Annotated in this window: 50 protein-coding genes (2 of these 50 cut by a window edge); 37 read left to right on the forward strand and 13 right to left on the reverse strand. The window is 66.5% G+C overall.

The features are described from left to right. The 6 genes from HLH45_RS05500 to HLH45_RS05525 all read left to right on the forward strand — a co-directional run. Positions 1 to 1115, forward strand: partial view of a family 43 glycosylhydrolase gene (locus tag HLH45_RS05500; RefSeq protein WP_029818203.1) — the 3' portion only. 469 nt of this gene lie to the left of the window's left edge; only the last 1115 of its 1584 coding nucleotides appear in the window; its start codon lies beyond the left edge, outside the window; it ends in the stop codon at positions 1113 to 1115. 141 nt (positions 1116 to 1256) lie between these two features. Continuing rightward, entirely contained in the window at positions 1257 to 2315 is a 1059-nt protein-coding gene (locus HLH45_RS05505) for a LacI family DNA-binding transcriptional regulator (RefSeq protein ID WP_014088972.1), read from the forward strand. 421 nt (positions 2316 to 2736) lie between these two features. Beyond that, positions 2737 to 3591 (forward strand): 5-dehydro-4-deoxy-D-glucuronate isomerase, encoded by an 855-nt coding sequence (gene kduI / locus HLH45_RS05510; RefSeq protein WP_008575031.1) that lies wholly within the window; start codon positions 2737 to 2739, stop codon positions 3589 to 3591. A 182-nt stretch (positions 3592 to 3773) separates the two neighbouring features. Further along, complete coding sequence (gene kduD, locus HLH45_RS05515) at positions 3774 to 4529, forward strand: 2-dehydro-3-deoxy-D-gluconate 5-dehydrogenase KduD (protein ID WP_008575030.1); 756 nt, start codon at positions 3774 to 3776, stop codon at positions 4527 to 4529. A 233-nt stretch (positions 4530 to 4762) separates the two neighbouring features. After that, on the forward strand, positions 4763 to 5425 hold the full coding sequence (locus HLH45_RS05520; protein WP_008575029.1) for an RpiB/LacA/LacB family sugar-phosphate isomerase: 663 nt from the start codon (positions 4763 to 4765) through the stop codon (positions 5423 to 5425). Between the two features lie 222 nt (positions 5426 to 5647). Continuing rightward, positions 5648 to 6760: a GDSL-type esterase/lipase family protein gene (locus HLH45_RS05525; RefSeq protein WP_031420598.1), complete on the forward strand. Its 1113-nt coding sequence runs from the start codon at positions 5648 to 5650 to the stop codon at positions 6758 to 6760. Positions 6761 to 6986: 226 nt separating this feature from the next. Here HLH45_RS05525 and HLH45_RS05530 read toward each other — a convergent pair whose 3' ends face one another. Next, positions 6987 to 7631 (reverse strand): DMP19 family protein, encoded by a 645-nt coding sequence (locus tag HLH45_RS05530; protein WP_008575027.1) that lies wholly within the window; start codon positions 7629 to 7631, stop codon positions 6987 to 6989. A gap of 137 nt (positions 7632 to 7768) precedes the next feature. Further along, positions 7769 to 8659 (reverse strand): phenylalanine 4-monooxygenase, encoded by an 891-nt coding sequence (phhA, locus tag HLH45_RS05535; protein WP_008575026.1) that lies wholly within the window; start codon positions 8657 to 8659, stop codon positions 7769 to 7771. A gap of 127 nt (positions 8660 to 8786) precedes the next feature. Here phhA and HLH45_RS05540 point away from each other — a divergent pair, with 127 nt between their 5' ends. Then, entirely contained in the window at positions 8787 to 9269 is a 483-nt protein-coding gene (locus HLH45_RS05540; RefSeq protein WP_003490476.1) for an Lrp/AsnC family transcriptional regulator, read from the forward strand. Between the two features lie 292 nt (positions 9270 to 9561). Next, complete coding sequence (locus tag HLH45_RS05545; RefSeq protein WP_008575025.1) at positions 9562 to 11760, forward strand: TonB-dependent siderophore receptor; 2199 nt, start codon at positions 9562 to 9564, stop codon at positions 11758 to 11760. 405 nt (positions 11761 to 12165) lie between these two features. Here the strand turns inward: HLH45_RS05545 and HLH45_RS05550 are convergent, their stop codons facing one another. Next, positions 12166 to 13209 carry a patatin-like phospholipase family protein gene (locus HLH45_RS05550; protein ID WP_008575024.1) on the reverse strand — a complete coding sequence of 348 codons (1044 nt, stop codon included), beginning with the start codon at positions 13207 to 13209 and terminating at the stop codon, positions 12166 to 12168. A 174-nt stretch (positions 13210 to 13383) separates the two neighbouring features. Between HLH45_RS05550 and HLH45_RS05555 the strand changes: the two genes are divergently transcribed. After that, a complete protein-coding gene (locus tag HLH45_RS05555) occupies positions 13384 to 14757 on the forward strand; it encodes an amidohydrolase (protein WP_008575023.1) in 1374 nt (457 codons plus the stop codon). 28 nt (positions 14758 to 14785) lie between these two features. On the opposite strand, the gene HLH45_RS05560 is transcribed toward HLH45_RS05555, so the two are convergent. Next, positions 14786 to 15793, reverse strand: a complete 1008-nt coding sequence (locus tag HLH45_RS05560; RefSeq protein WP_008575022.1) for a TIGR00266 family protein — start codon at positions 15791 to 15793, stop codon at positions 14786 to 14788. Between the two features lie 196 nt (positions 15794 to 15989). After that, a complete protein-coding gene (locus HLH45_RS05565) occupies positions 15990 to 16835 on the reverse strand; it encodes an ABC transporter ATP-binding protein (RefSeq protein WP_008575021.1) in 846 nt (281 codons plus the stop codon). Between the two features lie 147 nt (positions 16836 to 16982). On the opposite strand from HLH45_RS05565, the gene HLH45_RS05570 reads away from it, so the two are divergent. From HLH45_RS05570 to HLH45_RS05585, 4 genes are read left to right on the forward strand one after another with little or no spacing between them, the layout of a single operon-like run. Next, positions 16983 to 18188, forward strand: coding sequence for a DesA family fatty acid desaturase (locus HLH45_RS05570; RefSeq protein ID WP_011345898.1), 1206 nt, complete (start codon positions 16983 to 16985; stop codon positions 18186 to 18188). After that, positions 18178 to 18573: an EF-hand domain-containing protein gene (locus tag HLH45_RS05575; protein WP_046932009.1), complete on the forward strand. Its 396-nt coding sequence runs from the start codon at positions 18178 to 18180 to the stop codon at positions 18571 to 18573. Before HLH45_RS05570 ends, HLH45_RS05575 begins: the two co-directional genes overlap by 11 nt. 48 nt (positions 18574 to 18621) lie before the next feature. Further along, positions 18622 to 19359, forward strand: coding sequence for an ATP-binding cassette domain-containing protein (locus tag HLH45_RS05580; protein WP_011345900.1), 738 nt, complete (start codon positions 18622 to 18624; stop codon positions 19357 to 19359). Then, positions 19356 to 20828, forward strand: coding sequence for an ABC transporter permease/substrate-binding protein (locus HLH45_RS05585; RefSeq protein WP_014088983.1), 1473 nt, complete (start codon positions 19356 to 19358; stop codon positions 20826 to 20828). The genes HLH45_RS05580 and HLH45_RS05585 overlap by 4 nt, the downstream gene beginning before the upstream one ends. Before the next feature lie 191 nt (positions 20829 to 21019). Here HLH45_RS05585 and HLH45_RS05590 read toward each other — a convergent pair whose 3' ends face one another. Next, positions 21020 to 22201: an aminotransferase class V-fold PLP-dependent enzyme gene (locus HLH45_RS05590; protein WP_008571525.1), complete on the reverse strand. Its 1182-nt coding sequence runs from the start codon at positions 22199 to 22201 to the stop codon at positions 21020 to 21022. Between the two features lie 71 nt (positions 22202 to 22272). Here HLH45_RS05590 and egtB point away from each other — a divergent pair, with 71 nt between their 5' ends. The 3 genes from egtB to HLH45_RS05605 are packed head-to-tail and all read left to right on the forward strand — an operon-like array spanning position 22273 to position 24824. Then, entirely contained in the window at positions 22273 to 23556 is a 1284-nt protein-coding gene (gene egtB / locus HLH45_RS05595; RefSeq protein ID WP_046935111.1) for an ergothioneine biosynthesis protein EgtB, read from the forward strand. Next, positions 23553 to 24539 carry an L-histidine N(alpha)-methyltransferase gene (gene egtD / locus HLH45_RS05600; RefSeq protein WP_008571527.1) on the forward strand — a complete coding sequence of 329 codons (987 nt, stop codon included), beginning with the start codon at positions 23553 to 23555 and terminating at the stop codon, positions 24537 to 24539. Before egtB ends, egtD begins: the two co-directional genes overlap by 4 nt. 15 nt (positions 24540 to 24554) lie before the next feature. Then, a complete protein-coding gene (locus HLH45_RS05605; RefSeq protein ID WP_031420622.1) occupies positions 24555 to 24824 on the forward strand; it encodes a DUF3253 domain-containing protein in 270 nt (89 codons plus the stop codon). Between the two features lie 97 nt (positions 24825 to 24921). Here HLH45_RS05605 and HLH45_RS05610 read toward each other — a convergent pair whose 3' ends face one another. Then, the gene (locus tag HLH45_RS05610; protein WP_008571528.1) at positions 24922 to 28665 is read right to left on the reverse strand and encodes an indolepyruvate ferredoxin oxidoreductase family protein; all 3744 of its coding nucleotides are present in this window, start codon (positions 28663 to 28665) and stop codon (positions 24922 to 24924) included. Positions 28666 to 28824: 159 nt separating this feature from the next. Between HLH45_RS05610 and HLH45_RS05615 the strand changes: the two genes are divergently transcribed. The 13 genes from HLH45_RS05615 (at position 28825) to HLH45_RS05675 (ending at position 42352) form a co-directional block, all read left to right on the forward strand. Further along, a complete protein-coding gene (locus HLH45_RS05615; RefSeq protein ID WP_008571529.1) occupies positions 28825 to 29460 on the forward strand; it encodes a hypothetical protein in 636 nt (211 codons plus the stop codon). Between the two features lie 832 nt (positions 29461 to 30292). Next, complete coding sequence (locus HLH45_RS05620) at positions 30293 to 31210, forward strand: AEC family transporter (RefSeq protein ID WP_008571532.1); 918 nt, start codon at positions 30293 to 30295, stop codon at positions 31208 to 31210. Positions 31211 to 31533: 323 nt separating this feature from the next. Continuing rightward, a complete protein-coding gene (locus HLH45_RS05625) occupies positions 31534 to 32166 on the forward strand; it encodes a ParA family protein (RefSeq protein WP_008571533.1) in 633 nt (210 codons plus the stop codon). 15 nt (positions 32167 to 32181) lie between these two features. Next, on the forward strand, positions 32182 to 32658 hold the full coding sequence (locus HLH45_RS05630; protein ID WP_003488452.1) for a SixA phosphatase family protein: 477 nt from the start codon (positions 32182 to 32184) through the stop codon (positions 32656 to 32658). 3 nt (positions 32659 to 32661) lie between these two features. After that, entirely contained in the window at positions 32662 to 33234 is a 573-nt protein-coding gene (locus HLH45_RS05635; RefSeq protein WP_008571534.1) for a YceI family protein, read from the forward strand. Further along, positions 33231 to 35249, forward strand: coding sequence for a phospholipase D family protein (locus HLH45_RS05640; RefSeq protein ID WP_033478498.1), 2019 nt, complete (start codon positions 33231 to 33233; stop codon positions 35247 to 35249). The genes HLH45_RS05635 and HLH45_RS05640 overlap by 4 nt, the downstream gene beginning before the upstream one ends. 324 nt (positions 35250 to 35573) lie before the next feature. Further along, complete coding sequence (locus HLH45_RS05645; protein WP_008571536.1) at positions 35574 to 36002, forward strand: hotdog fold thioesterase; 429 nt, start codon at positions 35574 to 35576, stop codon at positions 36000 to 36002. Between the two features lie 21 nt (positions 36003 to 36023). Beyond that, on the forward strand, positions 36024 to 36923 hold the full coding sequence (locus HLH45_RS05650; RefSeq protein WP_170922822.1) for a lysophospholipid acyltransferase family protein: 900 nt from the start codon (positions 36024 to 36026) through the stop codon (positions 36921 to 36923). Positions 36924 to 36982: 59 nt separating this feature from the next. Further along, the gene (locus HLH45_RS05655; RefSeq protein WP_008571538.1) at positions 36983 to 37972 is read left to right on the forward strand and encodes a YheT family hydrolase; all 990 of its coding nucleotides are present in this window, start codon (positions 36983 to 36985) and stop codon (positions 37970 to 37972) included. A gap of 20 nt (positions 37973 to 37992) precedes the next feature. Continuing rightward, positions 37993 to 38226 (forward strand): hypothetical protein, encoded by a 234-nt coding sequence (locus HLH45_RS05660; RefSeq protein ID WP_128750756.1) that lies wholly within the window; start codon positions 37993 to 37995, stop codon positions 38224 to 38226. 161 nt (positions 38227 to 38387) lie between these two features. Next, positions 38388 to 40460: a tetratricopeptide repeat protein gene (locus HLH45_RS05665; protein ID WP_046932001.1), complete on the forward strand. Its 2073-nt coding sequence runs from the start codon at positions 38388 to 38390 to the stop codon at positions 40458 to 40460. Positions 40461 to 40650: 190 nt separating this feature from the next. After that, entirely contained in the window at positions 40651 to 41262 is a 612-nt protein-coding gene (locus HLH45_RS05670; RefSeq protein ID WP_008571541.1) for a YbhB/YbcL family Raf kinase inhibitor-like protein, read from the forward strand. Between the two features lie 79 nt (positions 41263 to 41341). Next, on the forward strand, positions 41342 to 42352 hold the full coding sequence (locus HLH45_RS05675; RefSeq protein WP_008571542.1) for a zinc-dependent alcohol dehydrogenase family protein: 1011 nt from the start codon (positions 41342 to 41344) through the stop codon (positions 42350 to 42352). Positions 42353 to 42410: 58 nt separating this feature from the next. Here the strand turns inward: HLH45_RS05675 and HLH45_RS05680 are convergent, their stop codons facing one another. Together HLH45_RS05680 and HLH45_RS05685 are read right to left on the reverse strand one after the other, a co-directional pair. Continuing rightward, positions 42411 to 43226, reverse strand: a complete 816-nt coding sequence (locus tag HLH45_RS05680; protein WP_008571543.1) for an META domain-containing protein — start codon at positions 43224 to 43226, stop codon at positions 42411 to 42413. Positions 43227 to 43466: 240 nt separating this feature from the next. Then, a complete protein-coding gene (locus HLH45_RS05685) occupies positions 43467 to 44264 on the reverse strand; it encodes an undecaprenyl-diphosphate phosphatase (protein WP_007968085.1) in 798 nt (265 codons plus the stop codon). Positions 44265 to 44485: 221 nt separating this feature from the next. On the opposite strand from HLH45_RS05685, the gene glnA reads away from it, so the two are divergent. The 7 genes from glnA (at position 44486) to HLH45_RS05720 (ending at position 52378) form a co-directional block, all read left to right on the forward strand. Beyond that, the gene (gene glnA / locus HLH45_RS05690) at positions 44486 to 45895 is read left to right on the forward strand and encodes a type I glutamate--ammonia ligase (RefSeq protein ID WP_003488480.1); all 1410 of its coding nucleotides are present in this window, start codon (positions 44486 to 44488) and stop codon (positions 45893 to 45895) included. A 273-nt stretch (positions 45896 to 46168) separates the two neighbouring features. After that, positions 46169 to 46507, forward strand: a complete 339-nt coding sequence (locus HLH45_RS05695; RefSeq protein ID WP_002808480.1) for a P-II family nitrogen regulator — start codon at positions 46169 to 46171, stop codon at positions 46505 to 46507. A 22-nt stretch (positions 46508 to 46529) separates the two neighbouring features. Next, positions 46530 to 47972, forward strand: coding sequence for an ammonium transporter (locus HLH45_RS05700; protein ID WP_008571545.1), 1443 nt, complete (start codon positions 46530 to 46532; stop codon positions 47970 to 47972). Between the two features lie 264 nt (positions 47973 to 48236). Then, a complete protein-coding gene (locus tag HLH45_RS05705) occupies positions 48237 to 49292 on the forward strand; it encodes a two-component system sensor histidine kinase NtrB (RefSeq protein ID WP_008571546.1) in 1056 nt (351 codons plus the stop codon). Next, on the forward strand, positions 49285 to 50712 hold the full coding sequence (ntrC, locus tag HLH45_RS05710; protein ID WP_008571547.1) for a nitrogen regulation protein NR(I): 1428 nt from the start codon (positions 49285 to 49287) through the stop codon (positions 50710 to 50712). Before HLH45_RS05705 ends, ntrC begins: the two co-directional genes overlap by 8 nt. Before the next feature lie 367 nt (positions 50713 to 51079). Continuing rightward, positions 51080 to 51682, forward strand: a complete 603-nt coding sequence (locus HLH45_RS05715) for a superoxide dismutase family protein (RefSeq protein ID WP_046931995.1) — start codon at positions 51080 to 51082, stop codon at positions 51680 to 51682. 48 nt (positions 51683 to 51730) lie between these two features. Beyond that, positions 51731 to 52378: a superoxide dismutase family protein gene (locus HLH45_RS05720; protein WP_008574089.1), complete on the forward strand. Its 648-nt coding sequence runs from the start codon at positions 51731 to 51733 to the stop codon at positions 52376 to 52378. 42 nt (positions 52379 to 52420) lie between these two features. Here the strand turns inward: HLH45_RS05720 and HLH45_RS05725 are convergent, their stop codons facing one another. Both HLH45_RS05725 and HLH45_RS05730 read right to left on the reverse strand, forming a co-directional pair. Further along, on the reverse strand, positions 52421 to 53407 hold the full coding sequence (locus HLH45_RS05725) for a TonB family protein (protein WP_158070654.1): 987 nt from the start codon (positions 53405 to 53407) through the stop codon (positions 52421 to 52423). A 176-nt stretch (positions 53408 to 53583) separates the two neighbouring features. Then, positions 53584 to 54468 carry a hypothetical protein gene (locus HLH45_RS05730; RefSeq protein ID WP_033478604.1) on the reverse strand — a complete coding sequence of 295 codons (885 nt, stop codon included), beginning with the start codon at positions 54466 to 54468 and terminating at the stop codon, positions 53584 to 53586. Between the two features lie 88 nt (positions 54469 to 54556). Between HLH45_RS05730 and HLH45_RS05735 the strand changes: the two genes are divergently transcribed. Beyond that, positions 54557 to 55852: an acetyl-CoA C-acetyltransferase gene (locus tag HLH45_RS05735; protein WP_033478605.1), complete on the forward strand. Its 1296-nt coding sequence runs from the start codon at positions 54557 to 54559 to the stop codon at positions 55850 to 55852. Positions 55853 to 56074: 222 nt separating this feature from the next. Here HLH45_RS05735 and HLH45_RS05740 read toward each other — a convergent pair whose 3' ends face one another. Continuing rightward, positions 56075 to 57340 carry a heme biosynthesis protein HemY gene (locus HLH45_RS05740; RefSeq protein ID WP_008572009.1) on the reverse strand — a complete coding sequence of 422 codons (1266 nt, stop codon included), beginning with the start codon at positions 57338 to 57340 and terminating at the stop codon, positions 56075 to 56077. Then, positions 57337 to 57553, reverse strand: partial view of a uroporphyrinogen-III C-methyltransferase gene (locus HLH45_RS05745; protein ID WP_008572010.1) — the 3' portion only. It continues 761 nt past the right edge of the window; the window shows 217 of its 978 coding nt (coding positions 762–978); its start codon lies beyond the right edge, outside the window; the stop codon is at positions 57337 to 57339. Before HLH45_RS05745 ends, HLH45_RS05740 begins: the two co-directional genes overlap by 4 nt.

Here is a 57553-nt window from a genome sequence, read left to right on the forward strand (position 1 = left end):
ACATCGACCCCGGCCATGCAGTGGGCGAGGACGGCAAGCGTTACCTGTTCCTGAGCGGCGGCGATTACGTGCAGCTGTCCGATGACGGCCTGAAGGTGGTCGGCACCCCCAAGCACGTCTACGACGGCTGGAAATATCCGGAAAGCTGGGACGTGGAAGGCTACGCCCAGGAAGGCCCCAAGATCACCCGCCACAACGGCTGGTACTACATGACCACCGCCGTGGGCGGAACCGCCGGCCCGCCGACCGGGCACATGGTGATCACTGCGCGTTCGCGCTCGATCCACGGCCCCTGGCAGAACGCGCCCAACAACCCGATCACCCGCACCAGGAGCGCGCAGGAGCCGTGGTGGTCGCGCGGCCACGCCACCCTGGTGGAGGGCACCGACAAGCGCTGGTGGATGCTCTACCACGGCTACGAAAACGGCTACTGGACGCTAGGCCGGCAGGCGCTGCTGGACCCGATCGAATGGACGCCCGATGGCTGGTTCGTCGCCAAGGGTGGGGACCTGGGCACGCCGCTGAAAAAGCCCAGTGGGCAGGCCCTGCCGCACGGGTTGGCGTTGTCGGACGATTTCCGCGCCAGCACGCTCGGCCCGCAGTGGGCGTTCTTCAATCCGGCCGCCGACGAGGCCAAGCGCCTGCAGGTGGGCAATGGCGTGTTGCGGCTGCAGGGCAAGGGCAGCGCGCCGCGCGACGCTTCGCCGCTGACGGTGATCGCCACCGACCCGGCCTACCAGTTCGAAGTGCAGATGACCGTGTCACCGGGCGGACAGGGCGGGGCGTTGCTGTTCTACAGCGACAAGCTCTATGCCGGCGTCGGCAGCAATGGGCAACAGTTCGTCATGCATCGCTACGGCGAGGAACGCCCGGCCACGCTGGCGCCCAGCACCAACGGCGGCACGCTATGGCTGCGCGTCACCAACAACCGCCACATCGTCACCATTCACAGCAGCACCGATGGCAAGGCCTGGACCAAGTACCCGGTGCAGATGGAAGTGTCCGGTTACCACCACAACGTGGCCGGCAAGTTCCTGGCCCTGAAGCCGGCGCTGTATGCCGCAGGCCCCGGCCAGGTGGAATTCCGCAATTTCCGCTACCGCGCCCTGGACTGACCGTTCTGCATCGGCGGGCATGTCGTGGCGCTGCCTGCTGTGGCGGGCCCGTCACGGCGGACCCGGTGCAGCGGCAGGCTTCGCTCAGGTCTGCCGGCCGTCGGGCCGGTAGAATCCAATCAACTTTACTGGTTGACCGCTATGCCCGCCCGCAAGATGCCTGAAGAGGGAATGCCTGGCCTGCCGAAGGGTCGGGTCGCAACGATCAACGACATCGCGCGGATGTCGGGCGTGTCCAAGAAGACCGTCTCGCGGATCATCAACAATTCGCCGCTGGTGCGGCAGGACACGCGCGAGAAGGTCGAGGCGCTGATGCGCGAGGTCGGCTATGCGCCGGATCCGCTCGCGCGCGGGCTGGCGTTCCGCCGTTCGTTCCTGATCGGCATGGTCTACGACAACCCCACCGCGCAATACATCGTGGACATGCAGTACGGCGCGCTGGACGCGCTGCGCGGTTCCAGCTTCGAACTGGTGGTGCACCCCTGCGACAGCCGCAGTCCCGGCTATATCGAAGGCGTGCGCCGCTTTGCGCAGGCGCAGAAGCTGCACGGCGTGATCCTGGTGCCACGCGCCTCCGAAGACCAGGCGCTGGCCGACATGCTGGCCGAGATCGGTTGCCGCTACACCCGCATCGCCTCGATCGCGCTGGACACCACCTCGCAGACGGTGATCACCCACGACCGCGACGGCGCCGCCGAGGCGGCCGATTACCTGCTTTCGCTGGGCCACCGCGACATCGCCCTGGTCACCGGCCCCAGCGCCTACCGCTCCTCGATCGAGCGCACCGCAGGCTTTGCCGACGCGCTGACCCGGCGCGGCATCGAACTGCCGCCCGAGCGCATCGTCGAAGCCGGTTACACCTTCGAATCGGGCGTGGCGGCGGCCGAAAAGCTGCTGCTGGGCAAGAAGCGCCCCACCGCCATCTTCACCGGTAACGACGAAATGGCCGCCGGTATCTACAAGGTCGCCCTGCGCGCCGGCATCAGTATCCCGCGCCAGCTCTCGGTGATCGGCTACGACGACAGCTCGCTGGCCTCGCGGCTGTGGCCGCCGTTGACCTCGGTGCGCCGCCACACCCGCGACACCGGCCGCACCGCCGCGGCGATGCTGATCCAGCCCGACAACGCGCCGCAGCTGCCCACCGCCAGCGTGCGGCCGCACCTGATCGTGCGCGACTCCTGCCAGCCGCCGGAAGATTGAGCTACTTGGTCCTGGCGGAAGAGGAACAAAGCCCCTCTCCCGCCGGGGCGAGAAGGCACAGCTTGCGCGGCATCGCCGCGCGTGCCTTGGAGCGCCCGCGCCGCTGGCGCGGGCCGGGGCGCGGAGCGGGGGTTGGGGTGAGGGTAAGGCGGCAGGCAGCCAATTTAGAAAGCTCAGGCTTGCGCCGGAAGGCAATAGGCCACCACCCACAAAGCAAGCTGTGCTCTTCAACACAGCGCGCAGCCTCGTACCCTCATCCGCCCCTGCGGGGCACCTTCTCACGATGGGAGAAGGGAGTTGGTAGTCCGTGCGTCCACCGACACCGTCTTTCGTGCACTGCGCAATGACACCGGTTAACCAGAGTCGGTAGACTAGCCCCGTGCAAGCCCACGTTCCCCCTTGCTTGCCTTGGAGAAGTGCCATGTCCCTGTACTGCAAAACGCACTACGCCACCCATCCCGACGCCATCAAGGGCGCCAGCAACGACGCGCTGCGCGAGCTGTATCTGCTCGATGGGCTGTTCGTGGACGACGCGGTGACGCTCAAGTACACCCACTACGAACGCTTCGTGCTCGGTGGCGCCGCGCCGCTGGGCAAGACGCTGGAACTGCCCAGGCAGACCGAGCCCGCCTCGGCCGCGGGGCATCCGTTTCTGGAGCGTCGCGAGCTGGGCGTTCTCAATGTCGGCGCAGGCACCGGCACGGTGACCGTGGACGGCACCGCCTACACGCTGGGGCCCAAGGACGGCCTGTACGTGGCGATGGGCAGCACCGATGTCAGTTTTGCCTCCGCAGACGCGGCCAACCCGGCCAGGTTCTATCTCGCCTCCACGCCGGCGCATGCGCGCTTTGAGACCAAGCAGCTCTCGATCAAGGATGCGGTGGCACTGGAGCGCGGTGCGCTGGAAACCAGCAACGAGCGCACCATCTACCAGTACATCGTGCCGGCCACCTGCCAGTCCTCGCAGCTGTTGCTCGGCCTGACCGTGCTCAAGCCCGGCAGCGTCTGGAACACCATGCCGCCGCATCTGCACGACCGCCGCAGCGAGGTGTATTTCTATTTCGACCTGGGCGCCAACGACCGCGTCTACCACTTCATGGGCGAACCCGATGCGCAGCGCCACATCGTGATCCAGAACAACGAAGCGGTGGTGTCGCCGCCGTGGTCCATCCACATGGGTGCCGGCACCAGCAATTACGCCTTCATCTGGGCAATGGGCGGCGAAAACCTGGATTACACCGACATGCACGTACTGGACATCTGCCAGCTCAAGTAAGGCCTGCATCGACGCGCCGGCACCCACCAGGCCAGACATGACGCCGCCTTGTGCGAGGCGAGCGCCAACAACGCTGGCGCGACCCAGTTGGGCGCCGGCGTTGCAGCAGTTCGTACAACCCGGCCGCGCGCTGCGCGGCTTACTCATCACACCACGGCACATCCAGCAGGAGCGATAAGGTAATGAGCAATCCGTTCAGTCTCGAAGGCAAGGTCGCACTGGTCACCGGTGCCAATACCGGCCTGGGCCAGGGCATCGCATTGGCCTTGGCCGAGGCAGGTGCCGACATCGCTGCCGCCGGCATCCAGGCGCCCACCGAGACCGAAGCCAAGGTCAAGGCGCTGGGCCGCCGCTTCATCGCCATCGAAGCCAACCTGATCAGCATCGAGCCGGTGCAGCGCATCATCGAGGAGACCATCGCCGGCCTCGGCGGGCTGGATATCCTGGTCAACAACGCCGGCCTGATCCGTCGCACCGATGCGGTGGATTTCAGCGAGCAGGACTGGGACGACGTGCTCAACGTCAACCTGAAATCGGCCTTCTTCATGGCGCAGGCCGCAGGCCGTCACTTCATCGCGCAGGGCCGCGGCAAGATCATCAACATCGCCTCGATGCTGTCGTTCCAGGGCGGTATCCGCGTGCCGTCCTACACTGCCAGCAAGTCCGGCATCGCCGGCATCACCCGCCTGCTTGCCAACGAATGGGCCAGCAAGGGCGTGACCACCAATGCCATCGCACCGGGCTATATGGCCACCGACAACACCGCGCAGCTGCGTGCCGACGAAGACCGCAACAAGGCCATCCTGGACCGCATTCCGGCCGCGCGCTGGGGCGTGCCGGCCGACCTGGGCGGCACCGCGGTGTTCCTGGCCAGCAGCGCGTCGGACTACGTCAACGGCGCCATCATTCCGGTCGACGGTGGTTGGCTGGCGCGCTAAGCGCTCGCCTCTGTACGGCTCTCCTTCTCCCATTGGGAGAAGGTGCCCGAAGGGCGGATGAGGGTCGGGGTGCATGCACATGACCAGACGCGTCCCGCAGCTCCGACACGTTCTTCAGAACCTGATCGCTCACCGACAACGCACCTGAAAAGCGAATCAAGACCGCACCCAGGCGCGCACACCAACCGACTCCACAGTCGACACAACTTCCCCAAACCAATCGGAGCATCCCCATGAAAATCGCACTCATGAATGAGTTTAGCCAGGCCGCCAAGAACCCGGTGATCCTGCAGCAGCTCAACGAGGTCGCCAGCGAGCAGGGCCACAGCGTGTTCAACGTCGGCATGGACGGCGACAACGACCACCGCCTGACCTACATCCACCTGGGCATCGTCGCCAGCCTGCTGCTGAACTCCAAGGCGGTGGACTTCGTGGTTGCCGGTTGCGGCACCGGCCAGGGCGCGATGATGTCGCTCAACGCCCATCCGGGCGTGTTTTGCGGCTACTGCATCGAGCCGACCGACGCCTACCTGTTTGCCCAGGTCAACAACGGCAACGCGCTGTCGCTGGCGTTTGCCAAGGGCTACGGCTGGGGTGCGGAAATCAACGTGCGCTACATCTTCGAAAAGGCCTTCAGCGGCGAGCGTGGCATGGGTTACCCGGCCGAGCGTCGCGAATCGCAGCAGGCCAACGCCGGCATCCTGACCCAGCTCAAGCAGGCCACCGCCAAGTCGTACCTGGACGGCCTGCGCGCCATCGACCCGGAACTGATCAAGCAGGCCATCGGCGGCGAGCGCTTCCAGCAGTGCTTCTTCGACAACGCCCAGGATGCTGAAATCCGCAACTTCGTTGCCGGCCTGCTGGGCAAGACCGAAGCTGCTGCAGCAGCTGCGTAATTAGTCGGTGCGTTTTAGCCCCTCTCCCGCCGGGAGAGGGGTTGGGGTGAGGATAAGGCGGAAGACAGCTGGCTTGAACGGGGGAGGCTTGAAGGGCTTGAGAAGACAGGACGGCCGTCCAGCATTTCCTTGCCGCCGCACCCTCATCCGCCCTTCGGGCACCTTCTCCCGATGGGAGAAGGAAACAGCGTCGTGTCCTTAGCATTGTTCCCGGAGCCCATCATGCGTCTGCTGCTGTTCGCATTGCTGCTGCTCTGCGCAAATAGCGCCCGCGCCGAACCCCACCGCATCTTCATCGCCGGCGATTCCACCGCCGCCGAATACGGCGCCGAGCGCGCGCCGCAAGCCGGTTGGGGCCAACTGCTGCAGGACTGGTTCGACCCGGCGCAATGGCAGGTGCGCAATCACGCCAAGGGCGGCCGCAGCACGCGCAGTTTCATCGCCGAAGGGCGGCTGGATGCCATCGCAAAAGAACTGCAGCGCGGCGATGTCTTGCTGATCCAGTTCGGCCACAACGACGCCAAACGCGAAGACCCCACGCGCTATACCGACCCCACGACCGACTACGTGCAGTTCCTGCGCCGCTATGTCGCCACTGCGCGCGACAAAGGCGCGACGCCCATCCTGATTACGCCGGCCGCCCGGCTGTTGTACGACTTCGGCGCGTTGCTCGACACCCACGGTCGCTACACCTTGGCGATGCAGCAACTCGCCGCGCAGGAACACGTTGGCTTGATCGATCTCAACGCCAGTTCCAGCGACTGGATTCGCGCACTCGGCGAGCAGGCGGCCAAACCGTATTTCCTGTTCGTGCCCGAACAGGGCAAGGCCGACGGTACCCACTTCAGCCGCGCCGGCGCGACCGCCATCGCCTGCCTGGTGGTGCACGGTTGGTTGCAGCTGCAGCCGGCGCTCAAGGCGCAGCTGCAGCGCGACGCCGATTGCGGTGCTGCGCCCGACACCAGCGCGCAACGCGCCGCGCAGGCGCATCCCTCGCTGGTGGTGCACGAGCGCGATCTCGCCCGCGAACAGCCCGGCCCGCATGGCGGCGCCGGCCCGACCACGGCGTATCCGTTCTTCGCAGATGCACCGGCGCTGAAATTCGTGCTGCGCAAACGCGTGCTGCACAAGGGCGCCGGCATCGGCCTGCATCTGCACGACAAGGATGAGATTTATTACATCGTCAGTGGGCGCGGTTTATATGCGCTGGACGGAAAGCAATACAACGTCGCCGCTGGCGATGCGTTGTTGACGCGGCCGGGCAGCACGCACGCCTTGCAGCAAACCGGCGAAGAACCGCTGGTGCTGTTGCTGGCGTACACCGCATCCAAGTAGCCCTCGCGCCCCAGACAGCGCAGCTGCAACGAAGCGCTGCGTTTTTCAAATGGGCTGAGTTGTCATCAGGCACGGCCAGCCTGCGAGTCGCCTGCTTCCACGTGCAGATGGCTGCAGTGGATCAGCGGCAGGAGCCAGCGACGGCAGACAGCCGATCACGCCGGCGCACAAACCATGTCAGGGGTGGTCGCGGCCGACATCCAGCGATGCAAGCTTTCCAGCACCGTCAGGCCTTATCCACCCCGTAGTGCGTCAGCCCCAGGCGCGCCAGTTCGGCCGAGCGGCGGTAGTAGACCTCTTCCCACCCGTCCACGCGTTGGCGGTCGGTGTCGCTCATGGCATCGAGAATGTCTTCGATGCTGAGCAGATTCGGATCTTCTTCCAGGCGCTCGAACACCGCGCCCAGGCCCTCGATGGCTTGACGCGCTTGCGCCGCGCCCATGGCGGCCAGACCCCGCAAAGCATCGCTGCGGGTCGCCGCATCCCAGCGGTCGAAATAGCGGGCGTAGCCGCTCTCGTTCATGTCCGCATCCAGCCGCGCCAGCGCGATCAGTTCGCGTTCGCCCGGCGACAGCGCATCCATGCGCCCGCGCAACTGGGCGAGCTTGGCCTGGGCGCGGGCAGCGCGGCGGCGCCACAGCAACTCGGGCATGTTGAGCAGGCCCTCCGCGGTGGGAGGCGCCACCGCGGGCCAGTTCACCCCGAAGCCGTCCTCGGTGATCTGCCATTGCGCGCGTTGCGGCGGCGATGCCTTGAGCAGGAGCCGATGCGCCTGGATGGGCTCGTCGATGCGGATGCCGTTGGCCAGGGTGAACAGCAGGCGGGTGTCGTCCAGCTCCAAGCGCCGGATGCGCAGATGCGTCAGGTCCATTGAGCGAAGGCGATGTAGGGAGGTTTGACCTTAGTGCGCGTCGGCGGTGGTGTCGAGTCGATGCAGGTCACATCGCGGCATCGTGACCGCGCCGCACCGCCGCGCAGCGGTTGGTCGGCGTGACCTCGGCAGCAGCCTCACACGTCGCCGTCGCGGCTCCAACCCTCGCCGCTGCCGCGTTGGATCACCCGATCGCCCGGCAGCACGTCACCCGCCGGCACCTGCGGTTGCTGCGCAAGCTCGGCATAGATCGGGGTGAAGTCCGGCGCGGTGGCCTCCATCAGCTGCGCAAAGCTGTCGATGACGAAATAGGTCTTCTGGAAGCTGTCGATGCGGTAGCGCGTGCGCATGATGCGTTGCAGGTCGAACCCGATGCGGTTGGGTGCCGGCGATTCCAGCGAATACAGCGATTCGCCCTTGGACGACACGATGCCGGCACCGTAGATGCGCAGGCCCTGTGGCGTGTCGATCAGACCGAATTCCACCGTGTACCAGTACAGCCGGGTGAGGTTCTGCAGCGCGTCCGGGCCGATGCCGTGCGCCTTGACCCCGCCGCGGCCATAGGCCTGCATGAAGTCGGCAAACAGCGGGTTCATCAACAACGGCACGTGGCCGAACAGGTCATGGAACAGATCGGGTTCGGCGATGTAATCGATCTGATCGGGCCGGCGGATCCACCACGTCACCGGAAAGCGTTTGTTGGCCAGATGTTCGAAAAAGTCCAGTTCCGGCAGCAGGCCCTGCACGCCGACCAGGGTCCAGCCGGTGGCCGCCTGCAGCACGCGATTGAGCGCATCGAAGCGCGGGATGTGCGTTTCGCCCATGCCCATCGCGTCCTGCGCCTGCAGGAACTCGTCGCAGGCGCGGCCCACCAGCAGCTCGCGCTGGCGCCGATACAAGGTGCCCCAGGTGGCGTGATCGTCGGCGCTGTAGCTGTCCCACGGCTGCTCCACGACCGCGGTGGTGTAGACCGGCACATAGCCTTTGTCGGTGAGCTGGTTTTCGACGCGTTGCGGGGCGGTATTCATGCAGCGGCTCTTCCCGGTGATCAGCCGTCACCTTAGCCGGATGTGCGCGCAACGGGATTGCGAATCTTGCGCGGTGCAAGCGGATCGGCGCAAGATTCGTGCGTCATCGTCTGCTGCTGCGCAACATATGGATCAACCCATCGCCCTGGACCGCACCGATTTGCGTCTGCTCGCCCTGCTGCAGACGCAGGGGCGCAGCAGTAATGCGGAGCTGGCCGTGCAGGTCAATCTGTCGGCGTCGGCGTGCCTGCGCCGCACCCAGCGGCTGGAGGCGGCCGGCATCATCGCCGGCTATGGCGCGCGCCTGGACGCGCGCGCGCTGGGGCTGGGCTTGCAGGCGTTCGTGCGCGTGCAGCTGGAGCAGCACGGGCAGGCCGACATCGAGCATTTCGCCGAGGGCGTGCGCGGCTGGGACGAGGTGGTGGCGTGTTGGGCGCTGACCGGCGACATGGATTACCTGCTGCAGGTACAGGTCCGCGACCTGGAACACTTCTCGCGGTTTCTGCTCGATCGCCTGCTCAATGCCACCGGCGTGTCGGATGTGAATTCCAGCTTCGTGCTGCGCACGGTGAAGGCGCCGGAAGGTCTGCCGCTGTCGCATCTGGCCTGAGGTGCAAACCAGCCGCGTGCCGGTAGGGTAGGGCGCGCTCGCATGCCGCAGCCGGCAAGACGCACCGGCGTTGCGCCGGTTTCCAGGCGGACGCAAGAAACGTGCTGCTTGCCACATAAACGATAACGATTTACATTTACCTCACATCCTGGCCGCGTCCGGCCATGTCGTTCGTGTCGCATCGCCAGCCCATGCAGGGTCAGCCAGCCGGTTCGAGTGGACGCCCGCGTGTGCCTGTGCCTTTCCCTGTTGCGTGACGCGCTGCGTCCGCAGCGATCGACGAGAACGCCCCATGTCTGCTGCCATCGCTCCCCTTGGCTTGTTGCCTGCCGCGCTGCTGTGCGCGCTGTCGACCTTGGCTCCCGCCGCCCATGCCGCCGAATCCGCCGACGCGACCAACGCCACGACGCTCGACCAGGTCAGCGTCAACGGCACGGTGAGCCGCGCGCAGCCGGCCACCACCACACGCCTGCCGCTGACCTTGCAGGAAACGCCGCAATCGGTGAGCGTGATCGGGCTGCAGCGCCTGGAAGAGCAATCGCTGTTCAGCATCGACGATGTGATGCGCAACGTCACCGGCGTCAACGTGTCCTTCTACGACACCCAGCGCCCGCTGTATTTCGCGCGCGGTTTCCAGATCACCGACTTCCAGGTCGATGGCCTGCCCACCTACAGCGGTGCGACCAACCAGGAATACGACACGGTCTTCTACGACCGCATCGAGGTGATCCGCGGCGCCAACGGCCTGCTCACCGGCGCCGGCATTCCCTCGGCCACGGTCAACCTGCTGCGCAAGCGCCCGGGCAAGGACTTCGATGCCTCGTTTGCAGTCAGTGCCGGCACCTGGGATTTCCGCCGCATGCAGGCCGACGTCAATGCGCCGCTGACCGAAGACGGGCGCTGGCGCAGCCGAGTGGTCGCGGCCTGGCAAGACCGCGATTACTACTACGACCGGTACCACGACAACAAGATGTCGGGCATGGCAGTGCTGGAAGGCGATCTGACCGACAGCACCACGCTCACCGTCGGCTATCAGCGCCAGGACAACACCCCCGTCGGCTCGACCTGGGGCACGGTGCCGTTCTTCGCGGCCGACGGCTCCTTCGCCAACCTGTCGCGCTCGACCAACATGGCGCCGGAATGGACCCGCTGGCAGCGCGAAACCAGCACCGCGTTTGCCAACCTGGAACAACGCTTCGGGCAGGACTGGTTACTGCGCGTCAACGCCGCCCACACCAAGGGCGCCGTGCAGAGCCTGCGCGTCTACGGCACCGGTTACCCGGCCGCCGATGGCAGCGGCGTGTTTCTGCGCGCCAACGCTGGCGAAACGCAGGACACGCGCGATAGCGTGGACGTGTATCTGTCCGGCGGATTCGCCCTGTTCGGCCGCCAGCACGATGTGGTGATCGGCGGCAGCTGGCAGGACCTGCAATCGACCACCTATACCCTGGCGCAGACCTATCCCGACGACTGGGCCACCTGCGGCAGCGAACGTTGCTATTTCATTCCCAACATCCGCCATTGGAATGGCGACGCTTCGGAAGTGACCTATACGCGCACCGGTGCGCGTCGCCAGGCACGCACCACCCAGCGCGGCGTGTATGCCTCCACGCGCTTGCGGCTGGCCGACCCGCTGTCGTTGATTGCCGGCGCGCGACTGAGTTCGTGGGAGACCCGCACCCAGGCGTTCAATGCCAGCGGCAGCTACACCGGCACCAGCGGCCGTTATGACGTCAGCGACGAAGTCACCCCGTACGTGGGTCTGGTCTACGACATCGTGCCGGATGTGTCGGTGTACGCCAGCTACACCGAAATCTTCAATCCGCAGAACTACCGCGACAAGGACAACAACCTGCTCGCACCGGTGGAAGGCTCCAACCTGGAAGCCGGCATCAAGGCGCAGTTGTTCGATGGTCATGCGATGGCCACTGCTGCCGTGTTCGAGGCCAAGCAGGACAACTACGCGGTGCGCGACATGACCCAGCCGGAAGCCTCGCTGCCGGATGGCAGCTCTGCGTACATCGGCGTGGACGGCACCAAGAGCCGCGGATGGGAAGTGGACTTCAATGGCGAAGTGCTGCCCGGCTGGACCATCAACGCTGGCTATACCCACGTCAAGGTCACCCGCGCGCCGACCGATGCGATCTACGCCAACCTGCCCGAAGATTATCTGCAGCTCTCCACCCAGTGGCGCCTGCCGGGGACGTGGGACCGCTTGAGCATCGGCGGCGGCGTGAGCTGGCAGAGCGCGGTGCGCGGCTTCAATATCGCGCGCCCCACCGGCGACGGCACTGGCGCCACCACCCCGGTCACGGTGGTGCAGAACCCGTACGCGCTGGTGCATTTCAACGCCAACTACCGCATCAGCGACCAATGGACCGCCACGCTGGCGGTGCGCAATGCGTTCGACAAGACCTATTGGGCGAATCTGGATTATCAGAACTACGGCGAACCGCGCTTTGTCAGCGTGTCGCTGCGTTGGCGGTATTGAGGCATTGCCGATGACGTCTGGGCTTGAGACATTGCCCATCAAGTCCAGGCGTTGCTACCGATAAGGCCTCGCGGCCAGGGCCGCTCCTACAAGCGCGGTGCCGGCCGTGCCGACGTCGCCGATACACCCAAAGACCCCCGCCCCGGTCGGAGCGGCCCCGGCCGCGCGCCCATCCGACACGTCTCAGCGCACCCGAAAGAACCGCCACGCCGTCGTCGAAGCGGCTCAGGCCGCGACCTTGTCCGGCCACCCTCAGGACATCAGCACAAGGCATCAATAACGCAGTCGCCCCACGCATCTGGTCTAAATGCGCGCGTCTCGAACCAGGCGCCCACGCCCGCTCAGTTCCGCATGAGCTCGCGCGGCACCGGCATCAACTGCGGATCGCCTCGCACCGCAGCCGCATCACGGTGCCACGCAGGCCTGGTCCTTGCCACGCAATTTTTCCCAACGCGAGCGTTGTTCCAGGCAGCGCTCGTACGCCTGTTGCTTGGCCGCTTTGGCCTGGTCGGCGGCGGTCCGGACTGCGCTGCTGCGCGCGGCCTGCAGTTGCGCAATCTTGGCGCGAATCTGCGGCATCACCGCCATTGCGGCGCGCTCGCCTTCGAGGATCGCCGCAGCACGCTGGTTGAAATCGGCCGAGCCGATCTCGTTGACCTTCGGGCGAATGACCACGTCGGCACGTTTGAGTTCGGCCTCGCCCAGGCGCTGGCCCATGATCGAGATCGACTGGTTCACCGTGCCCAGCAGGTCACCCGGATTCTTGCCGCTGGCCTTGCTGGAGATATCCACCGCCACCACAAATTCGGCACCCAACTGGCGCGCTGCATCCACCGGCACCGGGCTGACCACGCCACCATCGACGAAGTGGTATTTGCCGATGGTCACCGGTTCGAATACACCCGGAATGCTGCTGGACGCGCGTACCGCCTGGCCGGCATTACCGCGCACGAACACGGTACGCTCGCCATCTTCCAGCCGCGTGGCGACCGCCGCGAACGGCTTGCGCAGTTTTTCGATCGGCTTGCCGCCGAGCTGCTCGTTGACGTAGTCCTGCAGCTTCTGGCCCTGCACCAGCCCACCGGAAAACAGCCGCACATCGCGGATGCTGGTCTGGTCGAGCGCGACGGCCTTTTCCTGCATTTGGAACGCATCCATGCCGCTGGCATACAACGCGCCCACCACGCTGCCGGCGCTGGTGCCAGACACCACCACCGGTGCGAAGCCGTTGGCCTCGAGCATCTTGATCACCCCGATATGCGCAAAGCCCTTGGCCGCACCACCACCGAGCGCGACGCCGATCTTGATGGGCTTGGGGGCTGCGGCCGAAGGTGCCTGCACCACCGGCGCCGGTGTCGCCGGGCGTGGCTCGCCCCCGCAGGCGCTGAGCAGCCCGGCCAGTGACAGGGACAGGGACAACAGGAGGCACTTGCTAGGAAAGGCGGTCATGGCGAGCGTGCACAGGGCGCGATGTGGACAGCGGCGCAGCATACACGCCGCAGCCCTGGCCGCCGGTCTGCATTGGCGGCGGGCGGCAGGGCGTCATGCGCAGATATTGCGCGCTGCGCGCACACCTCGCCTGCCCTGATGGTATCGGGCGTCCTTGCGTTGGTACCGTAGGGCATGGACTCGGCCAAACGCACAGTCTGCAGCAGCAGCATCTTCGATCACGCGTCTGCGCGGTGTCCGCTGCGTGGACTGGCACTGTCACTGCTGCTAGCCGCATCGCCCTGTCATGCGCTGGACGCGGTAGCGGTCAAGCGGCAGGTCGATGGCATTCTGGATCGGGACTATCCACGTTGGGAGGCGCTATACCGGACCGTGCACCAGCACCCCGAACTGGGCTTCGAGGAAACCGCGACTGCGCAACGGCTGGCCAAGGAAATGCGCGCGCTGGGGTTTCATGTCAGCGCGGGTATTGGCCGGACCGGGCTGGTGGCGATGTATCACAATGGCCCCGGCCCCACGATCATGGTGCGCACTGAACTAGATGCGTTGCCGATGCGGGAAACCACGGGGCTGGCGTACGCCAGCGACGTCCATCTGCAGTCCAGTGACCGCGATACCTATGTGGCGCATACCTGCGGTCACGACATTCACATGGCGGCCTGGGCCGGCACGGCCGCAACCTTGGTGCAGCTGCGCGCCCAATGGCGCGGCACGCTGATGTTCATCGCCCAACCAGCGGAGGAAAAGGGTCGCGGTGCGCAGGCGATGCTTGACGATGGCCTGTTCGCCCGGTTCGGCAAGCCGGACTACGGCTTTGCCCTGCATGTCGGCCCGGACGCCTACGGCCATGTGTTCTACAAGGCCGGGGCGGTGACCTCCAACTCCGATGCGCTGGAGGTGGTGTTCCAAGGCAAGGGCGGGCATGGGGCGATGCCCGCCGCGACGATCGATCCGATCCTGATCGCGGCGCGCTTCGTTGTCGATGTGCAGAGCGTGATCAGTCGCGAAAAAGACCCGGCTGCGTTTGGCGTGGTCAGCATTGGAGCGTTCAACGCCGGCACGGCCGGCAACGTCATCCCCGACCGCGCGCAGCTGCGCGGCACCATCCGCAGCCACGACCCTCAGGTGCGCGACAAGCTGCTCGACGGCGTGCGACGTACCGCGCTGGCCAGTGCTCAGATGGCCGGCGCGCCGGTACCGCAGATCGCCCTGGGCGAGCGCGGGTCCAGGGCGGTGATCAACGATGCAGCGCTGGCCGAGCGTACCGGGGCGGTTTTCGCGCAGGCGTTCGGGGTCGATGCCGAGCGCCAGCGCGAACCGAGTGCCGCCAGCGAAGACTATTCGGCCTTCGTCGCTGCCGGCGTGCCGTCGTTCTACTTCGGCATCGGTGGACTCGATCCGCAGTGGCTGCAGCAGGCCCGGCAAACGGGCGAGCGCATTCCGGTGAACCATTCGCCGGACTTCGCGCCGGTGCCGCAGCCAAGCATCCGGACCGGCGTGGAAGCGATGACACTGGCGGTGATGAACGTGATGCCGCCGCCCTCCTGAGATGGGCGCGGCCGCGCCGGGATGTAGGTCAGAAGCGGTTATCGCCATCCAGCAACCGCCCCAGGCCGCCCAGCACCGAGCCTTCGCCGCGCTGTTGGCCGCCGGCTTGCGGGGCGGCCTGCAGCATGCGGCCGGCCATGCGCGAGAACGGCAGCGATTGCAGCCAGACCTTGCCCGGGCCGGTGAGGGTGGCCAGGAACACGCCTTCGCCGCCGAAGAACATGCTCTTCAGGCCCGCAACGCGGCGCACGTCCATGTCCACGCCGGCGTGGTAGGCCACCACGCAGCCGGTGTCCACGTCGATACGCTCGCCCGGGCCCAGCTCGCGTTCGACGACCGTGCCGCCGGCATGTACGAACACCCAGCCGTCGCCTTCGAGCTTCTGCATGATGAAGCCCTCGCCGCCGAACAGGCCGGTGAGGATCTTGCGCTGGAAGGCGATGCCCAGCGACACCCCGCGCGCGCCGGCCAAAAAGCTGTCCTTCTGGCAGATCAGCTGGCCGCCATGCTCGGACAGGCGCAGCGCCAGCACCGTGCCCGGGTAGGGCGCGGCGAAAGCGACCTTGGCCTTGCCGCTGCCGGCGTGGGTGAACACGGTGGTGAACATGCTTTCGCCGGTGACCACGCGTTTGCCGGCCGACAGCAGCTTGCCCATCAGCCCGCCGCCACTTTGACCGGCATGCGAGCCGTCGCCGAACACGGTGTCCATCTGCACCGCCGCGTCCTTGTACATCAGCGCACCGGCCTCGGCGATGGCGCTTTCGCCGGGGTCCAGCTCGACTTCGACGAACTGCATGTCGTTGCCGACGATGCGGTAGTCGATCTCATCTGCGCGCCCGCTCATGCCGGTCAACGGCGGCGGCGCGCTACCGCTGCCCTGCAGCTCGGCCAGCTGGCGGGCCGGCGTCCAGCCATCGAGCCCGTCGCGCCAGGCCAGCGCATCGGGTTGGCGCTGCGCATGCGCGCGGGCGCTGGCATCGTCGAGCGGGCCGAGACGGTCGGCCTGTCCGGGGTTATGGAAATACCACTGGGCCATCGGACGACTCCTGTCTGTGTGTGCGGCGAGTCTAAGCGCAAGCGCCGCGGCGGCGTCCCGTGTCCAAGGTCATGTCTGCAGAGCGTGGTTGTGACGCGGTTGTGCGCCCGTCCGGAGCGCTTCGCCATCGCGATGCGGAGCATCGCCGGCAGCTCGTGCAAGGACACGGCCTGCGCGAGCTGCGGGTGGGTGGCCCTTACTCGCCCACCGTTGCCCAACAGCGCGCGCCATTGCGCTGCACCCGCACCGGGCCATCGAACACGGCCGACAGGCTGGCATCGGTGAGCAGCGCCTCACGCGTGCCGTCGGCCACCACCTTGCCGGCGCGCAGCAGGATCACCCGTTCGATCTCCGGCACGATTTCTTCGATGTGATGGGTCACCAGCACCAGCGTGATGCCTTGCCGGGCGAGGTGCCGCATCGTCTCGAGCAGGTGCTGGCGTGCCACCAGATCCAGCCCGGTGGACGGCTCGTCCAGCAGCAACGCCTGCGGGCGATTGACCAGCGCACGCGCAATCAGCACACGGCGCGTTTCGCCGGCCGACAATTGCGCAAATTGCCGGTCCACCAACGGCAATGCGCGCGCCAGCGCCAGCGCTTCGCGCGCGCGTGCACGCATGTCGTCGCTGATCTCGCGATGCGGCGGCACCACGTAGCTGGCGAAGAATCCGGAGAGCACCGCGCTTTCCACATCCAGGCCGGGCATGTCGGCCAGATTGACGCTCAGATCGCCGGTGACGATGCCCAATTGCGAGCGCAGGCGATCCACCTGCCAGCGCGTTTGTCCCATCACCTTCACTGCGGGCAGACCGTCGGCGCGCGCCAGCGGGTACAACTCGCGCGTGATCAATTTGATGAAGGACGATTTGCCGCAGCCATTGGGCCCCAGGATCGCGGTGTGCTGCCCCAGCGCGATGCGCAGGCTCAGCGCATGCAGGACCCGGACCTGGCCGCGCATTACGCTGGCCTGGTCGAGTTCGATCAGCGGGGCGGCGTTGGTAACGACAGTGGAATCGGCAGCATGTTCGGTGGCAACAGTCATACGGGTGACAGCAGACGGAAGTGGGGAAGGGGGGTCTGAACCGCTTTAGAAATGTAGGTGCAACCCTACGCATCCGAAGGGTGAAGTTTGCCGCGATCGCCCCCATCATGTCTGCATCAAATGGAGAGCGCTGCTGTGGAGATGCCGATGTTGTCCGATCCGATCATCGACGTTCTGACTTCCGGCGTGGCAGGGCTGGGCGTGTGGGGCATGCTGGCGGTGCTGCTGGTCTTCACCCAGCTCACCATCTTTGCAGTGACCTTGTACCTGCATCGCAGCCAGGCGCATCGCGGTGTGGATTTCCATCCGGCCATCGCGCATTTCTTCCGCTTCTGGACCTGGTTGACCACCTCGATGATCACCCGCGAATGGGTGGCGATCCATCGCAAGCATCACGCCAAGGTCGAGACCGAGGAAGACCCGCACAGCCCGCAGACCAAGGGCATCGGCCAGGTGTTCTGGCGCGGTGTGGAGCTGTATCGGCAGGCGCGTGCCGAGCGTGCCGACATCGAGCAATACGGCAAGGGCGCGCCCAGCGACTGGATCGAACGGCATCTGTACACGCCGCATGCCAACGCCGGCCCGATGGCGTTGCTGGTGATCAACTCGGTGTTGTTCGGATTGCCGGGAATTGCGTTGTGGGCAATCCAGATGGCGTGGATTCCGTTCTGGGCCGCCGGTGTGGTCAACGGCCTGGGCCACTGGTGGGGCTATCGCAATTTCGAATCGGCCGACACCTCCACCAACCTCACGCCCTGGGCGCTGTGGATCGGTGGCGAAGAATTGCATAACAACCATCATGCCTTCCCGAGCTCGGCGCGGTTTTCGATGCGGCGTTGGGAGCTGGATATCGGTTGGGTCGCCATTCGCGGTTTGCAGGCACTGGGCCTTGCCAAGGTGTTGCGGGTGGCGCCGTCGCTGGATATCCGCCCCAATATCGCCGTGCCCGATGCCGACACGCTCAAGGCGCTGCTCTCGCACCGGTTCCAGGCCATGACCGACTACCAGCGCAATGTGCTCAAGCCGGCGTTGCGCGAAGAGGCGGCCGTCACCGGCGCCAAGCTGCGCGAGTTGCTGCCGCGTCGCCTGCGCAAGGGCCTGGTCGACGACGGGCGCTGGCTCAAGCCGGATGCGCGTGCACAGTTGCAGGCATGGGTGGCGCAGCGTCCGCGCATGCGCACGCTGGTCGAGTACCGTGCGCGGCTGACCGCGGTACTGGAAGCGCGCAGCCACGATGCGTCCGAACGGCTCCGGCAATTGCAGCAGTGGTGCCATGAGGCCGAGGCCAGCGGCAATGCCGCGTTGCAGGCGTATGCGGCGCGGCTCAAGGGGTATGCGCTGAGTGGTGCGTAACCCGGGCGGCAGGCGCGCTGTGGTGCGTATACACCGGGCGCGTGGCGTGATCGTGCGTGCCTTGCTGGTCGTGTGGTGTGCCTGTGTGCCGGCGATTGCCGCGCAGGCCCAGGTCCAGGACAGCCAGCAATATCTGCAGCGCATGGATACCGATGGCGATGGGCGGGTGAGCCTGGACGAATATCTGGCCTGGATGAGCTACGCCTTCGATCAACGCGATACCGATCACGATGGCGTGCTGCAAGGCGATGAACTGCCGGGCCGTCGCGGCAAGCCGATCACCCGTGCGGCGCATCGTGCCACCTTGATCGCGCGCTTCGCGCGGCAGGATGCCGATGGCGACGGCTACCTGAGTGCACGCGAACTGCTGGCGCCGCCCCGCTGATGCGCACCTTCGCGCGTGGCTGACGCTGCGTTCGGCAAGCTCGGCCGCATGTTCACTCTCGACCGGGTCAGCCGCCGCTACGGCCAGGCCATCGCACTCGATGCTGTCTCGCTGACGTTTGCCAGCGGCATCACGACCGCATTGATCGGCCCGAGCGGCGCCGGCAAATCCACCGTGCTGCGCATGCTGGTCGGGCTGGAGTGGCCGGACAGCGGCACGGTCGCTTTCGACGGCACCCCGTTGCAGCGCGCCAACCTGCAGGCGCAACGGCAACGCATCGGCTACGTCATCCAGGAAGGCGGCCTGTTTCCGCATCTGGATGCACGCAGCAACGTGACCTTGCTGGCACAGACGCTGGGCTGGACGCGGGAACGCATCGAGGCGCGTCTGGATGTCTTGTGCGCCCTGTGCCAATTGCCAACGCAGTTGCTGGCGCGCTACCCGGCCGAACTCTCCGGTGGTCAACGCCAGCGCGTGGGGCTGATTCGTGCACTGATGCTGGACCCGCCGGCCTTGTTGCTCGACGAACCACTCGGCGCGCTCGATCCCATCGTGCGCTACGACCTGCAGGCGCAGATGCGCGAACTGTTCGCGCAGCTGGGCAAGACCGTGGTGCTGGTGACGCATGACGTGGCCGAAGCCGCCTATCTGGCCGACAACCTGGTGCTGATGCGCGCCGGCCGAATCGTGCAGCAAGGCCGTGCGCGCGATCTGCTGGAGCAGCCGGCCGATGCGTTCGTGCAGCGCTTTCTCACCGCCCAGCGCAGCATTGGCGATGCCGCATGATGGCGCGTGCGCTCATCGCCGTGGTGTGGCTGATCTGCAGTGTTAGCGCGCAGGCCGCGCAGGTCACCATTGGGTCGAAGAATTTCACCGAAGCGGTGATTCTTGGCGAAATCGCCACCGCCGCCGGCAAACGTGATGGTGTAGACGTGCAGCACCGCGCACAACTCGGTGGCACGCGCATCCTGTGGCGGGCGCTGGAGACCGGGCAGATAGACGCGTATGCCGAATACACCGGCACGCTGGCACAGGAGCTGCTGCAACTGCCCAACGCCAGCCAGGCCGAGCTGCGTGCCGCACTCGACGCACGCGGGCTGGCGATGACCGATTCGCTGGGTTTCCAGAACACCTATGCCTTCGGTATGAAGCGCGAACGTGCGCAGGCATTGGGTATCGCCTCGTTGTCGGATCTTGCACGACATCCCACCCTCAAGATCGGTCTGAGCAATGAGTTCATGCAGCGCGCCGATGGCTGGCCGGGCGTGCGCGCGGCGTACGCGCTGCCGCAGGCCGCGACCGGGCTGGATCACGACCTGGCCTATCGCGCGTTGCAGAGCGGCGCCATCGAGGTCACCGATCTGTACAGCACCGATGCGGAAATTCCGTATTACCAGCTGCAGGTGCTACGCGACGACCGCCATTATTTCCCGGACTACCAGGCGATTTTTGTGTATCGCAAGGATCTGGCGCACCGCTCGCCGGCGATGCTGCAGGCCTTGCGGGGGGTGCAAGGACGCATCGATGAAGCGACCATGCAACGGCTCAATGCACAGGTCAAACTGGAGCGGCAGTCCGAAGCGGCGGTTGCCGCGCGTTGGCTGGGCGTCACGCCGGCCTCTGAAACGGACTCGCGTTTGACGCGGCTGCTGCGGCATACGCGCGAGCATCTGGCGTTGGTGGGTATTTCTTTGGGTCTGGCGTTGCTGCTTGCGCTGCCGTTGGGGGTGCTGGCGGCGCGGCGTCCACGTCTGGGGCAGGTGGTGTTGTCGTTGACCGGTGTGCTGCAGACGCTGCCGTCGTTGGCGGTATTCGTCTTCATGATTCCGCTGTTCGGCATCGGCGCCAAGCCGGCGATTGCCGCGCTGTTCTTGTATAGCCTGCTGCCGATCGTGCGCAACACCCATGCAGGGCTGACCTCGATCCCACGCGAACTGCGCCAGACTGCGCACGCCATCGGATTGCCCGCGTGGACACGCCTGTGGCGGGTGGAACTGCCGCTGGCCCGCCGCACGATCGTGGCCGGCATCCAGACCGCGGCGGTGATCAATGTGGGCACCGCCACGCTGGGTGCGCTGATCGGTGCGGGCGGCTATGGCCAACCGATTCTCACCGGCATCCGCCTGGACGATATCGGCCTGATTTTGGAAGGCGCCATTCCCGCTGCCGTGCTTGCGCTGCTGGTGCAGGCGGTGTTCGAAGGCGCCGAGCGATGGGTAACGCCGCGTGGGTTGCGGATCAGCCAGCGGCAGTGACGCGGCGTTCAATCGCTGAAAACCGAGCGCGCCGCTTCGCTGCCGCTGATCCTTGCGCCAATTGTCGTTCGTAGAGCGCGCTGGCCTGCGATGGAGCCTTGCCGGTGCTGCCTGACGACGCGTTGGCCTGCGTACATGTATTGCAACCAGTACCGCTGCAGATGCCTGGCCCGCGATGCCTGCGCACCGCCTCACCCATCCGGCAGCGCTGCAATGACCTGTGACAACGTGTGGTCGGTCACGCTCAAATGTGGCGCGATGCGCAGACGTCCATGCCGACGCGTGCAGATCACGCCACTCGCGCCGAGCGCCGTTGCCACCGCATCCAATGCCGCTGCCGGCGGCTGCAGTGCGGTGAGATGCGGCGCATGTCCGGGCGTGCACCAGCTGCCCACGCCGCGCGCCTGCAGGGCGGCGTCCCAATGCGCAGTCAACTCGCCCAACGCCGCTGCGATGCGCGCCGGCTGCCACGCGGTGAGTTGTTGCAGGGCCACCGTGGCCATTGCGACCCGCAACGGGTCGGCAACCCCGCCCGCATCGAATCGGCGTGCACCGCTGCGATACCGCGGCGCGCTGGCCACCGGAAATTCCCAACTGCTGCCCGCATCGCGGCCGATCCAGTGTTCTTCGATCGGCAGCCCGTCCGTGCGCCACTGCGGCGCGACCCACAGCCATGCCAATCCCATCGGCCCGAGCAACCATTTGTGCCCGACGCTGACCACGAAATCCGGTTGCCAGCGCGGCAGATCCGGTGGCAACACCCCAAGGCTCTGGCTCAAGTCCAGCACCAGGGCAGCGCCGCGTGCCTGCATGGCGGCACTGATGCGGTCCAGATCCAGCATTCGCCCGTCCAGCCAGTACGCATGCGGCAAGCTGGCAATCCGCAGCGCAGGCGTGTCGGCAATGGTCTGCAGCACTGCATCGGTCAAGCTGCCGCCAGCGGTGGCGGGCACCGCCACCAGATGCGCACCGGTCTCTGCGCAGCGGCGCTGCCAGATCAACAGATTGGACGGAAATTGCCCTTCCAGCACCAGCACTGCGTCGCCGGCTTGCACAGGCAGATTGCGCGCGGCCGTGGCCAGGCCGTGCGCGGCCGAGGGCACCATGGCCACCGCATCGGCATCGCCGTCCAATAGCGCGGCCGCAAGTCCGCGCACCTGCTCGATCTGCTGTAACCAGGTATCGAACGGCAACCGCCATGGTGTGGCCATTGCATCGACCGCCTGGTGCGCAACGGTCTGCATGGCGCGCAACAACGGACCACGCGACGCCGCATCCAGATGGATGACCCCGGAAGGCAGCGCGAACGCCTGCTGACGCTGGGCCCACGCGAGGGGCCCAGCAAGCGTACTGGACAGAGATGGCGATGACATGCCCACAGCTTACCGCTGGCTGCCACGCTGCCCACACGGCACGTTCACGGGCGCTCCCCAAGCATAGGGCGATGCCTGCACTCTCACCTCTGCTGGGCCACCTCCAGCAACAGCAGTTGACGCTGCTGGAACGCTACGCGCAGACCCGCGCGCTGAGCGACCGTCTCGCCGCACCCTTGAGCGCCGAAGACGCGATGGTGCAGAGCATGCCGGACGCGAGCCCGAGCAAATGGCATCTGGCCCACACCACCTGGTTTTTCGAACGCTTCGTGCTGCAGGCCGATCCGGCGTACCGCGTGTTCGACCCGGCCTGGGATTTCCTGTTCAACAGCTACTACCAGAGCGTGGGGCCGATGCATGCGCGGGCCCGCCGCGGCGTGCTTTCGCGCCCCTCGTTGCAGCAGGTACGCGACTACCGTGCTGCGGTCGATAGGCAGATGCAGCAGCGCTTGCGCGAAGGCCTGCTCGATGCACAGGCCTGCACCGTCGTGCAGCTCGGCATCCAGCACGAGCAGCAACACCAGGAGTTGCTGCTGACCGATATCAAGCATGCGCTGTGGAGCAACCCGTTGCAGCCGGCCTACCGTGACCTGCCCACACCGCCTGCGGCCGTTGCCAGCCCGCTGCGCTGGCATGCGCGCGACGAGCAGATCGTCCAGATCGGCGCCGCTGCATGGCCACAGGCCGACAGCTTCGCCTACGACAACGAATCGCCACGCCATCGCGTGCTGGTCGGTGCGCATGCGCTGGCCAGCCGTGTGGTCACCAACGCCGAGTTCCAGCAATTCATCGATGACGGCGGCTACCGCAGTGCCGGTGCCTGGCTCAGCGATGGCTGGGCGATGGTGCAGGCGCAGGGTTGGCAACATCCCTTGTATTGGGATGCCGATGGCCGCGAGTTCACGCTGGACGGCTGGCGCACGCGCGATCCACACGCGCCAGTCTGTCATCTGAGCCTGTTCGAAGCCGATGCGTTCGCGCGCTGGGCCGGTGCGCGCCTTCCCACCGAAGCCGAGTGGGAGCAGGCCGCGACCGGCGTGCCGGTACAGGGCAATTTCGTCGACACCGATGCGTTGCATCCGCGTGGCGCCGAAGCAGTGGACACCGGTATCCAGCAGCTGTTCGGCGATGTCTGGGAGTGGACCGGTAGTGCGTACCTGCCGTATCCAGGCTTTACCCCGTGGCCCGGGTCGCTGGGCGAATACAACGGCAAATTCATGAATGCGCAATGGGTCTTGCGTGGTGGCAGTTGCGCCAGCCCGGCCAGCCATCTGCGTGCCAGTTACCGCAACTTTTTCCCCTCCGATGCGCGTTGGCAGTTTGCCGGCGTGCGCCTTGCCAAGGATCTGCCTTGAACGCCGCCGCCCATGCCCTGCAACGCGCGCACGCCGCGCTGACCGACCTGCGCCCGCAGCCGGACGACATCACCGCCGATGCACTGGCGGGGTTGTCGCAAACGCCCAAGACGCTGCCGTCGAAATATTTCTACGATGCGCGCGGCTCGCAACTGTTCGAAGCCATTACGCAGCAGCCGGAGTATTACCTCACCAGGACCGAGCTGGGTTTGCTGGAAGCCAGCATGGGCTCGATCGCACAGGCGATCGGCGCCGGCGTGCATGTGGTCGAATACGGCAGCGGCAGCGGCCGCAAGACCGAATTGCTGCTGCAGGGCCTGCGCGATGTGGTGGCCTACACGCCGCTGGAAATCTCGCGCACCGCGCTGCTGGAAAGCACTGCGCGGCTGGCCCAGCAATTTCCGCAGATCCAGATGTTGCCGGTGTGCACCGACTTCACCAAGCCGCTGCGCCTGCCCGATGCGCAGCGCCCGACGCGGCGGCACGTGGTGTTCTTCCCCGGCTCCACGCTCGGCAATTTCGCCGACGCGGCCGCGATCGAACTGCTGGACGCGATGCGCCAGACCATGGGCAGCGACGGTTGCGCCCTGATCGGCATCGATCTGGACAAGGACGCCGGGCTGATCGAAGCGGCCTACAACGACGCAGCCGGTATCACCGCCGAGTTCACCTTGAACCTGCTGGCGCGGCTCAATCGCGAGATCGGGAGCGATTTCGATCTGGACGGTTTCCGTCACCACGCGGTGTATGTCCGTGAGCGCGGCCGCATCGAAACCTTCCTGATCAGCCAACGCGCGCAGCGCGTGCAGGTTGGCGGCAAGGACATCGCGTTTGCCGAAGGCGAAGCGATGCAGGTCGAATACAGCTGCAAATACACCGACGCGCGCTTTGCCGAACTGGCTGCCGCAGCCGGGCTCAAGGTCACCCACGGCTGGAACGATGCCAAGGATTGGTTCGGCCTGCGCCTGCTGCGCCCATTGTGATCCCGCGGGGCGGGCGTGCAGTCGCCCGATGATGCGCAGGTGGCCGCGTTGATCCGGCACCTGCTTGCGCAACGTCGGCCCGAGCAATCGATCTGTCCGTCGGAAGTCGCGCGTGCCTTGAGCGATGACGCGGCGGTGTGGCGAAGCCTGATGCCCCAGGTGCGTGCGGTGGCCGCAGCTGCCGCAGGCAGAGGCCTGGTACGGATCACCCAGCAGGGTCGAACTGTGGACCCTGCCACCGCACGCGGACCGATTCGACTGATGCGTGGGCCGCATTTCGACTGAAGCCCCATTGAGTGGATGCGCCAGCTGCCGTATGTAGCGGGATTAAACCGAATGTCGCCGAGCGACTACATCAAAAGGATGTAATCGTTCGGTGACATCAGGCCGCCTGCACCACGTGCAACGCCTTGGGATTACGCCACTGCGCCAGCAGCGCGGCTTCGCGCGCCCTGGCTTCCTGCAGATGCGCATGCTTGACGTGGCCATAGCCGCGAATGTGTTCCGGAATGCTGGCGATCTGCGCGGCCAAGCCCACGTTATCGGCATCCAGCCGTTCCAGCAGCATGTCCACGGTTGCGCTGTAATCGGCAATCAGCCGACGCTCGCCACGCCGTTCTTCGCTGTAGCCGAAGACGTCGAACTTGCCGCCACGCAGGAACTTCAACCGCGCCAGCAGCTTGAAGGCGGTGAACATCCACGGCCCGTACTCGCGTTTGATCAGGTTGCCGTGTGCGTCTTTCTTTGCCAGCAACGGCGGCGCCAGGTGGAAGCGCAGCGTGTAGTCGCCCTCGAACTGTTGTTGCAACCGGCGCTGGAAATCGCCACGCGTATACAGCCGCGCCACCTCGTATTCGTCCTTGTAGGCCATCAGCTTGAAGGCGTACCGGGCCACCGCCTCGGTCAGTGCGCTGCTGCCGGGCACGCGCTGCAGCTCGTGCGTGCGTACGCGCTCGACCAGGCTGCGATAACGCTGCGCGTAGGCCGCATCCTGGTAGTCGGTCAGGAACGCGACGCGACGCGCGATGGCCTCGTCCAGCGAATGCGCCAACTGCTCGTCGTCGAGCGGCGCGGCCGGTGCAGCGACCTCGCCATGCAACGTGCTGCCGTCGGTCTGTGCCAGCGCACGCGGTGCGCTCTGGCCGCTGAGATCGTGCTCTTCCCAGCTGCCTGGTCCGCGTGCATGCGGTGTATCGCCATGCAGATGTGCAGGCGCGTCGGCACCGGCCAGACCCGCAGCGCGTTGCACCGCCGGCAGATCGATCGCCGCCAGGCGCCCCCAGGCGAACGCCTGCTGATTCATCGCAACGGCTGCACCATTGAGTTCGATCGCGCGCATCAGCGCCGCATGCGATAGCGGCACCAACCCGTGCTGCCACGCGTAGCCAAGCACGAACAGATTGCTGGCGATGGCGTCGCCCAGCAACGCCGTTGCCAGCTGCGTGGCATCCAGCAACAACGGCTCCTGGCCACCGAGCGCAGTGCGCACACCGGCGATGATCTCGGCAGCGGGAAACTGCAGGTCCGGTTGCGTGGTGAACGTGCCCGGCATTGCTTCGTAGGTGTTGAGCACCACCTGGGTGCGGCCATCGCGCACCTTGGAGAGCGCCCAATAATCGTTGACCACCACCATGTCGCAGCCCAGCACCAGGTCTGCTTCGCCGGCGGCGATGCGCACGGCGTGGATGTCGGCGGGCTGGCGTGCGATGCGGATATGCGTGGTCACCGCGCCGCCTTTCTGTGCCAGGCCGGTCTGGTCCAGCACCGTGGCGCCCTTGCCTTCCAGGTGCCCGGCCATGCCGAGCAGCGCGCCGATGGTCACCACGCCGGTGCCGCCGACGCCGGTGATCAGGATGTTCCAGGGCCGTTCCAGCGCGGTGCGCTTGGGCGGTGAGGGAAGCGTGTCCAGCAGCGTGCTGGCGTCGCGCCGCTTGCCCTTGCGCGGGGCACCGCCATGCACGGTGACAAAGCTCGGGCAAAAGCCCGCGACGCACGAATAATCCTTGTTGCAGTTGGACTGGTCGATCTGGCGCTTGCGCCCGAATTCGGTTTCCTTCGGCAACACCGACACGCAAAAGCTTTTCTCGCCGCAATCGCCGCAGCCTTCGCACACCAGCGAATTGATCATCACCCGCTTTGGCGGATCGACCAGCTTGCCGCGCTTGCGACGGCGGCGTTTCTCGGTGGCGCAGGTCTGGTCGAAGATCAGGATCGACACGCCCTTGACGGTGCGCAGATACTGCTGCACCGCATCCAGTTCGCCACGATCGTGAAACGCGACCTCAGGCGGAAACAGCTCGCGCCGCCGCGTCCACTTGCCGATGTCGTCGCTGACCACCGCAATCTCATGGATGCCTTCGGCGCGCAGCTGGTGGGCGATGTCCGGCACGGTGAGCGTGCCGTCCACCGGCTGCCCGCCGGTCATCGCCACCGCATCGTTGTAGAGAATCTTGTAGGTGATGTTGACGCCGGTGGCGACCGACTGCCGGATCGCCAGCGAGCCGCTATGGAAATACGTGCCATCGCCCAGGTTCTGGAACACGTGCGGGGTGTCGGTAAACGGCGCCTGCCCGGACCACGTGACACCTTCGCCGCCCATGTGGGTGAAGGTGTCGGTGGCTCGGTTCATCCAGGTCACCATGTAGTGGCAACCGATACCGCCCAGCGCGCGCGAGCCTTCCGGCACGGCGGTGGAGGTGTTGTGAGGGCAGCCGGAGCAGTAATGCGGCACGCGCGGGAATTGCGCGCGCGGCAAAGCCATTTCCGCTTCCTTGGCGTCCATCCAGCGCAGCCGCTGCTGGATCGAATCGGTATTGATCGTGCTCGATTGCAGCAGGCGCAGGATGCGCCTGCCGATCACCGCCGCGATGGTGGCCGGCGTCAGTTCGCCGGTGGACGGCAGGATCCACGCGCCCTGCTCATCGTACTTGCCGACAATGCTCGGCCGCGCGCCGGCGCTGGCCGGCCAGTTGTAGAACAGTTCCTTCATCTGGCGCTCGATGAAGGCCTTTTTCTCTTCCACCACCACGATGTCTTCAAGCCCCTGCGCAAACGCGCTGATCCCTGCCGGCTCCAGCGGCCAGGTCATGCCGACCTTGTAAACGCGGATGCCGATCTGCGCGCAGGCCTGCGCGTCCAGGCCCAGGTATTCCAGCGCCTGCAGCACGTCCAGGTAGCTCTTGCCGGTGGTGACGATGCCCAGTCGCGCATTTGGTGAATCCAGCACCACCTTGTCGATGTGGTTTGCGCGCGCAAAGGCTTGCGCGGCGGCGATCGCATACCGGTGCAGGCGCATCTCCTGGTCCACCGGCGGGTCTGGCCAGCGGATGCTCAAGCCGCCCGGCGGCAGTGCGAAATCCTCCGGCAGCACGATGGTGCGCGCGAACGGGTCCACGTCCACCGAGGCGGACGATTCCACCGTTTCGGCAATCGTCTTGAAGCCGATCCAGCGCCCGGTGTAGCGGCTCATCGCCCAGCCGAGCAGGCCCATGTCCAGGATGTCCTGTACTCCGGCCGGATTGAGGATGGGCATCATCGCGCTGACGAATTCGTCTTCGGACCCGTGCGGCAGGGTCGAGCTGCGGCAGGCATGGTCGTCGGCGGCCAGCGCCAGCACGCCGCCAAACGGCGAGGTGCCGGCGGCATTGCCGTGCTTGAAGACGTCGCCGCTGCGGTCCACGCCCGGCCCTTTGCCGTACCACATGCCGTAGACGCCCTGCACGTTCGCGCCGGGGAACAGGTTGGTTTGCTGGGTGCCCCACACCATGGTGGCGGCAAGGTCCTCGTTCAGACCTGGAGTGAAGGTGACCTTGGCCGCGTCCAGGTGTTTGCGCGCCCGCCACAGTTCCAGGTCCAGCCCGCCCAGCGGGCTGCCGCGGTAGCCGCTGATGAAGCCGGCGGTCTCCAGCCCGGCAGCGTCATCGCGCAGGCGCTGCAGCAGCGGCAGCCGCACCAGCGCCTGCACACCGGACAGGTAGATGCGCCCATCGGTGCGCGTGTACTTGTGGTCCAGCGTGTAGTCCGCATCCACCCGGCCGAGCTCCGGCGTGTTGGCAGAGTCGGGAGAAGAAAGCGCAGCGGTACTGGTCATGGCGTGCCCGGAAAGGGTGGCTGGGCCCCGGTGCATGTCATCTGAAACTATCTGACGCACCCGACGGATTCCAAAACGGCGGTGCAAAGTGTAACAGTCAGCTTTTCCGCGCCCGTCCCTGTGCGGATGCGCAGCCGACGCGCTGCGGGTAGGATGGGGACGGGAAGGGGTCGTTTGCTGTCAGGGGAAAACACAGTGAAAAGGAAATACGCGTGGGCCGCTCTGGCCCTGCTCGGAGGGGTGTGGTCGTTGGCGCAGGCGCAGAGCTTGCCCAAGCCCAAGGAGTTCTATTTCGACGAAGACCGCGGTACCACCAAGGCCGTGGTGGCCGTACAGGGCCAGGGCGATGCAGTCGTCGACCGGCTGGCGGCGATGGTGCAACGTGACGCCCGCGCGGCCGACCCGCGCGCGCAGTTGGCGGCGCTGGCCTACGCCGGTGGGCGCACCCAGTTGGGCGATGAGTTGTATCAGGGCGCGCTGGCGCTGGTCTCCAACGGCAGCCAGCAGTACCGGGCCATCACCTGGAACTATGGATGGGACCTGCTGCGTGCCGACCAGCCCGACAAGGCGCTGCAGCAATGGGCCAACCTGGCCAATGGCCGTCCGGCCACGCCGGAATGGCTGCCGACCACGGCTGCACTGGCGCTCTGGCGCGCCGGACGCAAGCAGGAGGCGGTCGAGTGGTATGCCGCAGCCGTGCGCACCTGGCCGGACCGTTGGAGCAGTACCGCCAACTACGCCAGCCTGTTGCCGGAATGGCGCGAGGCAGAGCGCGCCAGCCTGGCCGAGGTCTTTGCGGCCTGGCAGGCCAACCCGCCAGCGTTTCCGTAAGCGCTTCGCCGCGCTGCGGGAGTTCCTGCAGCGCGGCTTGTGCAGTGAATCGACCGGTTGCCGCCATTGGCCGATACGCCAGGCGCCATCTGGCGCGTCGGCCTGCCGCTACTTGAAACGAAGACGTCTAACGTTGATTCCGCGAGTTCGGTGAAAGGCTGAGCAGGTCTGCGCCTGATTCCAATCACGGCTCAAAACTTCGGCGTACCGACGTTGCGAGGTCGATGCGGGAGAGCAAGGCGTTGGTCTGTGGCGTGGCTGCGGGGCCCTTGTCCGCCCACCATCGCAGGACACGCTGCAAGTACGTCTTTGTAGGCGCTTGCGCGGCAGCCGTGCCGCGTAAGGTCCCGCGACGGCGGGCGCAAGGACCAGTTGAGATGGTCGATGCGCAGAGCTAAGACAGCAGCAGGTCGCCTGGCTGGCGCGGCGTCCTCGCTCCTTCAATCGAGTCACCAACGAACTGTCTGATGCGCTGTGCTTGCCGATCGCGGGACCGTTGGCGGCATGGATCCCGCCATCGAGCCTCCACGGACGGGTTCACGGCGTGTCGCGCACTCGGCGCTGCAAGCTTGCTCCACGGCCTGGTCCGCCCACCATCGCGGAACACGGTGCAAGGACGTGTTTGACCAACGCATTGTCCGGAGCGGCGAGGGCGCCGCGTGTTCGATACGCTGGCTTCCGCATAGGGAAACGATGCGGTCGTGGCAGCTCCGCGGTGACCGGAGCTCGGGTGGCGTGCACCTTGCACCCCAGCCAGGCCAACGCATCCACCGATGCGCGCACCGCGCGCTATGCGATCCTGTGCATCGCTTTCCAACGGACACGATCGCGCATGGCGGTAGATGCATTTGCCTTGATTCTGGCCATGTTGGGGCTGGGCCTGCTGTTCGCCCGCCTGCGGGTGTTGCCGGACAACAGCGCCGATGTGCTCAACCGCATCGTGCTGTACATCTGCCTGCCGGCGTCGGTGCTGACCTATGTCCCGCGCCTGCATCTGGATGCGTCGCTCGGTGGGGTGATTGCCACGCCATGGCTGCTGACCGCCATCATCGTGCCGTTGCTGTGGGGTTGCAGCCGCCTGTTGCGCTTGGGCCGCGCCGAATACGCCGCGCTGCTGATGTGTGTGGTGTTTACCAATTCCAGTTTCATCGGCTTTCCGATGGTGCGCGCGCTGATCGGCGATCACGCGCTGCCGTATGCAGTGGTCTACGACCAGTTCGGCACCTTCGTGTTGCTGTCCACGTTCGGGCTGTATGTGCTGGCCCGGTACAGCGGCGACACCCCGCCGACCGCACGGCTGATCGCGATGCGCGTGCTGCAGTTCCCGCCGTTGTGGGCGCTGCTGTTCGCCTTGACCCTGATGCCCGAGCAACCGCCGGCCTGGATTGGCTCGGGCCTGAAGAATCTGGCCGATGCGATGTTGCCGCTGGTGATGCTGTCGGTGGGCTTTTCGCTGCAGCTGCGCCTGCCTGCCGACGAACTCAAGCCCTTGGCTGTGGGCCTGGTGTTCAAGCTGCTGCTGATGCCGGTCCTGGCCCTGCCGTTGTCCTGGGGGCTGGGCCTGCATGGGCAGATGCTGCAGACCAACGTGCTCGAATCGGCCATGCCCACCATGATCACCGCCGCCGCGCTGGCCATTTCGCACCGGCTGGCCCCGCGCCTGGCTGCAGCGATGGTCGGCTACAGCATCCTGCTGTCGTTGCTGACGCTGCCTGCGTGGGCCTGGCTGCTGGCGCGGCTGGTGGCGTGAAGCCGTAACGCTTGCAGCAGCCAGAGCGCGCTGGCGCCGCAGGCACACGCTTGCGCTTGTTCGGGCTGTGATACGCCAACACCTGCAACATCGGCGCCATGCTGCATTGCGACGCCGCGGCTGAGCGATACGCGTGGACGATCTTGCGCCGTGCCAGGCTTCCATCGTTGCCACGCACAGCTGCGGCGCAAGGCCTTGCGCGCATCGGCTGAAGGTCTGCGCTGTCGCTGCCTGTCCCGCAGCAGTGCGTTTAACGCGTTTCGACTACTTCCTCACCTTGCCGCGGTGTACGCTGCCGGCTTGCTCCCGGAAGCGAGGCGTGCATGAAGACAGTCCTGGTGGCCGCCTCCAAAGGCGGCGTCGGCAAGACCACGATCGCCACCAATCTGGCCGCACATGCGGCGTTGCAAGGCCAGCGCACCGTGCTGGCAGATGCCGATCCGCAAGGCTCGTCCACCCGCTGGGCAGAGCGCCGCGCCAGCCTGGAAAGTGCGGTCTTGCCGATCGACGCCACCAAGCGCCGCAGCTGGCAGAGCGCCGTGCCGGACGGCACCGATACCCTGATCGTCGATGCGCCGGCCGGTGCCATGGCCGACGACCTGAGCGGATTTCTCGACCACGTCGATGCCATCGTGGTACCGGTGTTGTCCTCGGCGCTGGATATCGAAGCGGTGGTCGGCTTTCTCAACACGCTGGCCAAGGTGCCGCGCGTGCATCAGCGCAAACTGCCGGTGGGCCTGGTGCTCAATCGTGCCCGTCCCTGGACCCAGACCTCGCAACAGGCCGCCGACATGATCGGCAACTGGCCGTATCCGCTGGTGACCCAACTGCGCGACACCCAGGCCTATGTGGTGATGGCCGGGCTGGGACGCAGCTTGTTCGACTACCGCTCGGCGCAGGTGCGCGACCATCAACAGGACTGGGAGCCGCTGTTCAAGTGGCTCAAGAAGTCCTAGAACCGGAAAGTTCCTATGCGCGAATTGATCTTGTTGCGACATGCCCACGCCGAACCGGCCGATACCGGCCAGGCCGATTTCGATCGCCCGCTGTCGCCGCACGGCATCGCCGAGGCCGAGGCGGCCGGGCGTTGGCTGCGCGAGCAGCGGCTGGTGCCCGACCGGGTGCTGTGCTCCCCGGCCCGCCGCGCCCGCGAAACCCTGGAGGCGGTGCTCGAGCTCACCGGCTACATCGAACAACGGCTGGACGAACGCATCTATGAGGCCACGCCCGGCACCCTGGCCAGCCTGGTGGACGAACATCGCGAGGCCGAGCGCCTGCTGCTGGTGGGCCACAACCCTGGCCTGGAACGGCTGGCAGCGCTGATGCACAGCGGCCAGACCGGCGATTACCGCGGCATGCCCACCGCCTCGATCGCGTTGCTGGCCTTGCCGCTGGACGCCACCATCGAGCCGGGCATCGCCCGCCTGACCGCCTTCTGGTGGCCCTGATCCGTGTCATCGTCGCTGCGCTGGTACGCCTGGCTCGCGCTCTGGGTCGTGTTCCCCTGCATGGCGCAGCAGAAGGTGCAGTCCATCGACCCGGCGCAATCGCGCTTCGGGTTCGAGATCAAGACGCGCTTCGGAATGAAGATCGAGGGGTTTTTCCCGCGTTTTCGCGGTGACGTGGTGACCTTGGCCGACGGGCGTCAGCAGGTGCGCTTCCGGCTGGACGCCACTCAGGTGGAGATCCCCGGCAAGGACCGCTACACCAGCTGGATGCGCGGGGAAGATTTTTTCGACGTTGCGCAGTACCCGGTCGTCGAATTCGAGTCGCTACCGTATGTCGACGAAGTGGTGAAGCAGGGGGGCGACATCGTCGGCAACCTGACCATCCGCGGAATCACCCATCTGGAAACGCTGCATGTGGTGCCGGCCGAATGCACGCGGCCGGGCTATGATTGCGACGTGATCAGTCGAGGGACGGTCCTGCGTGGACGTTACGGAATGAATGCGTGGCAGATGGCCCTGGGCGACAGGGTGACGTTCATTCTGCGTGGGCGCCTGCAGGAGGCGCGGCGCCCGTGAAGTACCTGTTGAGGGTGTGCGTGCTGGCAACGTTGTTGCTCGGCACCGGATGCGCCAGCCTGTCACAAACCGAACGCAACCGTGCCGCCGGTGTCGCTACCGCGGCACGCAGCACTGTAGTCAATTGCAGCCAGGCCGATCGCTGTGCGCAACCCTCGCCATTGCGCGCGCTGGGCGGGGAGGCGATGACCGCCTCCACACCGGCGGCGCCGCGGCATTACGCCACCATCGTCGACCACGGCGAAGAATCGCTGGTGGCCCGGCTCAACCTGATCCGCAGCGCCACCCGCAGCATCGATCTGCAGACCTACATCTTCGACAAGGACGACAGCGCGCGCATGGTGCTGGACGCACTGGTGGACGCCGCCCAACGCGGGGTCAAGGTGCGCATCCTGATCGATCAGTTGTCGGCGATCGCCGATCTGCAGATTCTCGGTGCGCTGGCCAGCAGCCATGAAAACCTGCAGCTGCGCATCTACAACCCTACCTTCGGCAAGGTCAAACTCAATTACTTCGACTATGCCGGCAGCGTGCTGTGTTGCTTCCGCCGCTTCAACCAGCGCATGCACAACAAGCTGCTGGTGGTGGACGACGTGCTGGGCGTGGTCGGTGGGCGCAATTACCAGGACGACTATTACGACTGGGACAGCGAGTACAACTTCCGCGACCGCGACGTGATTCTGGCCGGGCCGGAAGTGCGCGCCATGGCCGCCAATTTCGATGCGTTCTGGCGCGCCCGGCGCAGCGTCCCGGCCGAACGTCTGAACGATGTCGGGCGCCTGCTGCTGGAGCAGGGCGTGCCGACGATGCCGCCGGCCGAGTTCCGCCGGCCCGACCGGGTGGCGCGGGTGGACCGCGAAGCGCGCGACCCGCAATTCGTGCGCGACGCTTTCGTGACTCCGGCCATGCCGGTGCAACGTGTGCTGTACGTGGCCGATCTGCCGCAAAAGCACCGCCGGGAACATGCGGCCAAGGCGGTGTCCACGGCGCCGGAACTGGATGGCCTGATTGCCGGCGCGCAGCAGGAAGTGCTGCTGCAGACCCCGTACCTGGTGTTGTCCGACCAGGCGCAGGCGATCTTCCGCACGTTGCGCAAACACCCGCAGCCGCCGCGCATCGTGGTGTCGACCAATAGCCTGGCCGCCACCGACAACCCCATCGTGTATGCGCTCTCGTACAAGTTCAAACGCCGCAACATGCGCGAGCTGGGCTTCAACGTGTACGAGTTCAAGCCGTTTCCGCTCGACGCCCCGGTGGATTACGCCAACCTGGTGCCGGACCCGCTCAACCCCGCTTCCGGGGTCAATCGGGACAGCCGCAACAATCGCCTGATCGGCGGCAGTGCAGCGGGCAATGCGATGCGCGGCAGCAGCGACCCGGAAGGCAACGCCAGCGCGAGCGCCGGCAGCGTGCTGCGCGGCAGTGGCGGCGGCCGTGCGCCGGGCGGGAGCGAGGTCGATCGGCGCGTGTTGCGTACCGAAACGCGGCCCTCGTTCCTGGGCACGCGCGCGGTCAACAAGCCGCTGCCGGTGACCCGCGACGGTGCGCGCATGGGCTTGCACGCCAAGTCGTTGGTGGTGGATCGCCGCATCGGCGTGATCGGTACGCACAACTTCGACCCGCGCAGCGAGAACTACAACACCGAAGCGGCCGTGGTGATCGACGATGCGCGCTTTGCGCAGGCGTTGGCTGCCAGCATCGAACGCGACATCGCCCCGGAAAATGCCTGGACGGTGGCGCCGCGCGAAAAGCCGCCGGTGCTGAGCGGGTTGAACTACAGCGTGGGCAAGGTCTCCGAAGCCTTGCCGGTGCTGGACTTCTGGCCATGGCGCTACGCCACCAACTACGAGTTCCAGCCCGGTCCGGATTGCCCGTTCCCGCTCAAGCGGCAGGACCCGCAGTTCCGCCAGTGCTATGTGGCGGTGGGCGATTTTCCGGAGGTCAATGTCGGCCCGAAGTGGCTGCTGGTGCGCATGCTGACCGCCTTCGGCGCCGGGCTGGTACCGATTCTCTGATCGGCTGGCGTGTCGCGCGGGTCGCAGCAGCCGGTGCCCGCGGTGCAGCGCGTTGTGGTTGGATGCACGCAGTTGGCTGCGGATCGGCCCCTGGACGCCGGAAATCGCCGAAGCGGCTGCAGTTGTCACGGGCGAGGGTCGCGTAGTGTATCGGCGCCCCAACAAATGCTGTCTGCCATCAGCAGCACTGCCCAGTTGCATCGCGCTCCAGGCGTCGGGATGCTCTTGCGCTTCCCGCTTCCCGCTTCCCGCTTCCCGCTTCCCGCTTCCCGCTTCCCGCTCCCCATTCCCCATTCCCCATTCCCCATTCCCCATTCCCAGCCCATGACCTTCCGCGAACCCGTCGATCTTGCTGCCCTCAATGCCGCCAGCCGCGATACCTTGATCGAGCATCTGGGCATCGTCTTTACCGAAGCCGGTGACGATTGGCTGCGCGCCACCATGCCGGTGGATGCGCGCACCAGGCAGCCCTATGGCCTGCTGCACGGTGGCGCCTCGGTGGTGCTGGCCGAAACGGTGGGCAGCAGCGCCGGCAACCTGTGCGTGGATATGTCGACCCAGATCTGCGTGGGGCTGGAGATCAATGCCAATCACCTGCGCGCCGCCACCCAGGGGCTGGTGACCGGCACTGCACGGGCGGTACATGTGGGGCGTAGCACGCATGTCTGGGACATCACCATCGAAAACCCGGCCGGCAAACGCGTCTGTGTGTCGCGATTGACCCTGGCGGTGGTCGCGCGCAGCAATGGCTGAGCTCGCCCGGCAGCGGCATGCATGGAACAGCGTCATCCGCTGCCGGCACTGCGCGGCGGCCACGCTGCTGTCACAATGGTTGCGCTTCCTTCCCCCGTTACCGGTTCCGTTCGTCGAATGAGCGAGTCATCCCTGGACGCCACGCGCGACGCTGGCGGCGCGTTGCGTTGGTTCCGGTACCTCTACCGGGTGCCACTGTTGTTGCTGCATCTGTGTCTCGGCCTGCCGGTCACCATGCTGTGCGTGGTAGTGCCGGCGCTGGCGCGGATCCGGATCGGGCACGACGACACCCTGGAGGAGCGGATGATCCGCTGGTGGCAGGGCACCTTGATGCGCGTGTTCGGCTTCCGCCTGCGCCGCTTCGGGACGCCGCTACCGGGCGCGACCCTGTTCGTGGCCAACCACGTCAGCTGGGTGGATATCTCCATCCTGCACAGCCAGCGCGTGATGGGGTTTGTTGCCAAGCGCGAAATCGCCGGCTGGCCGCTGGTGGGTTGGCTGGCAACCAAGGGCCAGACCATCTTCCACCAGCGCGGCAATACCGAATCGCTGGGCGGGGTGCTGCAGGAAATGCTGCTGCGCCTGCAAAGTGGCAAGCCGGTGGGGGTGTTCCCGGAAGGACGTACCCGTGGCGGTACCGAAGTGGGCCCGTTCCATGCGCGCATCTTCCAGGCGGCGGTGGAAGCCGGGGTGCCGGTACAGCCGGTGGCGCTGCGGTATGGGCTGCGCGGCAACGCGCAGGCGGTGGTGGCCTTCGGTGAGCGCGAGAGTTTCTTCGCCAATATCGTGCGCCTGCTGGGCGAACCGTCGCGGCTGGCCGAAGTGCATTTTCTCGAGCCGATTCGCGCGCTGGACATCGAAGGCCGCCGTCGCATGGCCGAGACCTCGCGCCAACGGATCGTCGCAGCGATGGAATCCTAGCCGACGATGCGCACGCGCCTCTCCCCTGCGGCCAGCCGCAACGCCGGTGCGATGCGCGCATGAACGCCTCCGATTACTTGCCGCCGCGCTGGCTGCGCAATCCGCACGTGCAATCGGTGCTGGGCAGCAGCGCCTTGCGGCGCATCCGCAGCCGCCAGTTGCTGGCCGCCAGCGGTGCGGTCACCAGCGAACATATCCTCGATGGCGGCGACGGTGTGCGCCTGCAGGGTTGGATGAGCATCCCGCGCGGCGATGCGCCACCGCGCGGCACCGTGCTGTTGCTGCATGGCTGGGAGGGCAGCGCCGATTCCAACTACATGCGCCTGACCGCCGCGCGCCTGCTCGGTCTGGGCTACCAGGTGTTCCGGCTGAACTTCCGCGACCACGGCGGTACCCACCATCTCAATGTGGACCTGTTCCACTCCGACCGCATCGAAGAAGTGGTCAATGCCGCAGGCGATCTGTGGCGGCGTTTTCCTGCGCCGCAGTTGCTGGCTGCAGGGTATTCGCTGGGCGGAAACTTCGCGCTGCGGCTGGCGCTGCGTGCGCCCGCCGCCGGCCTGCCGCTGGCGCGCGTGGCGGCGGTGTGCCCGTTGCTGGACCCGGCCGCCACCATGACCCAGCTTGAAAAGGGCCCGCAGTTCTACGACTGGTACTTCCGCCGTAAATGGCGTGAATCGCTGCTGCGCAAGCGCAAGCTGTTCCCCGAGCAGCACGGGTACGACGACGCCACCCTGGCGCTGGACATGCGCGGGCTGATGGCCTGGCTGGCGGTGAAACACACCGGACACGGCTCGCTGGAAGCGTATTTCGACAGCTATTCGATTGCCGGCCAACGCCTGGCCAACCTGCAGGTGCCGGTCGACATCCTGATGGCCGAAGACGACCCGGTGATTCCGTTCGCCGATTTCGCCGCCTGGCAGTTGCCGGCGCATGCAAAGCTGGAAATCGCGCGCTGGGGCGGGCATTGCGGCTTTCTGGAAAACGCCCGCGGCGACGGCTTTGCCGAACGCTGGGTGGCCGAGCGGCTGGCGTCAGCGCGCGAATGACGCCGACACGACATCCGTCCTTGGATGCAGTGATCGCCGTTTTGCCAGTGGTCGTCGGTTGCGTGATGGTCTACTTCAGCGCGATCAGCCTCTACACCGGGCCGCAGACCGGGCAGATCCTGTTCCGCTCACGCGCAGGATCGGTTTCCGTCGGCGTCCAAGCTGCGCTCTGGCATCTGGGCCAGTTGGTGTTTGGGGCGCTCTGCGTGGCCTACGGCGCGAGCGTGCTGCGTCGGACGTCGGCAAGCGTTTGAACCTCTGGCCGGCGCGAACGATCGATGCGAGTTCGCACCGCCGATAACGCCCATCCTGCACACGGCGCGGGCACAGCGCCAGGCAGCAGCGTGCGTCGCCCATGCAAGCCGCCGCAGCGCGCATCGTTACAATAGCGGTTTGTCCGGGACCCGCCACCGCTATGCAAGACGCCATCCTTCAAGCCCTGCGCCGCAATGCGGCCGACGATGCGGTGGCGCTGGCCCGCGAGTGGGTCACCAACGCGCCCGATCATGCCGGCGCCCACCGCTGGCTGGCGCTTGCGCTGCAGCAGCAAGGGCAGCCGGTGCTGGCACTGGACAGCATCGATACCGCGCTGACGCTGACGCCCGAAGATGCCGACCTGCACCTGCTGCGCGCCGGCGCATTGCTGGCCACGCGCGATCTGTCCGCCGCCGATGCCGCGCTGTCGCGCAGTACCGCGCTGGATCCCAACCAGTTCAATGCCTACGTGATGCAGGCGCATCTGGCGGTGGCACGCGGCGATCTGGACGAGGCCGAGCGGCTGAGCCGCACCGCTGCGCGCCTGGCGCCGGAACACCCGCAATTGCTGGCGGTCGATGGCGTGGTGGAAATGCGCCGCGGCCACAGCGACCGCGCGCTGGCGCTGTTGACCCGCGCTGCCGAGCAGCTGCCCGACGATGCCCGCGTGCTGTTTTCGCTGGGTTTTGCGTATCTGCAGAAGGAGCATTTTGCGTTCGCCGAGCGCGCCTTCGAGCGCGTGATCGAGCTCAATCCGCCGGGCACTGCGCTGCGCGCCTTCATTGCGCAACTGGCCCAACGCCAGGGCCGCCTGGACGATGCACTGGCGGCGATGCAGGGCGTGCTCGAGCAGCCCGGCGGCGATCTGCCGGCCATGCGCCGGCTGGCCGGCGAGATGGAGCTGCAGGCCGGTCGTCCCGATCAGGCCGCCGCGCACCTGCGCCTGGCACTGGCGCACTGGCCGGCCGACCGCCGCACGTTGCACGCGCTGCTCACCGCCTGGGAGCGGCTGGGCGCGGTGGACGATGCGCGCGACACCCTGGATGCGGCACTGGCCACCTCGGCCACGGCGCACGACCTGTGGCTGGCGCGCCTGGCCGTGGAGCCGGTCGGTGGGCCGCAGGCGCAGGCGGTGATCGAGCGCTGGCTGCTGGCCATGCCCGAACACCTGCCGGCGCTGGAAGCGCTGATGCGCGTGCACGACATGCAGGGCCAGGCCGACGAGGCGGAAATGGTGGCGCGCCAGATCGTGGCGGTGGAGCCGGGCCGCATCAGCGGCGAGCAGCGCATCGTCGAAGCCTTGCTGCAACGCGACCCGCCGGCGGCGATCGCCTGCGTCGAATCGTTGATCGAGTCGCTGCCTGCACCGCAGCAGACCGTGCTGCGGCCATGGTTGGGCAATGTGCAGGACCGCGCCGGCCAGCCCGATGCCGCCGTGGGTACCTGGATGCAGTTCCACCGCGAACAGGCCCAGCATCGGTTGCCGTTGCCGCCGCAGGCAGCCAAGCAGCCGACGCAGTGGCCTGCGCTGGGCAGCATTCCCGACACGGTCACCGCACGCCCGCTGTTCGTGTGGGGCACGCCCGGCTCGCATGTCGAACGCCTGGTCGCGGTGATGGGCGCGGCCACCCCACTGGTGCGTGGCGACCGCTATGGCACCACGCCGCCATCGGATGCGCTGCAGAGCTACCGCACCCTCGAACAGTTGGCCTCTGGCGAATTGGCACCGACGGCGCTGGTGGAAGGCTGGAAGGCGCAACTGCCGCGCCGCGGCATCGACGATGGCAATGTCATCGACTGGTTGCTGTGGTGGGACAACACCTTGCTGACCGCGCTGCGCCCGCATCTGCCCGAGGGCCGGCTGGCGATCGCGTTGCGCGACCCGCGCGACATGTTGCTGGACTGGCTCTCGGCCGGGGCGTCGGCGCCGCTGGCACTGCAATCGCCGCAGCAGGCCACCGACTGGTTGCTGATCGCGCTGGAACAGCTGGCCACGCTGCACGAGCGCGACCTGTACCCCCACCGCATCATCCGGCTGGACGGGATCGAAAACGACCCGCAGGGTATTTCGACGGCCCTGGAGCAGGCGTTCGGGCTGAGCTTCCCGCTGGTCGAACCGCGTGGCCCGGCACGGTTGGCCTCTGGCCGCTGGCGCGATTACCGCGGCGTGCTCGGCGCGCAGTTCGATCTGCTCACGCTGATCGCGGTGCGCTTCGGCTACCCGCAGGACTGAGGCGCCATCAACGCGGTCGCGCCCACGGCAGTTGGGCGTGGCCGCAGTCGCTTCGTCGCATCGTGTGCAGGCGCGGTACGTACGCGGCGGTAAACCCGGCCGAGCGCATCAGAAGGTTCCATCGCGACGTCTTCCGCTGTGGCGCGGACCCAGGCACCCTGATCCGTATCGCTTCCCTCGGAGACCCGCCATGCGTCTGACCAGCAACAGCATCGAAAACGGCAAGCCCATCGCGGTGGAATTTGCCGCCGGCACGCCGGAGGGCTTTGCGCCCAACCGCAATCCGCACCTGGCCTGGAGCGAGGTGCCGGCCGGTACACAGTCGTTTGCGCTGCTGTGCCTGGACCCGGACGTGCCGACCGTGCCCGACACCGTCGGCCGTGACGACCTGCAGATTCCCGTCGAGCAGCCACGCACCGATTTCGTGCATTGGGCCATGGCCGATATCCCCGCCGATGTGCATGAGATTGCGGCGGGCAGCTGCAGCGACGGCTTCGTGGTCAAGGGCAAGCAGCAGCCAGCCGGCCCGGCCGGTGCCCGGCAGGGCTTGAATTCCTACACCCAGTGGTTCGCCGGCAATGCCGACATGGCCGGCCACTACCGTGGCTACGACGGCCCGTACCCGCCATTCAACGACCTGCGCGTGCACCGGTATTTCTTCCGCGTGTTCGCGCTGGACGTGGCCAAACTCAGCCTGCCCGACAGCTTTACCGCCGCCGATGTGCTGTTGGCGATGCAGGGTCATGTGCTGGCCGAAGCGGCGTTGCACGGCACCTACACGTTGAACCCGTCGCTGCGCTGAGTGATCGCGCCGATGGCGTCGATCGCCCATCCCCTGACGCCAGCCACGTCCGGCCGGCGTCGCAGCACAGGTAATCCCCTTGAAAGCATTCCAGATTGGCAATCAAACCGGCCTTGACAGCCTGGTCGCGGTCCAGATGCCTGAGCCGGTCGCAGGGCCAGGTGAGGTCATCGTCGCGCCGCGGCTGGTCGGCCTGATCAACCGCGACCTGCAGATCCTGAAGGGCACCTACGGCGGCAAGCTTGCGCCCACGCGCGTTCCGGTTGCCGAGGGCGTGGGCATCGTGACCTCCGTCGGTGCCGGTGTCAGCCAGGTCGCGCCAGGCGACCGCGTCGTCAGCGGGCACTTTCCCACCTGGCTGGAGGGCAGGTTCGATGCCGAGATGTTCGCCCACGACCTGGGCGTGACCCACGACGGCTGGCTGGCCGAAAAGGTGTCGCTGCCTGCCAGTGCCCTGATCAAGGTGCCTGCGTCGCTGGAGGACGAGGATGTCGCGGCGCTGGCATCGGCCGCGGTGACCGCCTGGAACGCCCTGGTGGACGTGGCCAGGATCAAGGCCGGCGACCTGGTGCTGTGTCTGGGAACCGGTGGCGTCTCGATGGCCGCGCTCCAGCTGGCCAAGCTGCACGGGGCCCGCGTCGCCATCACCTCGTCCAGCGACGACAAGCTCGAGCTCGCACGCCGCCTGGGCGCCGACATCACCGTCAACTACCGCACCCACCCCGACTGGGCCGAGGCAGTCGTGCAGCTGTCCGGCGGCGGCGCGGACGTCATCATCGAGACCGGCGGGCAGGACACCTTGGGGCAGTCGATCAAGGCGGCGGCCGCGAACGCGACCATCGTGGTGATCGGCGTCACCCCCGGGGCGTCTTCGCCCATTCCCGATTACGTGGCGTTGATCCGCAAGAACGTGACCATTCGCGGGATCGCCAACGGCAGCCGGGCGATGTTCGTGGACCTGCTGCGGGCGATCGAGCAGCACCGCATCAAGACCCTGCACAGCAAGACGTTCCGGTTCGATGAGGCGCCCCAGGCCTTGGCCTATTTCGCCAAGGCGCAACACGTGGGCAAGGTGCTCATCCGGCTGTGATGCGGGGCGGCGGCGTCGCAGCGTGCGATGCCGTTGCCGGCCCCCTACTGCGGCTGCGCTAGCTGCCGGCTTCGATCATCTGGTCGAGCACGTAGACCGGTTTGGCGTCAGGCGCGCTGACGGCCGGGTAGCGGGTCACGCGCAGCAGCGTGCGGATGCCCTCTTCATGGTCGAAACCCTCGATCGTGCCGTCGTAGGGCTGCCACGACGTGGCGGCCGCTGTAGCGGCGGCCGCGCCCTGCTCGTGCTCGCGCACTTGCAGGCAGCGGCGCGCAGGGTCCAAAACGCAGGGCACGGTCTCTGCGGCCACCTCGATCAACAGCGTCTGCCCCGGCCCGCCATACCGGGTGTCCGCGGTGGGCGTACCGCCGAAGATCAGCACGGTGCCGTCGCTGCGGGTCAGGGTCAGGCCAGGCACGGCTGCCGCGTTGTCCATGACCACTGCAAAGCGCCCGGACAACAGGTCGCTGGCCGCGCGTTCCTGCGCCATCCGGCGTGCATCGGCGCACATCCGCTTGCTCGAGACCACCCGGCCAATCTGCACGTGCGCCTGGGCCACGCTGTAGTTGGCGCCCAGCGCGTTGCAGGTCTGGCTGACCTGGATGCGCTGATCGTCGAAGTCCAGTTGCACTGGCGACACGCCGTCGACGAACAGACTGCGCAAGGCCGTGCCATGCGCATCGCTGGCCTGCTGCAAGTGCCAGTGCTGCGCACGCAGGGCGGCGCGCAACGGGACACTGTCTGTGTCGGGGGGAGCGGTGACCGGTGCCCGCGCAGCAGCGTGGCCGGAGCCGGGCGGGTCCGGCGATGCACCCGACCCGCAGGCCGTCACGCCCGCCGCCAGCAATGCAGGGGCGAAGAACACGGCACGCATGCGCAGCTCCCGGTGGTCGATGCGTCAGTGATACCGCCAGCGTGCGCCCGGGGCAATGACCGGCGTCACGACGTGGACGCATCAGAGCCGCCAAACAAGCGACTGCGTCCGATATCCGGCGGGGCGGCGGTTGCCCGCAATCGGCTGGCAGCGCGCGGACGCGGCAGTGCCCAGCGCGTTTGTGTGCGCCCGGCCTGCACGTCGCAGCCATCACGACGTGCAGGCCGGGGCGGTGGAATGTCAGCCCGCCGCCGCCGGCAGCCACAGCAGCAGGGCGGCGCCCAGCAGCATGCGATACACCGCAAACACCGTGAAACGGTGCTTCTTGATATAGCCCAGCAGCCACTTCACCACCACAAAGCCGGTGATGGTCGCCGCCACGAAGGCCACCGCCACGTCGGTCCAGTTTTCGGTGCCGAAACCGCCTTCCTTGTACATCTCCAGCAGCGCGTATCCGCTGGCCGCAAACATGGTCGGAATGCCCACCATGAACACGAAATCCGCCGCTGCCGAGCGCTTGCTCAGGCCCAGCAGCATCGCGATGAAGATCGTCGAGGCCGAGCGCGACGTACCGGGAAAAACACCGGCCACGACCTGCGCCAGGCCTACGGCGATGGCTACCTTCCAGGTCACCACATCGCGCTCGGGCAGCTTGCCGGCGAAGTGTTCGGCCACCAGCATCCATACCCCGCCGATCAGCAACGCCCAGGCGACCGGTTGGAGCGTTTCGGGCAATTGCCAGCCGGCCTTGCGCACGATCAGCCCGACCACCGCGGTGACCAGGAAGGCCACGCCGACCTTGAGCACGTAGTCGCGGTTGGCGCGCTCGCCCAGGCCGGTGGCCAGGCTCCACAGGCGCTGCCGCAGCGCCAGGCAGATGGCCAGGATCGCGCCGGCCTGGATGACGATATTGAAGAAGTCAGAACGGCGTCCGAGCCATTGTTCGGCGATCAACAGGTGGCCGGTGCTGGAGATCGGCAGGAATTCGGTGAGGCCTTCGAGAATGCCCAACAACAGGGCGGAAATCAGATCGGACATCGGACTGGGCAGGGGTGAGGGAGGCGCCAGGATAGTGCATTGCGGCATGCACCATATCGGTGCGTTCTAATTTGCGCTTTGCACTTTCATGGTGCGATGCCGGTGGTACAGTTGCGAGCGATGTAAGCAAAATCAAGGGCTTGTGAAGCGCACAGGCTTGGCACGATCCCTGCTGTACTACCGCCCACGAGCCACTTAACTCCTGCCTGAGGTTTCTTCCGATGTCCGTGGAAAATGTTGAAAAGCTGATCAAGGACAACAAGGTCGAGTTCGTCGACCTGCGCTTCGTCGATATGCGTGGTGTACAGCAGCACATCACCTTTCCGGTCAATATCATCGAGCCGGCGCTGTTTGAAGAAGGCAAGATGTTCGACGGCAGTTCGATCGCGGGCTGGAAGGGCATCAACGAGTCGGACATGGTGTTGCTGCCGGACGCGGGCACCGCGTATCTGGATCCGTTCTTCGCCGATCCGACCATCGTGCTGACCTGCGACATCCTCGACCCGGCCACCATGCAGAGCTATGAGCGCGACCCGCGCGGCATCGCCAAGCGCGCCGAGGCCTACCTGAAGTCCTCCGGCACCGCAGACCAGGCGTTCTTCGGCCCGGAGCCGGAATTCTTCATCTTCGATTCGGTGCGCTTTGCCAACGACATGGGCCACACCTTCTTCCAGGTGGGTTCGGAAGAGGCGGCCTGGAACACCGGCGAAAAGTACGACGGCGGCAACAGCGGTTACCGCCCGGGCGTGAAGGGCGGCTACTTCCCGGTTCCGCCGACCGACAGCCTGCACGACCTGCGCGCGGAAATGATCAAGACGCTGGAACAGGTCGGCATCGAAACCGAGGTGCACCACCACGAAGTGGCCACCGCCGGCCAGTGCGAGATCGGCACCAAGTTCAGCTCGCTGGTGCAGAAGGCCGACGAACTGCTGACGATGAAGTACATCATCAAGAACGTCGCCTACCGCAACGGCAAGACCGCCACCTTCATGCCCAAGCCCATCGTGGGCGACAACGGCTCGGGCATGCACGTGCACCAGTCGCTGGCCAAGGGCGGCGTCAACCTGTTCACCGGCGACGGCTACGGCGGCCTGTCGCAGCTGGCGCTGTGGTACATCGGCGGCATCTTCAAGCATGCCCGCGCGATCAACGCCTTCGCCAACTCCGGCACCAACAGCTACAAGCGCCTGGTTCCGGGCTTCGAGGCGCCGGTGATGCTGGCCTATTCGGCGCGTAACCGTTCGGCCTCGTGCCGCATTCCGTGGGTCACCAACCCGAAGGCGCGCCGCATCGAAATGCGCTTCCCCGATCCGTTGCAGTCCGGCTACCTGACCTTCACCGCGCTGATGATGGCCGGCCTGGACGGCATCAAGAACCAGATCGACCCGGGCGCCCCGAGCGACAAGGACCTGTACGACCTGCCGCCGGAAGAAGAGAAGCTGATCCCGCAGGTGTGCTCCAGCCTGGACCAGGCCCTGGAAGCGCTGGACAAGGACCGCGAGTTCCTCAAGGCCGGCGGCGTGATGAGCGACGACTTCATCGACGGCTATATCGCGCTGAAGATGCAGGAAGTCACCAAGTTCCGTGCTGCGACCCACCCGTTGGAGTACCAGCTGTACTACGGCAACTGAGTTCCACCGCGGTGATGGCGGAGGCCCCCCTCCCACCTCCGCCATCGCCGCACATGTTCGATCGATCCAGGGCTCCGGCCGTGGATCGCAGGGGTAACGAGAGAGCACATCGTTCGCGGCGCGCGGGCCTGACCTCTCCCACGAGGCGGATGCATGGCATCTGCTGGGGTCCGCGCAATCGCGAACGATCGGATGCCGGGGTGGCATCCAGGTGACTGACACCGCCGGGCGGCGCAATGCCGGCCGGTTCTTTCCACCATTCGGGGTATGCGCATGAAATTGATCACCGCCATCATCCGGCCGTTCAAGCTCGACGAGGTCCGTGAGGCCTTGTCTGCAGCAGGCGTGTCGGGCATCACCGTGACCGAGGTCAAGGGCTTCGGGCGCCAGAAAGGCCACACCGAGCTGTACCGCGGCGCCGAGTACGTCGTCGACTTCCTGCCCAAGATCAAGATCGAAACGGTGGTCACCGACGACCGTCTGGACGCGGTGGTCGAAGCGATCCAGAACGCCGCCGGCACCGGCAAGATCGGCGACGGCAAGATCTTCGTGACCGCGATCGAGCAGGTGGTGCGCATCCGCACCGGCGAGATCGGCGCCGATGCGCTCTGACCCCACCAGCCCCGGAGTTCGTATGAAGACAGCTCTTTTTGCCGGGTGGAAAGCCCGGTTCTACAGCGTGTGCATGCTGATGCTGTTCAGCGCGCTGATGGTGGGCGGCATGGGCAGCGCGCAGGCGCAGTCCGGTGCGCAGGTCACCCCGTTGCCGACCGAGCCGGTCACCACCGAACCGCTGCCGTCGGCGCAGCCGGCCGCTCCGCCGGCCGCTGCCGTCGAGGCCGCACCGGTGGTGGAGAAGGGCGACGTCGCCTGGATGCTGACCTCCACCTTGCTGGTGCTGCTGATGGTGGTGCCGGGCCTGGCGCTGTTCTACGGCGGCATGGTGCGCGCCAAGAACGTGTTGTCGGTGCTGATCCAGGTCGCGGTGGTGTTCTCGCTGCTGACCATCCTGTGGGTGCTGTACGGCTACAGCCTGGCGTTCTCCGGCGAAGGCGCGTGGATCGGCAATCTGGACAAGGCGCTGCTCAAGGGCGTCACCATCGAAACCCTGGCGGCGACCTTCACCAAGGGCGTCAGCCTGCCGGAATACGTGTTTGTGGCGTTCCAGGCGACCTTCGCCGGCATCACCGGCGCGCTGATCGTCGGCGCCTTTGCCGAACGCGCCAAGTTCGGCGCGGTGCTGTTGTTCTCGGTGATCTGGTTCACCTTCGGCTACCTGCCGCTGGCGCACATGGTCTGGGCCACCGGCGGATATCTGTTCGGACTGGGCGCGCTGGATTTCGCCGGTGGCACGGTCGTGCATATCAATGCCGGTGTTGCCGGCCTGGTCGGCGCCTACTTCGTCGGCAAGCGCGCCGGGTTGGGGCGTGAGGCGATCAAGCCGCACAACGTGACCCTGACCTTCGTCGGCGCCTCGCTGCTGTGGGTGGGCTGGTTCGGCTTCAACGCCGGTTCCAATCTGGAAGCCAATGCCGGTGCGGCGCTGGCCTTCCTCAACACCTTGCTGGCCACCGCCGCCGCCATCCTGGGCTGGTCGCTGACCGAGAAGATCATCAAGGGCAAGTCGTCCGCCCTGGGCGTGGCCTCGGGCATGGTGGCCGGCCTGGTCGGCATCACTCCGGCTTGCGGCACCGTGGGTCCGTTCGGCGCGATCGTCATTGGTCTTGCCGCCGGCGTGCTGTGCGTCTGGGGCGTCACCGGCCTGAAGCGCCTGCTGGGCGCCGACGACAGCCTGGACGTGTTCGGCGTGCATGGCCTGGGCGGCATCATCGGTGCCATCCTCACCGGCGTGTTCTCGGCGGCCTCGCTGGGCGGCCAGAAGGGTGGCGATTACGACATCGTCCACCAGGTCGGCATCCAGGCGCTGGGCGTCGGGATCACGGTTGGCTGGATCGGCGTGGTGTCGGTGGTCGGGTTCCTGGTGGCCAAGCTGGTGTTCGGCCTGCGCGTCAGCGAAGAAGCCGAGCGCGAGGGCCTGGACATCACCTCGCATGGTGAAGCTGCGTACGAGTCCTGAGCATGCACACCCGCGGCCGCGCTGCCGCGGGTGGCGCCACGACCCGGCCGGGACTGCCCAGCCGGGTCCGTTTTCCCCCGCCGCCCGTTGGGCGCGGAACCACTGCCGAGGTGCCTGCATGACCAGCCCCACGCCCGTGACTGCCGGCGCGGATGCACGCTGGATCGGTGCGACCCGCCGCCGTCCGGCCTCCATGGTGTCTCCGTACGCTTCGCTTCGCGCGACATCGATGCAAGGCGCTGCCGTTTGCACTAAATTGGTGCAATGGTGACGTCCTCTTCCATGCCATCACTGGACAGCCTGGGCACACCGGTCGCCTGGGCCGACCGCGAGGGCCGCGTGCTGGGCGTCAACCCGGCGTTCGCGCGCTGGCTCGGGGTCAGTGCACGGCGGTTGGTCGAACAGCCCCTGGCCGCGCTGGAAGTGCAGGGCGACGCGTTGGCGCGCTTTCTGCTCAACGACGAACGTGACGTCTTGCGCCTGCACCGGCTGGCGCTGGGCCTGCCCAACGATGCGCCGCGTTTTGCCGAAGGCTGGCTGTCGCGGCTGGACGATGGCGGCTGGCTGCTGGAAACCCACCCGGTCGACGAATTTCCCGCGCTCGATCCCACCCACGCCCTGCCCAATGCCTTGAGCGCTGCGCTGAAAGGGTTGGCGCACGAGCTGCGTAACCCGCTGGCCGGGCTCAAGGGCGCCGCGCAGCTGCTGGCGCGCCGCGCGGCCGGGCGCGACGAAGACGAGCGCGAGCTGATCGAGCTGATCGGCACCGAGATCGAGCGCCTCAACACCCTGCTCGAACGGCTGCTCTCGCCCACCCCGGCGCGCCCGCACGACCGCCTCAACATCCATGTCGTGCTCGAACGCGTGCTACGCCTGGCCGAAGCTGAAGGCGGCTGGTCGGTGCAGGTGCAGCGCGACTACGACCCCAGCATTCCCGACATTCTGGGCGATGGCGACCGCCTGACCCAGGCGGTGTGGAACCTGGTGCGCAACGCCTTCCAGGCCGGCGCCACACGCGTGACGCTGCGCACCCGCGTGGAGCATGGCCAGCGCATCCGCGACCGCGTGCATGCGATGTCGCTGCGGCTGGAAATCATCGACGACGGCGGCGGCGTGCCGGAAGAACTGGCCGAGCACCTGTTTCTGCCACTGGTCAGTGGCCGTGCCGAAGGCAGCGGTCTGGGCCTGGCGCTGGCCCAGCAGGTTTCGCGCGAGCACCACGGCACGCTGACCTATCGCTCGCGTCCGGGCCATACCGTTTTCACCCTGCTGCTGCCCGAGCTGGCCGGCGATCACGACAAGGAGCAACCGCATGGCTGAGGCCGCCGCCGTATCCCATATCTGGGTGGTCGACGACGACCGGTCGGTCCGTTTCGTGCTGTCCACCGCCTTGCGCGATGCCGGCTATGCCGTGGACGGCTTCGACAGCGCCGCCGCCGCGCTGCAGGCGCTCGCCATGCGGCCCACGCCGGATTTGCTGTTCACCGACGTGCGCATGCCCGGCGAAGACGGCCTGACCCTGCTCGACAAACTCAAATCCAAACACCCGCACTTGCCGGTGATCGTGATGTCGGCCTATACCGACGTTGCCAGCACCGCCGGTGCCTTCCGCGGCGGGGCGCACGAGTTCCTGTCCAAGCCGTTCGACCTGGACGACGCGGTGGCACTGGCCGCACGCGCGCTGCCGGACGCCGATGCCGGCGTCGAAGAAATCGTCGCCACGCGGCTGGCCGAGGGCTCGGCTTCGCTGATCGGCGACACGCCCGCGATGCAGGCCTTGTTCCGCGCGATCGGGCGCCTGGCGCAGGCGCCGCTGTCGGTGCTGATCAATGGCGAAACCGGTACCGGCAAGGAGCTGGTCGCGCGCGCGCTGCACAACGAATCGCCGCGCGCGCGCAAACCCTTCGTCGCGCTCAACACCGCCGCCATCCCGGCCGAACTGCTGGAAAGCGAATTGTTCGGCCACGAAACCGGCGCCTTTACCGGGGCGACCAAACGGCATATCGGCCGCTTCGAACAGGCCGATGGCGGCACGCTGTTTCTGGACGAAATCGGCGACATGCCGTTGCCGCTGCAGACCCGCCTGCTGCGCGTGTTGGCAGAGAACGAATTCTTCCGCGTCGGTGGGCGCGAATTGATCCGCGTCGATGTACGCGTGATTGCCGCCACCCACCAGGACCTGGAAGCGCTGGTCGAACAAGGCCGCTTCCGCGCCGATCTGCTGCACCGCCTGGATGTGGTGCGCCTGCAGTTGCCGCCACTGCGCGAACGGCGCGGCGACATCGCGCAACTGGCCGAAAATTTCCTGGCCATGGCCGGGCGCAAGCTCGACATGCTGCCCAAGCGGCTCTCGTCGGCCGCGCTGGAAGACCTGCGCCAGTACGACTGGCCCGGCAACGTGCGCGAACTGGAAAACGTGTGCTGGCGCCTGGCGGCGCTGGCGACCTCGGACATCATCGACGTGGTCGACGTGGACGCCGCATTGGCGCGCGGCGGCCGGCGTCACCGCAGCGGCCGCAGCGACGGGCAGTGGGACGACATGCTTTCCAGCTGGGCCGCGCAACGCCTGAGCGAAGGTGCCCAGGGCCTGCACGCCGAAGCGCGCGAGCGCCTGGACAGGACCTTGCTCGAAGCGGCCCTGCAACTCACCCAGGGCCGCCGCGCCGAAGCTGCTGCCCGCCTGGGACTGGGCCGCAACACGGTCACCCGCAAACTCGGCCCGGGGCGCAAACGCCGCTGATCTGGGGCCAACGCCCCTCGCCGATGGGGACGGGGTTGGGGCGAGGGTGCCGGCCGATGAAAGCGCGAGTGCCCGCGCACCTATCCAGCGATGCCTTGATCGAGCCGAGGCCGCCCGACAGTGCCCGCGGCAAGCATTGATCAGTGGTACGCCGCCGCATGCGGCGCTGTCGATGACGCCACCGCAACCCTGCCGTGCCGACGCCGTCGTCCGGGCAGTCACGCAGCGTGCCTGGCGCCTCGCACACCATCCGACAAGCCGACCCGGCACACCGACCCCGTACACTCCTGTGCCGCCAGCAGGCCCATTTCATGACACGTGAACATGCGCCCGCATAGGTTTCCAGCCTGATCAGGAGAACTGCTCGATGCGTTACCGGTCGCCCACGATCGTTGCCCTCACCGCGCTGGCGCTGGCCGCCTGCAGCAGCACGCCACCGCCGCCCAAGGCGCCTCCGCCGCCAGCGGCGCGGATCGTGCCTGCGCGCCCGGTGCAGCAAGCCGAGGCCGCGCTGGCTTCGGCCTCGGGCAGCCTGGTCAGCGGCCGGGTGGTGCTGGTGCCGGCGCTGCAGGGCATCCGCCTCACCGGCACCATCGGCGGCCTGCGTCCGGGCGGTGTGTCCGGATTCCATGTGCACGAACGCGGCGATTGCAGCGCGGCAGATGCCAGCAGCGCGGGCGCGCATTTCAACCCGGGTGGCGCGCTGCACGGGCGTGCCGGTGGCGGCGCGCATCATCTGGGCGACATGGACAATCTGCGTGCAGACGCCGAAGGCGTGGTGCATCTGGACATGATTCTGTCCGGCATCAGTCTGGGCGATGGCGCCCCGACCGACGTGGTCGGCAAGTCGCTGATCGTGCATGCCGACCCCGACGACTATCGCAGCCAGCCCAGCGGCAATGCCGGTGCGCGCCTGGCCTGCGGCGTCATTCGCGTCACCCAATGGGGCACGCCCCCTTCGCAGCCCTGAGTCGGGGCGTCAACGGCTGCAGTTGCGGCCTTTCTTCAGGAGTACTCCATGCGCATTGTTCCGACCACCTTGTTTCTGGCCACCGCCCTGGTGCTGACCGCGTGCAAGCGCGAGGAACCAGCGCCGGCCGAGCCGGCACCCGCACCGCAGGCCAGCACCCCGGCCGAAGCGGCGCACGGTGGCGAACATGCCGCCTCCATGGTCACCGAGGCGGCGGCCACCACCACCGCAACCGCCGAGCTCAAGCCGACCAAGGGCAATGACGTCAAAGGCACGGTGACGTTCAAGACCGTCGACGGTGCGCTGCGCGTCACCGGCCAGCTCAGCGGCCTCAAGCCCAATACCGAGCACGGCTTCCACATCCACGAAAAGGGCGATTGCAGCGCGCCGGACGGCAGCAGCGCCGGCGGCCATTTCAACCCGTCCCAGTCCGATCACGGCAACGTCAGCGCCGAGCCGCACCATGGTGGCGACATGCCCAACATCACCGCCGATGCGCAGGGTAACGCCAGCATCGACGGCCCGGTGTCCAGCAACGTCAATCTCGGCAAGGCCGACCAGTTCGATATCGCCGGCCACGCGGTGATCGTGCATGCCGATGCCGACGACTACAAAACCCAGCCCACCGGCAACGCCGGCGGCCGTCTGGCCTGCGGCGTGATCACCACCGATAACGCGCAGGCGGCGACACGTTAAATCCGGAATTCCTCGGCCGCGATTGAGCGCGGCCGAGGAAGATCAATGCGTCGCTGACACTGGCTCTACCATGTGACGAATGCGACTTTCGATTTGCGCGCAATTTGCAGGGCTTGAATCACAAACATAGTTGACGCGCTCAATCGGACGTCGCTGACCACTTGCCTCGTCTGTGATCGTCTCGCTGCGCGTACGGACTACCGAGGGGGCCCATGGGTGCGGTGGCATAAACATCAGCCACGTCGTTACATTTGGCTGCTCGAGTTGGTCGGATGCGAGGATTTGCCGCATGACCTCCTTGAGACTGGTCGTGTAGACCGCTAAACCCGGTGTGTCCTGCTGATCTTTGCTCAATTCCACGTCATTTCGTTTCGGCACACTCTCGAAAAACTGTTTGGCGTGCGCGTACTCCATGGGGAGGGCGTCGCGAACAGTCGTTTTGAGATCCGAATTGAAAGGTGGAGTTTTTCGCTTCGCTCTTTCCGCTCTTGCTGATTTTTCCAGATCTTCCTGACTTGGGCGGTCTGAAAAGTTGAATTGTTCTGTCGTAAATGCGGTTTGTGTTGGCGCGGAAGGTGCGTTGCACGTGAAGCGCCATTTGCGCGCGGCATCGAGCACGGCATTGTCAGCGTCGGTATAGCCGCTACTTGCTTTTAGACTGACGTCTGCACTGCCATTGGCGCTACCGCCTGGGCGAAGGTTGAGTTCAACAGATCCTCTCGCGTGCTCGCGTCTTAGTTGCTCAGGATAGACAGGCCGGTGGTCTCGCCACGAATCCATATCAAGTTTGCAGCGCGGCGCAGGAATCCTAACAGTCAGCAATGCTGTTCCCGGAGTGGCCTGGCAATGGTAGCGCCACCGTTTCGCGGCAGTCATAGCTGCACGATCGACTAGCCTGTTGCGAGATGACCTGGTAATGGATGTGTCTTTGACTTTTCCGTCCTTATCAATGGTGGCAAGCACCTCTAGTGTCATCTCGTAATCGAGGTGCAAATCGTATGAGTCCAGCGCGACAGGCGAAGCAGCCATCGAATCCGCGTCGACGGTGCAGTTAGACGAGGTGGGAGTAGGCTCCGCTGCATGGACTAAGTCGCATGCGCAGAGCCCAGCGATTGCTAGCACTCCAAGTCGCAGGGAATATGAGTTGCGTTTCATCGTTATTCGTCCTTGAACTGCAAGTAATCCGCGGGAATGATCAAGAAGCGCTAGCTGGACAAGGCCTGCCGCGGATCCTGGCCCGGCTCGATATGCACGTACAGCACGGGCAGCCCATGCGCTTCCAGCACGGCGGCCATCTGCCGCTGGCGTGCCAGATAGTGCTCATAGACGCCGCGCAGGCGTTCGCAATCTTCGCGGTCGTGCGCGTAGTAATCGCACCACCCTGCGGGATCGAACAAGGCGATACGCACTTCGCCATCGATGTAGCGCAACACCGGCTCGGGGGGCTGCTCCAGCCACTCTTCGGTGTGCGGCGCCAGCAGTGCGGCTTCGATCAGCGGCCACAGCGGCGCCAGGCCCTGATTGTCGTACTGCATCGACATCATCGCCGCCAGATCGTTGGCGGTGAGATACCGCGCATGCTCGATGCGGGCGCCGAAGCTTTCCTGCGCCAGCAACGCGGTATCGGCCTGCGCCATTCCCTGGGCCAGCAGCACTTCCTCCATGGCGTCGGCCACGCCGGCAACCGTGTGCGGGTCGCCGGACAGCAGGAACGGCAACACGCGCAACCCACCGCCGGCCAGTTGCGCATCGGCCTGGAACGGCAGCGGGATCTCGCCTTGCGCGTCGGCACCGAAGGCCAGCACCCGCGGGCCCTGGTCGCGCCCGGGTGCACGCGCCTGCAGCTCTTCCAGGCGCCGATGCAGCGGCCAGCCCGGCCGCAACACTTCGGACGGATCGAAATGCGCCAACGCCACGCTCAATTCCAGATCGCGGACTTCCGGGATCCATTGCGCCAGGTCGCGGCCGATGCGTTCGGCCAGCATGCCGGCCTGCGCCGGCGCCAAGGCGCCGCGCTCGGGGGCGCTTCCGCCGGTCAATTCCAGCGCCAGCACACCCATGGCGGTTACGCCGTGTTCGGTCTTGCTCATGATTCGCGGTTGGCCCATCACGGGGTCGAAGCTACACTGCGGCCATTATGCCTGCCGGCCCTGTGCAGGCCATGTCCCCGAGTCCTCCATGCCAGGTCAACCGATGCCCGCAGCCCGTCCCGTCGCCATTTTGGGCGGCGTTCGTATCCCGTTCTGTCGTCAGAACACCGCGTATGCGGATGTGGGCAACCTGGGCATGTCGGTGCGCACGCTGGGCGCGTTGGTCGAGCGCTTCGGGTTGCATGGGCAGCAATTGGGCGAAGTGGCGATGGGCGCGGTGATCAAGCATTCCGCGGACTGGAACCTGGCGCGCGAGGCGGCGCTGTCGTCGGGTCTGTCGCCGCTGACGCCGGGCATCACCCTGCAGCGCGCCTGCGGCACCAGCCTGGATTCGGTGATCACCATCGCCAACAAGATCGCGCTGGGGCAGATCGACTCGGGCATCGGCGGCGGCTCCGACTCCACCTCCGAAGTGCCGATCGTGTACGGCAAGAAGTTGCGCGCACGGCTGCTGGCCGCCAACCGTGCCAAGGCCACCGGCGACAAGCTCAGGGCGCTGCTGCGCGGCTTCAAGCTGGCCGAGCTCAAGCCCGAGTTCCCCGGCGTGGCCGAGCCGCGCACCGGCAAGAGCATGGGCGACCACTGCGAGGACATGGCCAAGGAATGGAACATCTCGCGCGATTCGCAGGACGAATGGGCGGTGGCTTCGCACCATAAGCTGGCCGCTGCCTATGAGCGCGGTTTCTTCGACTCGCTGATCGCGCCGTTCCGCGGCGTCTCGCGGGACAACATCCTGCGCGCGGACACCTCGCTGGAAAAACTCGCCACGCTGCGCCCGGCCTTCGACAAGACCTCTGGCCGCGGCACGTTGACCGCGGCCAATTCCACCCCGCTCACCGATGGTGCGGCCGCGGTGCTGCTCTCCAGCGAAGCCTGGGCGCTGGCGCATGGCCACACGCCGATGGCCTATCTGCGTGATGCGCAGGTGGCGGCGGTGGATTTCGTGCATGGCGAAGGCCTGTTGATGGCGCCGACCATTGCGGTGCCGCAGATGCTGGCGCGTCAGGGCCTGACCCTGCAGGATTTCGACATCTACGAAATCCACGAGGCCTTCGCCGCGCAGGTGCTGTGCACGTTGCGTGCCTGGGAGAGCGAGGACTACTGCCGCAACCGGCTGGGCCTGGACGCGCCGCTGGGCCGCATCGACCCGGACAAGATCAATCCGCTGGGCTCGTCGCTGGCCACCGGCCATCCGTTCGCCGCCACTGGCGCACGCGTGGTGGCCACGGCCGCCAAACAGCTGGAAGAGCGCGGCGGCGGCCGTGCATTGATTTCGATCTGCACCGCCGGCGGCATGGGCGTGGTGGCGATCGTCGAGCGCTGATGCCGTGGTGCGGTACGGGATTGGGCATTCGGGATTGGGGATTTGCAGAAGCGGCAGTTGAATTCTGCCGGTGCGGGTCCGCCATCCTTAATTCCATCGCTGTATGGCTAACAATGCGACGTCAGCTTCTTCGATGAAGCAGATGGCCGCTTGGCGCGCATTGACCCCGTTCGCGGGAGTGCAATGCGGCGGTAAGCACATTGCATACCGCCGCTGTCCCGACTACAGAATGCGATCGTCCGCTGCGTGCGGATCGACTGGCGCCGGGTCGTACGTGGTGACGATTGGCCCGCGCAACGACTGCTGTGGCATGACGTCGCGTACCGGTTCGCCGCGTGCGGCGCGCAAGGCATTGGCGTAGCAATGCTGTGCCGACAGCAGGTCGCCGGAGGCGGCAAACCCGTGTCCCAGCTCTTCCCAGGCCTCGCTGCCGGCGCCGCTTGCGATGGCGCGATGCAGGAATTCCTCGGCCTGCGACCACTGCTGTTGATGACGCGCGAGCCGCGCCAGTGTCAGCAACAGCCCTGGGCTGTCGGGATATTGGGTCAGCCAGCGCTGCGCGCTGGCGCGGCGCGAATCGTATTTTTCCAGCGGCAGCACGCCGTACAGCCGTACCAGCGATTCGTCCCATTGCGCGTCCAGCGCCTGCTCCAGGCTGTGCACGGCGGCATCGTCCCAATGCAGCACGGCCGCACGTTGCGCGTAGGCGCCAACCACTGCCGGAGTGGTGCGTAATGTCTTGGGCAATGCTTCCCAGCGCTCGGCCAGTGCATTGGCGTCGCTGGCCTGCAACAGGGTCTGCTCGGCCAGCGTCGCTTCCAGCGTGCTGTAGGCATCGGGCGCCAAGACCGCCTGCTGACGCAGGGCACCGAGCTGGCCATAGGCTTCGTCGGCGCGACCGATCTGCGCCAGGGCGTGGGTGCGCAACAGCAGGCCGCGTGCCGGCAACGGCTGCGCGTTGGCGCTATCCAGTGCATTGATCGCATCGACCGGGCGCTGGCGCGCCAGGTGCCGCTCGCCCTGCAACAGCGCATAGCCTGTCGGGTCGCGCTCGGCCAGTTGCTTTGCCAGTGCCGTGGCCGCCGCCTCGTCGTCGCGCGCATCGGCCACGCGCACCGCGCTGGCCAGGGCAATGCCGCTGACCTCATCGTCTTCGCTGGCACTGACCAGCAGCCGCTCGGCGCGCTGCCATTGGCCATGATCGGCAGCGCGCAGACCTTCGATCAAACGCGCACGGCCCTTGTTGCGGCGGTACTTGCCCCACACGCGGAACGGCAGGCTGATCAACGTCCAGAGCAGCCACAGCACCAGCAATGCGATCAGCAGGATCAGCAGCGCTTGCGGCATGGCGGCGTGATAGTCGTTGCCCCCCACACTGACAACGACGTTGCCCAGGTCGTAACTGTTCTGATGCGACAGCCACTGTGCACCAAGCACGCCCAGCGCCACGGCAACCAGCAGGATCAAGACGGTACGCAACACTTTCATTGGGTGGATCTCCCTTCACGCATGGCCTGCAGTTGCAGCAGGGTGGTGCCCAGTTCCGGCAGGCGCGGACGCAGTGGCGCTTGTTGCAGGCTGCGCAAGCGTGCACGCAGCTGACGACGTTGCGGCGAATCCGGCCAGAGCCGGGTGGTCCAGGTCTCCACGCGGCGCAGCGATTGCGCAAAACCGGCGGCATCGCCACGTTCCGCGGCCGCG

This window comes from Xanthomonas euvesicatoria, from assembly GCF_013112235.1.
Lineage (GTDB): Bacteria > Pseudomonadota > Gammaproteobacteria > Xanthomonadales > Xanthomonadaceae > Xanthomonas > Xanthomonas euvesicatoria.

What these genes read in the sequence shown, in the direction of transcription:
- HLH45_RS05620 (WP_008571532.1), top strand. Translation starts at nt 30,293, where the DNA reads ATGGCGGTAGATGCATTTGCCTTGATTCTGGCCATGTTGGGGCTGGGC.
- glnA (WP_003488480.1), top strand. Translation starts at nt 44,486, where the DNA reads ATGTCCGTGGAAAATGTTGAAAAGCTGATCAAGGACAACAAGGTCGAG.
- HLH45_RS05625 (WP_008571533.1), top strand. Translation starts at nt 31,534, where the DNA reads ATGAAGACAGTCCTGGTGGCCGCCTCCAAAGGCGGCGTCGGCAAGACC.
- HLH45_RS05720 (WP_008574089.1), top strand. Translation starts at nt 51,731, where the DNA reads ATGCGCATTGTTCCGACCACCTTGTTTCTGGCCACCGCCCTGGTGCTG.
- HLH45_RS05695 (WP_002808480.1), top strand. Translation starts at nt 46,169, where the DNA reads ATGAAATTGATCACCGCCATCATCCGGCCGTTCAAGCTCGACGAGGTC.
- HLH45_RS05520 (WP_008575029.1), top strand. Translation starts at nt 4,763, where the DNA reads ATGAAAATCGCACTCATGAATGAGTTTAGCCAGGCCGCCAAGAACCCG.
- HLH45_RS05560 (WP_008575022.1), bottom strand. Translation starts at nt 15,793, where the DNA reads ATGGCCCAGTGGTATTTCCATAACCCCGGACAGGCCGACCGTCTCGGC.
- HLH45_RS05530 (WP_008575027.1), bottom strand. Translation starts at nt 7,631, where the DNA reads ATGGACCTGACGCATCTGCGCATCCGGCGCTTGGAGCTGGACGACACC.
- HLH45_RS05725 (WP_158070654.1), bottom strand. Translation starts at nt 53,407, where the DNA reads ATGGCTGCTTCGCCTGTCGCGCTGGACTCATACGATTTGCACCTCGAT.
- HLH45_RS05650 (WP_170922822.1), top strand. Translation starts at nt 36,024, where the DNA reads ATGGAACAGCGTCATCCGCTGCCGGCACTGCGCGGCGGCCACGCTGCT.
- HLH45_RS05670 (WP_008571541.1), top strand. Translation starts at nt 40,651, where the DNA reads ATGCGTCTGACCAGCAACAGCATCGAAAACGGCAAGCCCATCGCGGTG.
- HLH45_RS05645 (WP_008571536.1), top strand. Translation starts at nt 35,574, where the DNA reads ATGACCTTCCGCGAACCCGTCGATCTTGCTGCCCTCAATGCCGCCAGC.
- HLH45_RS05655 (WP_008571538.1), top strand. Translation starts at nt 36,983, where the DNA reads ATGAACGCCTCCGATTACTTGCCGCCGCGCTGGCTGCGCAATCCGCAC.
- HLH45_RS05630 (WP_003488452.1), top strand. Translation starts at nt 32,182, where the DNA reads ATGCGCGAATTGATCTTGTTGCGACATGCCCACGCCGAACCGGCCGAT.
- HLH45_RS05570 (WP_011345898.1), top strand. Translation starts at nt 16,983, where the DNA reads ATGTTGTCCGATCCGATCATCGACGTTCTGACTTCCGGCGTGGCAGGG.
- HLH45_RS05740 (WP_008572009.1), bottom strand. Translation starts at nt 57,340, where the DNA reads ATGAAAGTGTTGCGTACCGTCTTGATCCTGCTGGTTGCCGTGGCGCTG.
- HLH45_RS05505 (WP_014088972.1), top strand. Translation starts at nt 1,257, where the DNA reads ATGCCCGCCCGCAAGATGCCTGAAGAGGGAATGCCTGGCCTGCCGAAG.
- ntrC (WP_008571547.1), top strand. Translation starts at nt 49,285, where the DNA reads ATGGCTGAGGCCGCCGCCGTATCCCATATCTGGGTGGTCGACGACGAC.
- HLH45_RS05555 (WP_008575023.1), top strand. Translation starts at nt 13,384, where the DNA reads ATGGACTCGGCCAAACGCACAGTCTGCAGCAGCAGCATCTTCGATCAC.
- HLH45_RS05540 (WP_003490476.1), top strand. Translation starts at nt 8,787, where the DNA reads ATGGATCAACCCATCGCCCTGGACCGCACCGATTTGCGTCTGCTCGCC.
- HLH45_RS05580 (WP_011345900.1), top strand. Translation starts at nt 18,622, where the DNA reads ATGTTCACTCTCGACCGGGTCAGCCGCCGCTACGGCCAGGCCATCGCA.
- egtB (WP_046935111.1), top strand. Translation starts at nt 22,273, where the DNA reads ATGCCTGCACTCTCACCTCTGCTGGGCCACCTCCAGCAACAGCAGTTG.
- phhA (WP_008575026.1), bottom strand. Translation starts at nt 8,659, where the DNA reads ATGAATACCGCCCCGCAACGCGTCGAAAACCAGCTCACCGACAAAGGC.
- HLH45_RS05685 (WP_007968085.1), bottom strand. Translation starts at nt 44,264, where the DNA reads ATGTCCGATCTGATTTCCGCCCTGTTGTTGGGCATTCTCGAAGGCCTC.
- HLH45_RS05610 (WP_008571528.1), bottom strand. Translation starts at nt 28,665, where the DNA reads ATGCACCGGGGCCCAGCCACCCTTTCCGGGCACGCCATGACCAGTACC.
- HLH45_RS05665 (WP_046932001.1), top strand. Translation starts at nt 38,388, where the DNA reads ATGCAAGACGCCATCCTTCAAGCCCTGCGCCGCAATGCGGCCGACGAT.
- HLH45_RS05700 (WP_008571545.1), top strand. Translation starts at nt 46,530, where the DNA reads ATGAAGACAGCTCTTTTTGCCGGGTGGAAAGCCCGGTTCTACAGCGTG.
- kduD (WP_008575030.1), top strand. Translation starts at nt 3,774, where the DNA reads ATGAGCAATCCGTTCAGTCTCGAAGGCAAGGTCGCACTGGTCACCGGT.
- HLH45_RS05730 (WP_033478604.1), bottom strand. Translation starts at nt 54,468, where the DNA reads ATGAGCAAGACCGAACACGGCGTAACCGCCATGGGTGTGCTGGCGCTG.
- HLH45_RS05565 (WP_008575021.1), bottom strand. Translation starts at nt 16,835, where the DNA reads ATGACTGTTGCCACCGAACATGCTGCCGATTCCACTGTCGTTACCAAC.
- HLH45_RS05590 (WP_008571525.1), bottom strand. Translation starts at nt 22,201, where the DNA reads ATGTCATCGCCATCTCTGTCCAGTACGCTTGCTGGGCCCCTCGCGTGG.
- HLH45_RS05735 (WP_033478605.1), top strand. Translation starts at nt 54,557, where the DNA reads ATGCCAGGTCAACCGATGCCCGCAGCCCGTCCCGTCGCCATTTTGGGC.
- HLH45_RS05525 (WP_031420598.1), top strand. Translation starts at nt 5,648, where the DNA reads ATGCGTCTGCTGCTGTTCGCATTGCTGCTGCTCTGCGCAAATAGCGCC.
- HLH45_RS05705 (WP_008571546.1), top strand. Translation starts at nt 48,237, where the DNA reads ATGGTGACGTCCTCTTCCATGCCATCACTGGACAGCCTGGGCACACCG.
- HLH45_RS05585 (WP_014088983.1), top strand. Translation starts at nt 19,356, where the DNA reads ATGATGGCGCGTGCGCTCATCGCCGTGGTGTGGCTGATCTGCAGTGTT.
- HLH45_RS05715 (WP_046931995.1), top strand. Translation starts at nt 51,080, where the DNA reads ATGCGTTACCGGTCGCCCACGATCGTTGCCCTCACCGCGCTGGCGCTG.
- kduI (WP_008575031.1), top strand. Translation starts at nt 2,737, where the DNA reads ATGTCCCTGTACTGCAAAACGCACTACGCCACCCATCCCGACGCCATC.
- HLH45_RS05680 (WP_008571543.1), bottom strand. Translation starts at nt 43,226, where the DNA reads ATGCGTGCCGTGTTCTTCGCCCCTGCATTGCTGGCGGCGGGCGTGACG.
- HLH45_RS05550 (WP_008575024.1), bottom strand. Translation starts at nt 13,209, where the DNA reads ATGACCGCCTTTCCTAGCAAGTGCCTCCTGTTGTCCCTGTCCCTGTCA.
- HLH45_RS05545 (WP_008575025.1), top strand. Translation starts at nt 9,562, where the DNA reads ATGTCTGCTGCCATCGCTCCCCTTGGCTTGTTGCCTGCCGCGCTGCTG.